The following is a 56834-nucleotide window of genomic DNA, read 5'->3' as shown; positions in this document are numbered from 1 at the left end:
CGTTCCACGGCCGCCGGCCAGCCCGCCGTCGAACATCCCGACCCCGGCGTCTGCGTGCACAACGTCATGGCCGGGCCGCCCCGCAGACTCCCCAAAGAAGAACTTCCCGAACTGCTGCACAGCATGGTCGCCGAAATCGAGCGCGTCCGCGCCCAGCAGCCCCACGGCCGTTACGACCTCATCCACTCCCACTACTGGGTCTCCGGCGTCGCCGGCCTTGAACTGTCCGCATTGTGGAACGTCCCGCTCGTGCACACCATGCACACCATGGCCAAAGTCAAGAACCTCCTCCTGCACTCCGGCGAACAGCCCGAACCCCGCCGCCGCGAAGACGGCGAACACCACATCGTCGACGGCGCCACCCGCCTCATTGCCAACACCACCGCCGAAGCCGCCGAACTTGTCTCCCACTACGGCGCCGACTTCGACCACATCGACGTCGCACCCCCCGGCGTGAACCTCTCGGTCTTCACCCCCGCGTTCCGCGCCCTGTCCCGCGCCGGCCACGGCATCGCCCCCGGCACCTTTCACCTGCTCTTTGCCGGCCGGATCCAGCGCCTCAAAGGCCCGCAGATCCTACTCAAGGCCGCCGCCCTGCTTCGTCGCCGCCGCCCCGACATCGACCTCAAACTCACCATCCTCGGAGCGCTGAGCGGCGCCAAGGACTTCAACCTCAATACCCTCGTCAGCGCCGCCGGACTCGACGACGTCGTCACCCACCACCCGCCAGTCAGCGCACCCGAACTTGCCGGCTGGTTCCGGGCCGCCGACGTCGTCGTCATGCCCTCCTTCAGCGAATCTTTCGGCCTGGTCGCCCTTGAGGCCCAGGCCTGCGGCACCCCCGTCCTCGCCACCCGAGTCGGCGGACTCACCCGTGCCGTCAGCCATGGCCGCACGGGCCTCCTCGTGGACGGACACCACGCCGCCGACTGGGCCGACGCCCTCGAAGCACTCCACGACGACCCCGACACCCGACAGAACATGGGCACCGCCGCCGCCATCCACGCAGCAAACTCCGGCTGGCAACGGACGGCCGCCATCACCCTCGACAGCTACCACGCCGCCGTCGACGAATACGCCTCCAGCCACCCCATGGCCGCCGTCTACGGGGCACAGCTCACCGGCTAGACCCATCCGGAAAGGACACCGATGTCTGACAGCACTCCCCCGAGCGGTACCGGCCAGAGCAGCACTCCCCTGAGCGACCTGGACATTGCCCGCAGGGCGGTGCTGCGGCCAATCGAGGAAATCGCCGCGGCTGCCGGCATCGATGCCGGGGCAGTGGAGCTCTACGGCCGCTACAAGGCCAAGATCGACCCCGCCAAGCTGTCAGCGCCCGCACCCGCCGGAAAAGTGGTCCTGGTTTCGGCGATGTCGCCAACGCCGGCCGGGGAAGGAAAATCAACCACGACGGTGGGACTGGCGGACTCGCTGGCCCGGGCAGGCCATAAGGTGATGGTCGCGCTGCGCGAGCCCTCGCTCGGCCCCATCCTCGGCATGAAGGGCGGAGCCACGGGCGGCGGGCTGTCCCAGGTGCTGCCCATGGACGAAATCAACCTGCATTTCACCGGCGACTTCCATGCAGTGACATCCGCCAATAATGCCCTGATGGCCCTAGTGGACAACCACATCTACCAGGGCAACGAACTGAACATCGACCCGCGCCGCATGACGTTCAAGCGGGTGCTGGACATGAATGACCGCTCCCTCCGCGAGGTGGTCATTGGTCTGGGCGGGCCTACGCAGGGCGTCCCCCGCCAGGACGGCTTCGACATCACCGTCGCATCCGAAATCATGGCTGTCTTTTGCCTCGCGACTGACATCGCCGACCTGCGGGACCGGCTGGGCCGGATCACTTTCGGCTACACCTATGACCGGGCGCCGGTTACCGTTGCGGACCTGGGCGTGCAGGGCGCGCTGACGATGCTGCTGAAGGACGCGATCAAGCCGAACCTCGTCCAGACCATCGCCGGTACCCCCGCATTGGTCCATGGCGGGCCGTTCGCGAACATTGCCCACGGCTGCAACTCGCTAATCGCCACGCAGACCGCCCGGAGGCTCGCTGACATCGTGGTGACGGAGGCGGGATTCGGGGCCGACCTCGGCGCGGAAAAGTTCATGGATATTAAGGCGCGGATCGCTGATGTGGCGCCGGCCGCCGTCGTGGTGGTGGCAACCGTTCGCGCACTCAAGATGCAGGGCGGGATTCCCAAAGACCGGCTGAACGCGCCCAACGTGGAGGCTGTGGCGGCGGGCGTTGTGAACCTGCGCCGGCATGTCCGGAATGTGGAGCGGTTCGGCGTGACGCCAGTGGTGGCGATCAACAAGTTTCCCTCCGACACCCAGGAGGAGCTCGACTGGCTGATCGGCTGGTGCGCAGGCGAGGGCATCCAGGCCTCGGTGGCGGACATCTGGGGACGGGGCGGGGGCGGCGACGGCGGGGATGAGCTGGCTGCCAAGGTCGCCGCCGTGGTGAACGGGCCGTCGTCGTTCCGGCATCTCTACCCGCTGGACATGTCGGTGGAGGACAAGATCCGCACCATCGTCCAGGAAATTTACGGCGCCGACGGCGTGGACTTTTCTGTGCCTGCATTGCGCCGGCTGGCGGACATCGAAAAGAACGGCTGGTCCGGGCTGCCGGTCTGTATGGCGAAAACGCAGTACTCATTCACGGACGACGCCTCGCGGCTGGGGGCGCCCAAGGGGTTCACCATCCATGTGCGCGACCTCATTCCCAAGACCGGGGCCGGCTTCATCGTGGCCCTGACCGGAGCGGTAATGACCATGCCCGGCCTCCCGGCCGTTCCGGCGGCAATGCGGATGGACGTGGACGACGACGGCAATCCTGTCGGTCTCTTCTAGCCCCTTCCTCACCTCCCGCCGGGTTTGCACCGACCCTTCCTCACCTCCCGCCGGGTTTGCACCGACCCTTCCTCACCTCCCGCCGCCCCACCCCAAACCCTGCCTCACCTCCCGCCGGGTTTGCCCAAACCCTTCCTCACCTCTCGCCGCCCCACCCCAAACCCTTCCTCACCTCTCGCCGCGTCAACCCAAACCCTTCCTCACACCGCATCGGCAAATCCGGACGCTTGAGGATGGTCCAGCGGGTTCGTGCGCATCGCCCGCTTGATCTGCCGGATGGCCCGATCGAAGCCGTCAGCCAAGTCCTTCTTGCCGAACACCACCACGGCCCATCCAGCAGCCTCGAATGCTTTGTTCCGCCGCCTGTCGCTGAGGATCTGGGCCTCGAGAAGGTGGTGTTCGCCGTCGTACTGTATGGCAATCCGACGCTGCCTGTAGCCGAGATCTGCAGACGGCCCGACGGCGTCGTGCTCTCTCAGGGGCACCTGCAGCTGAGGCTCCGGTAGGCCTGCGTCCTCCATCGCGAGGCGCAGCAGCGACTCCGGCGCCGAGTCAGCTCCCACCCGCATCCTCTCGATCGCGGCCCGCGCCCAGACCACACCCTGAAGATTCGGATGGCGGCCCACGAGGGCACGCAGGCCGTCAAGCGTGTCGAACGGCAGGGTGCGGTCTTCGAAAACTGCCCTGGGAACGCGGATGAGCTGGTCGCCCATGCAGACCAGTTCGCGCTCCGACAGCCGCCTCGCCATGTCGAGCCAGGTGCGGGACCTCGTGCTGACACGGATGCCGTCGACGGTTTCGATCTCATCCTCGAATGCCAACACCGAATGCCCGGTCACCCCTCTTCGCCGCACCTCCGGCAGCGAATGGGGTTTGCTCAAATGCAACTCGGTCGAATCCGCCAACCACGGCGGCAGGATTTGGCTCCGAATCCGTGCGGCTGTGACGTGCGATATCCATGCTCCGGGGGATGCCGCAGACAGTGCCCGGGACGCCGCCTCAAGCTCGAAGCTCCAGCCGGCCGGGCGGTACAGTTCACGACTTACATGCGCGACGTCGGCCCGTCGCAGCCTGTCGGGTGGAATTCCAGAAGCCTTAGCAGACCCCAGCGTGAAGGGGGCAGAGACCAAGCTGGCAGGAAGATCTGTTCGTATATGCATACGGCATTCTTGCTCGAAATCGGCCTACCCCGCAGAAGTTATCCACAGGCAGGGAGATGCGCCGACGGACCGTGAGGAAGCGTCAGCGGTGAAGCGACGAGACGTGAGGAAGCGTCTGGGGCAAGGCGACGAGACGTGAGGAAGCGTTGGTCAGCCTCTACTTTGGGCTGGCGGCGGGTCCTGCGGAAGTTGCAGCCACGGACTGGTCCTGCTTTCGCCTCGGGTCCTCGGATCGCCGGCCCTCGCCGCGTCGAAGCGAAAAGAAGACGACGGCGACGCTGAGCGCCACCAGTGCGGTCACGTACACGGCCGTCGAAGCGTCCGCGGCCAGGAGGCGCGGAATCGCACGGCCCGGCGCCGAGACTGCGAAAGCGAACGCCACGGCTATACCAATGTAGCTGCCGATCATATTCCCCCGGTGCGCCGGGATGTTCCGCCGAACCGCGCTGATGAGCCCGAGCGTGACGGTCACGATCGTGAACGCCGAGAGCCCGTGAAGCCAGCTGAAATGCCCGTCGCTGACGATCCAGAAGCTGCTGAAGCACACGAAGTACATGGCCGCGACCCACAGGTATCCCATGGTGCGGTGGGTGCGGTCCCGCCGGCGGCGAAGGATCTGGACCGGGCCGATGGCGAGGACAAAGAGTGCAGCAATGACGTGGCTGGCAAGCAGTACATTCCAAGGCTCCATGCATCTAGGATAGGAGCACTATCCAGTCGTGTACATCAAGATAGCCAGCGCGGCGGCAGCTATCCAAAGGCTGCCGCCGCGAGGAACGGAGCGGGCATGCAGCTGAAGGAGCTCAGCGAGCGGACGGGAGTCTCCCCCGCCAGCATCAAGTTCTACCTCCGCGAAGGGTTGCTGCCCGCGGGCCAGTCGGTTCATGCCACGCGGGCCGAGTATTCCGAGCACCATGTGAGCCGGCTGGCACTGATCCAGGCGCTGCGGCGCGTGGTCGGCCTGCAAATCGCCCAGATCGGTTCCCTGCTCAGAATGGCCGACGGCGGCGCACCCCGCCTTGAGCTTTTGGCCGCGGTCCAGCGCACAGTCCTGGGCCTCGACGACGTGAGTGCGGCGCACGGCGACCTGCGGACGCCGGCGGGTGACGCCGTCGTCCGTTTCCGGAACTGGCCGGACGTGCCGAGCGACGCCAGGAACGCCCTCAATGCCCAGCTGGTCCTGATGGAAAGCCTCGGCGTACCCGTCACAGCCGAGCTGCTCGACGCCTACAGCCAGGCGGTGGACGCGATTGCCGCAGTGAATATCTCGGCCACGACAGCACCGGAGGACGTCAACCAGCTGATCATGACGGCGGCCGTGGGCATGCACCTGCACAGCCAGCTGGTCCTGAAGCTGCTGGCACTCGCACAGGCGAGCCACGCGATCCGGCGCTACGAACAGGACGCTTAAACAGCGGTGCTCCCCCACTCGAAGGTGAGGGAGCATCGCGTCAATCCGGACGAGACGTGAGGAAGCGTCCGGTTAAACCCGACGGGATCTGAGGAAGGATCGCGTTAAAACCCGCAAGAGGTGAGGAAGCGTACGGTCAAAACCCGCAGGAAGTGAGAGCGCGTCCGGAAGGGTTAGCGGTCGAGGTCGCCGCGGATGAAGGCCTCAACCTTTTCGCGGGCAAGGTCGTCGTTGAACTGCTCCGGCGGGGACTTCATGAAGTAGCTCGACGCCGAGACCAGCGGGCCACCGATGCCGCGGTCCAGGCCGATCTTCGCCGCACGGATCGCGTCGATGATCACACCCGCGGAGTTCGGCGAGTCCCAGACTTCGAGCTTGTATTCGAGGGACACCGGCGCGTCGCCGAAGTTGCGGCCTTCCAGGCGGACGAAGGCCCACTTGCGGTCGTCAAGCCACTGCACGTAGTCGGACGGGCCGATGTGGACGTCCTTCGCGGCGAGCTCGGCCTCCACGTTGGAGGTCACGGCCTGGGTTTTGGAGATCTTCTTCGACTCAAGCCGGTCGCGCTCCAGCATGTTCTTGAAGTCCATGTTGCCGCCCACGTTCAGCTGGTACGTGCGGTCCAGCGTGACGCCGCGGTCTTCGAACAGCTTCGCCATCACGCGGTGGGTGATGGTGGCGCCGATCTGGCTCTTGATGTCATCGCCCACAATCGGCACACCGGCGGCGGTGAACTTGTCGGCCCATTCCTTGGTGCCGGCGATGAATACCGGCAGCGCGTTCACGAAGGCCACGCCCGCGTCGATCGCGGCCTGGGCGTAGAACTCTGCGGCTTCCTGGGACCCCACCGGCAGGTAGCAGACCATAACGTCCACCTGGGCGTCCTTCAGGGCCTGGACCACGTCGACAGGTTCCTCGGTGGACTGTTCGATGGTCTCCAGGTAGTACCGGCCCAGGCCGTCCAGGGTGTGGCCGCGCTGGACAGCAACACCGGTCGGCGGGACCTCGGCGAGCTTGATCGTGTTGTTCTCGCTGGCCAGGATCGCATCGGCGAGGTCGACGCCGACCTTCTTGCCGTCGACATCGAAAGCGGCCACGAACTGGACGTCGTTGACGTGGTACTTGCCGAACTCGACGTGCATCAGACCCGGAATCGTGGCCTTGGGGTCGGCATCCCGGTAGTAATGAACACCCTGAACCAGCGAAGCGGCACAGTTACCCACGCCGACGATTGCTACACGAATCGGATTTGAAGACACGGAACTCCTTTGAGAACAAACTTCATGTGCCCTGCGCGTCTGTACCTTGCTGTACGACGGCGTCTGACGGGCACCGCGCCACGCGGCGCGCTTATCAGTCTAACCAAACGCTGCCGGGGCCGGCTTTGTTCCCGCCGTCCCCGGCCGCTTGATTACGTGTCGGTTTTGCAGCGGGGGTCAGACCCGCTGCGCCCAGAGGTTGATGTCGGATTCGACGGCGAACTCATCGATCGCCGTCAGCTCCTCGGCGCTAAACTCCAGGTTGTTGATGGCGGCCAGGGTGTCCTCGAGCTGCCTGACGCTGGACGCGCCGACGAGCGCAGAGGTCACCGGGGAGCCCTTGGGCTGGTCGCGGAGGATCCAGGCGATGGCCATCTGTGCCAGCGACTGTCCGCGGCCGGCGGCGATGGCGTTCAGCCCGCGGACCCTGTCCAGCTTGTCCTCGGTCAGGGCCGATTCGGAGAGGAACCTCGCCTTGGCGGCGCGGGAATCCGCCGGGACGCCGTCGAGGTAGCGGTCAGTCAGCATGCCCTGGGCCAGCGGGGAGAACGCGATGGAGCCGGCGCCCACCTGCTCCAGGGCCTCGTACAGGTTGGGCGAGCCGTTCTCGGTCCAGCGGTTCAGCATGGAGTAACTGGGCTGGTGGATGAGCAGCGGCGTGCCGAGTTCCTTCAGGATGCGGGCTGCCTCGAGCGTCTGCTCCGGGGTATAGGAGGAGATGCCCGCGTACAGGGCCTTGCCGGAGCGGACCGCGTAATCGAGCGCGCCCATGGTCTCCTCCAGCGGCGTCTCCGGATCCGGGCGGTGGCTGTAGAAGATGTCCACGTAGTCCAGGCCCATCCGCTGCAGCGACTGGTCCAGGCTGGAGATCAGGTACTTCCGCGAGCCCCACTCGCCGTACGGGCCGGGCCACATGTAGTAGCCGGCCTTGGTGGAGATGACCAGCTCGTCGCGGTACGGCTTGAAGTCGCCCTGCAGGTGCCGGCCGAAGTTGGTCTCCGCGGAGCCGTCCGGCGGGCCGTAGTTGTTGGCCAGGTCGAAGTGATTGACGCCAAGGTCAAAGGCGCGGCGCAGGATGGCGCGCTGTTCGTCGAAGCGCTTGTCGTCGCCGAAGTTGTGCCACAGGCCCAGCGAGATGGCGGGCAGTTTCAGGCCGCTGCGTCCGACGCGGCGGTACGGCATGGTGTCATAGCGGGTGTCCGAGGCCACATAAGTCATACGTTCCATCCTGCCAGCCGCGCCCCTGCAGCGGGGCGGGCGTCCACCATCCGGTCACCGATGGTGGACGCCGCCCCGGAACGCGTCGGGAAAGGCAGTCAGTCGCTGACGACGGCGGCACTCAGCGGCCCGAGCTCCACACGTTCCCCTTCCAGCCGCACCGCGTCGTCGGTGGCCAGCAGCAGGGCCGGCCCCGCACCCGCCAGGCTCACCGGCTGCCCGGAGAAGTTGAGCAGTACCTGCACGCCGCCGCGCCGGAACCGCAGCCAGCGGGCGTCCTCGTCGAACTCCACGTGCGTGTCCTCGAAGCCGAGCTTGGTGAGGTCCGGCGTGGAGCGGCGCAGCGCGGTGAGCGAACGGTACAGCTCCAGCAGCCGCGCGTGGTGGCCGGCGGAGGCTTCCGCCCAGTTCAGCTTGGACCTGCGGAACGTCTCCGGATCCTGCGGATCAGGCACGACGGCGGGATCCCACCCCATGCGTTCGAACTCCCTGATCCTGCCTTCCGCGGTGGCCTTGCCGAGCTCGGGTTCCGGGTGCGAGGTGAAGAACTGCCACGGCGTGGTGGCGCCGTACTCCTCGCCCATGAACAGCATGGGCGTGAAAGGTCCCGTCAGGGTGAGCACGGCGGCCAGCGCCAGGCTTCCGTACGGCAGCGTCTGGGAGAGCCTGTCCCCGGTGGCGCGGTTGCCGATCTGGTCGTGGTTCTGCGAGCAGACCACCAGGGCGGCCGGGTGGACCGCGCTGAAACTGATCGGCCGGCCGTGGTGGCGTTCCCGGAAGCTGGAGTAGCTGCCGTCGTGGAAGAAGCCGTCCCGGAGCACCTTGGCGAGGGCCGCGAGCGAGTCGAAGTCGCCGTAGTAGCCGGTGGTCTCGCCGGTGACGTTGACGTGGACGGCGTGGTGGAAGTCATCGCTCCACTGCCCTGCCAGCCCGTACCCGTTGACGTCCCGCGGATACAGCAGCCGCGGGTTGTTGAGGTCGGACTCGGCGATGAGCGTCAGCGGCCGTCCCACCTCCGCGGAGATCTGATCGGCCAGCGCCCCGAAGTCCTCGAGGATGTGGACCGCCCGCTCGTCCTTCAGGGCGTGGACGGCGTCCAGCCGCAGGCCGTCAACGCGGTAGTCACGCAGCCACATGGCCAGGTTGTCCAGGATGAACCGGCGCACATGGTCGGAGCCGGGCCCGTCCAGGTTCACCGAGTCGCCCCACGTGTTTCCCTCGCCCTGCTTGAGGTACGGCCCGAACCGCGGCAGGTAGTTGCCGCTGGGGCCGAGGTGGTTGTAGACCACGTCCTGGATCACGCCGAGGCCTGCCGCGTGGGCGGCGTCGACGAACCGCTGGTACGCTTCCGGGCCGCCGTATGCCTCGTGGACGGCGAACCACTGCACGCCGTCGTAGCCCCAGTTGTGCGTGCCGTTGAACGCGTTCACGGGCAGCAGCTCGATGAAGTCCACGCCCAGGCCGGAGAGGTAGTCCAGCCTGCCGGCGGCCGCGTCCAGCGTCCCTTCGGGCGTGAACGTTCCGAGGTGGAGCTCGTAGATGACTGCGCCCTGCAGTTCCCTGCCCTGCCAGCCGTCCTCACGCCAGCTGTGGGCGGAAGGGTCGAAGGTACGCGAGAGGGAGTGGACTCCGTTCGGCTGGCGCCGGGTCCGCGGATCCGGAAGCGGTGTTTCGTCGCCGTCCAGGAGATACCCGTAGTCCAGGTCGCCGTCCGCGGGTGCGTCGGCGGCGGTCCACCAGCCCTTGTCCTCGGGTCCGGCGCCGGGCCGGCGCTGCATGGCGTAGCGTTCCCCGCCGGCGAGCAGCGTCACGGATTCGGCTTTGGGTGCCCAGACGTCGAAGCGCGCCGGGCCCTGCACGGGTTTCGCGGCTTCGAGGGGGTAGGTCGCCTCGCCTGTGTGCGTCATGACTCTCCTCCTGTCTGCGTCAGTTCTGTCTCCGGCACCAGCAGCGCCACGGGGTAGGTCCGGAAGATGTCGGCGATCTTCACGGTCCCCGGCCCGAAGCCGGCACCGGTCAGCTCGTCCTTCGTGGCGGAATTAAGTTCGAAGGCGGTGGCCCGCCACCCGCCCGACTGTTCCAGCCCGTAGGGGAGCCGGGTGGCGAACGTCAATGCACCCGGCACTGCGGGGGTGCCGCGGTCGAAAGCGATCAGGTGTCCGGCGGCAGGGCCGCTGGCCTTGACGGGTCGGTAACCCGTGAACAGCTCCGGCCGGTCACGACGCAGCCGCAGCGCGCGCGAGGTGACCAGCAGCTTGGTCCGCTCATCCGTAAATGACGGCGGCAGCTCGCCGGCGTCCAGCTGCTCCAGCGCGGCGCGGCGGTTATCGAAGCTGAACGGGCGCCGGTTGTCCGGGTCGGTCAGCGACCGGTCCCAGAACTCGGTGCCCTGGTACACGTCCGGGACGCCGGGCATGGTCAGCTGCACGAGCTTGGCCGCGAGGGAGTTTGAGGCGCCATGCGGCTCCAGGAGTGCCACGAGGGCCTCCACCTCGGCCTGGACCGCAGGGTTGCTGAACACCGCGTCGACGGCGGCGGCCAGCTTCTCCTCGAACGCCGGATCCGGATCGGTCCAGTTGGTGGAGTTCCCGGCTTCGCGTGCAGCCTTCAGCGCGTAGTACTGCAGGCGTTCCCGGCTGGCGGGCCAGGCGCCGGCAACGGCCTGCCACAGCAGCGCGGACAGCGGGCCGTCCGGCAGCGGCGCCAGTGAGCGCAGCCGGCCCAGGGCCTTCTCCCATTCGCCGGCCGCCTCGGAGATGACCGAGATCCGTGCCCGGGTGTCCTCGCTGCGTTTGGTGTCGTGGGTGCTGAGCGTCGTCATGGACAGCGGTAGCTCTGCCTGCCGGCGGGCCATCCGGGCATGGAATTCGTCCGGCTCCACGGCGAACTCGGTGGGGTCGGCGCCCACCTCGGTGAGCGTGCCCAGCCGGTTATAGCGGAAGAACGCGGTGTCCTCCACGCCCTTGGCCATCACCATTCCGGAGGTCTGCTGGAAGCGCCGGGCCAGCTCCAGGTCCGTATCCAGCAGCAGCGGCTGCAAGGCCAGGATGGCCTGGTCGAGTTCCGGCCGCCGGCGGGCGGCAAGCTCGCACGCCTCCTTCAGGACCTCCGCGCCCTCCGGCAGGTATGTCCGGTAGACCGGGAAGGCGGCGATGATTTCGGCGATCGCGTCGGCCGCGGCATCCCCGGGGAGGCCGGCGTCGCCCGGCACCAGCCGGGCCAGCCGCAGGATCTCCGAATGGAGGATGCCGTCGGTGATCCGGCGCTTGGTTCCCCGGATCATGTCCTGATAGTCGGCGGCCCCGGCTCCGCTCAGCGAGGCGTCCAGCCGGTCCAGGGCCTCCTGGCCGGTGGGGTCCACGAGAACCCGGTCCACATCGGCGAGGGCGTCGTAGCCCGTGGTGCCCTCGCAGTCGAAACCGGCGGGCAGCTGCTCCCCCGGCTCGAGGATCTTTTCGATCAGCAGGTAGGCGCCGCCCGTCACCTGACGGAGCCGCTTCAGGTACCCCTCGGGGTCGGCCAGGCCGTCCGGGTGGTCAATCCGCAGGCCGTCCGCGAGCCCCTCGCGGAACCAGCGCACCACCTCCTGGTGTGCCTCATCGAAAACGGCGGGGATCTCCACGCGGACGCCGGCCAGCGTGTTTACCGCGAAGAAGCGGCGGTAGTTCAGCTCGTTGTCCGCGCGCCGCCAGCCCATGAGTTCGTAGTGCTGCCGGGCGTGGACGTCGCGCGGGGACTCGCCCTCGGTGTAGCTGCCGTCGGCCAGCGGGAAGCGGTGGTCGTAGTACCGCAGATCCCCGTCCTTGATTTCGAGCTGGTCCAGGTCATCGTCGCTGCCGAGGACCGGGAGCCGGATGCGTCCCCCGGCAACGTCCCAGTCGACGTCGAACGCTTCGGCGTAACGGGACTGGCGCCCCTCCTTGAGCAGCGACCACCACCACGGGTTCTGCACCGGCGTGGCGACGCCGACGTGGTTGGGCACAATGTCGATCAGCACGCCCATGCCCGCGGCGCGGGCCGCCTTGGAAACGGCCGCCAGGCCCTCCGGTCCGCCGCGCTCGGGGTCGACGGCGGAGGGATCGGTGACGTCGTACCCGTGGTCGGACCCCTGCTCGGCAGTCAGGACCGGCGAAAGGTAGACCCAGTCGACACCGAGCGAGTGCAGGTACGGCACGGTTTCGGCTGCGTCGAACAGCGTGAAGCCCTTCCTGATCTGCAGCCGGTACGTGGAGACGGGAGTTTTCATGCGCCCTCCCCTGCCGGCTTGCCTGCCTTCGAGTTCCCGTTCCGCTTTCCCGCCGAGTTTCGTGTCGTCTTGGCAGCCGGCTGCTCCGCGGCGGCCTTGGCAGGGTCAGTGTCCGGCTCCGGCTCCGGCTCAGCAGCCGGCTCCGGGACCGGGTCAGTGTCCGGCTCAGCAGCCGGCTCCGGGACCGGCTCAGCAGCCGGCGCAACGGCAGGCTCGGCTGCTGGCTGCTCCCAGGCGGCCTTCGCTCGCTCAATTGCCGGCTTCTTTGTCTTGGCCGGATCGGGAATGGCGGGCGCGGTGAGGGCAGCGGTCTCAGCAGTGGCGGTCTGCGTGAGTGCGGCCAGCGAAGCAGCAACGGAATGGTCCGGCTCCTCCTCCGGTGCGCTGTGCGCGCGCAGCACCACGAGCGACTTGGCCGCCACGGACAGCATGCTGCCCGCGTTCGCCGGATCGGAGTCGGCCCCTCCGCCGGCGGTGTCGATGATGACGTCCCAGGCGGGTGCGTACTCGTCCGGCGGCAGCGTGAACTCAACATCGCCGTCGTGCGCGTTGAAGTACAGCAGGAAGTTCACGTCGGTGATCCGCCGTCCACGGTCGTCGTGGCCCTGGATGCCGTCGCCGTTGAGGAACATGCCCACCGACCGGCCGAAGCCGCTGTCCCAGTCCTCCGGCGACATGAGGTTGCCGTCGGGATCCAGCCATACGATGTCCGGCAGCCGCTCGCCTTCGCCACGCCGGACGGGCCTGCCGTCGAAGAAGCGGCTGCGCCGGAAGGTGGGGTGCTTGGCCCGCAGCGAGTTGACGGCGGCGGTGAATTCGATGAGCGGCTGGTCCACGCTGTCCCAGTTCACCCAGGTCAGCTCGGAGTCCTGGCAGTACCCGTTGTTATTGCCCTGCTGGGTGCGGCCGAGCTCGTCGCCATGAAGGATCATCGGCACACCCTGCGAGAGCAGCATGGTGGCTATGAAGTTGCGCTGCTGCCGGGCCCGGAGCCCCAGTACCTTGGGGTCGTCCGAGGGGCCCTCTGCCCCGCAGTTCCAGGACCGGTTGTGCGACTCGCCGTCCTTGTTGTCCTCGCCGTTGGCGTCGTTGTGCTTCTCGTTGTAGGACACCAGGTCCCGCAGGGTGAAGCCGTCATGTGCGGTGACAAAGTTGATCGAGGCGACCGGGCGGCGGCCGGAGTGCTCGTAGAGATCAGCGGATCCGGTAATGCGCGAGGCGAACTCGCCCAGCGTGGCCGGCTCGCCGCGCCAGAAGTCGCGCACAGTGTCGCGGTACTTGCCGTTCCACTCGGTCCACTGCGGCGGGAAGTTGCCCACCTGGTACCCGCCGGGCCCGACGTCCCACGGCTCCGCGATCAGCTTCACCTGGGACACCACGGGATCCTGCTGGATGAGTTCGAAGAACGTGGAGAGCCGGTCGACGTCGTAAAACTCGCGGGCCAGCGCGGCGGCGAGGTCAAACCGGAAGCCGTCCACGTGCATCTCGGTGACCCAGTAGCGCAGCGAGTCCATGAGCAGCTGCAGGGAGTGCGGCTGGCGGACGTTCAGGGTGTTGCCGGTGCCCGTGTAGTCCATGTAGTACTGCTTGTCGTCGTCCACCAGGCGGTAGTAGGCCTCGTTGTCGATGCCCTTGAAGCTCAGGGTGGGTCCGAGGTGGTTGCCTTCTGCGGTGTGGTTGTAGACGACGTCGAGGATGACCTCGATGCCGGCCCGGTGCAGCGAGCGGACCATCGCTTTGAAGTCCTGGACCTGCTGGCCGGTGTCGCCGGTGGAGCTGTAGGTGTTCTGCGGCGCGAAGAAACCGATGGTGTTGTAGCCCCAGTAGTTGCTGAGGCCCTTCTCCTGCAGGGTGCCGTCGTTCACGAACTGGTGCACGGGCATGAGCTCAATTGCGGTGACGCCCAGCTTCTGCAGGTGCGAGATCACGGCAGGGTGCGCCACGCCGGCGTACGTGCCGCGCTGCTCGTCGGGAATTTCCGGGTGCAGCTCGGTGAGCCCGCGGACGTGCGCCTCGTAGATGACCGACTTGTGGTACGGGATGCGCAGGTTCTGGTCGTTGTCCCAGTCGAAGAACGGGTTGATGACCACGCCCATCATCATGTGCGGCGCGGAGTCGGCGTTGTTCATCGATGACGGGTCCCCCATGTTGTAGGAGAACAGCGCGGGGTCCCAGTCGATCTGGCCGGAGACTGCCTTGGCGTACGGGTCAAGCAGCAGCTTGTTGGCGTTGAAGCGCTGGCCGCTGGCGGGGTCGTAGGTGCCGTGCACGCGGTAGCCGTACTTCTGTCCGGGCTGGATCTGCGGCAGGTAGCAGTGCCACACGTAGCCGTCGACCTCGCGGAGCGTGACCCGGGTTTCGGTCCCCTCGTCGTCGAAAAGGCACAGCTCGACTTTGTCTGCGTGCTCGCTGAACAATGCGAAGTTGGTTCCGGTGCCGTCAAACGTGGCTCCCAGCGGGTAAGCCGATCCGGGCCAGATTTCCATTCGTGCTCCTATACCTCGTCCAACACTGCGTCCGGCAGGTCTTCACGCACTACCTGCACGGAACTTGGTCTTACCGTAGCGGGTGGGTGTGACTATTACGTGTCCCACAGCTACTTACTAAGCGTGCTGACTTTACCCCATATACCGGGTAAGGCGTCGGATATCCGCCCCGCCGTCAGCGGGCCGCCCGCCGCCGCTGCGGCTCCGGCGAGGCCGTGCAGGCTCGCCCCCATGGCGCCAATGGCCGCCCAGCGTTCGTCCGGATCGATGCCTGCCGCCCGGAACCGTCCGACGTCGGCCCCCACCTGGGCGAGCAGGGCACCAATGATTCCGGCCAGCACATCGCCGCTGCCGGCCGTGGCCAGCCAGGGCGTTCCCTCGGCCTGGCTGTAGAAATCCTGGTAGGGCGACGCCACCAGCGTGCTGGCGCCTTTCAGCAGCACGGTGGCCTCGGTCAGGCCGGCGGCGCGGCGCACCGCGGCGAGGGTGGAGGCCTCGACGGCCTCGCGGTCCAGGTCGGCGCCGAGGCGCTGCAGCAGGGTGGCAAGCTCCCCGGCGTGCGGCGTCAGCACCACCTGCGGGGCCAGCACGTCCGGCAGCACAGGCAGGGCGCCGGCGTCGGCCACGGTGGGCAGGCCCGAGTCGACGGCGTCGCGGACACGCTGCATCTCTTCCTCGTCCGATCCGTCCATCCCGGAGCCCACCAGCCAGGCCTGGACGTGGGTCTCTGCCACGGTGCCGGTACTGCAGACCACCTCGGGGCAGCTGTGGCGGATGAGGTCGGCCACCTCCGGCGGCCCGACGTAGCGGACCATCCCGACGCCCGCAGAGAGCGCCCCGCGGCAGGCGAGCACGGCGGCGCCGGGGTAGGCCGGCGATCCGGCCACCACCCCGAGGACGCCCCGCGAATACTTGTGGGCGCGCCGCGCGGGGCGCGGGAGCAGTGCGGCCAGGTCGGCGGCCTCCAGGCGGCGCAGGGCGGGCCACGGGAGCGAGTCCTCAATGCCGATCGGGACCACCAACACCCGGCCGGCGAAGTCCGCTCCGGGGTCCGTCAGCAGGCCGGCTTTGGCCCCGCCGAAGGTGACGGTGATGTCGGCGGGCAGCACGGGTCCGGCGGCCTCGCCGGTGTCGGCGTCCACGCCGCTGGGCACGTCGCATGCCACCACGAGGCCACGGGACCCCGCAACGGCCTGCGGTCCGGCGAGCCGCGATCCGGCAAGCTGCGAAACGAGTTCCGCCGAGGCTCCACGGAGTCCGCCCTGGGCGCCGGTCCCGAGCAGCGCGTCAATGACGACGTCGGCCCTGCCGGCCAGCGCTGCCAGCTCACCGGCGTTCGCGTCAGTCAGCGTCAGCACCCCGCCGCCGGCGCGCCGGAAGGCGGCCAGTCCGTCCGGGTGGGCAGTGGCGGAGGCGAGCACCGCCGTCGTCCGCATTCCCCGTCCGGCAAGGTGTGCCGCGGCGAAGAGGCCGTCCCCGCCGTTGTTGCCCTTGCCGGCCAGGACGAGGACGCTGGATCCGTACAGCCGGCGCCCGCGGCGGCGCAGCTCCGCGATGGCGGCGGCTGCCATGCCGCGGGCTGCCCGCTGCATGAGAACAGCGCCCATACCCGAATCCAGCAGGGGCTTTTCAGCTTCCCTGATCTGGGTTCCGGTATAGGCGCTGATCATGTGGTCAGTCCGTCCGGGGTCAGCCCTCGGCCAGGACGGTGGCAGTGGCGATGCCGCCGTCGTGGCTCATGGAGAGGTGCCACCGTTTGACGCCCTTGGCGTCGGCCACGGCGAGCACTGTTCCCTTGACCTGGATGGTGGGGCCGTTCTGGTCGAGGCCGATCCAGCAGTCCTGCCAGTTCATGCCGGCCGGCGCGCCCAGGACCTTGGCCACGGCCTCCTTGGCGGCGAACCGCGCGGCCAGGGAGCGGGTGTTCAGTTCCCGTTCGGCCGGCACAAACAGCCGGTCCCGGAGTCCGGGGGTGCGCTCCAGCTGCCGTCCGAAGCGCTCGATGTCCACTACGTCTACGCCGATGCCAACAATCATGGGCTTACTCTACTGTGACGCTCTTGGCGAGGTTGCGCGGCTGGTCCACGTCGTAGCCCTTTGCGCCGGCCAGTTCAGCAGCAAAAATCTGCAGCGGAACCGTGGTCAGCAGCGGCATCAGCAGGGTCGGGGTTTCCGGGACGTAGAACACGTGCTCGGCGTAGTCCTTGACCGATTCGTCGCCTTCCTCGGCGATCACCAGGGTGCGGGCACCGCGGGCACGGACTTCCTGGATGTTGGACACCACCTTGGAGTGCAGCGAGTCCCGCCCGCGCGGGGACGGCACCACAACGAAGACCGGCTGGCCGTCGTCGATCAGCGCGATCGGGCCGTGCTTGAGCTCGCCGGCAGCGAAGCCCTCGGCGTGGATGTACGCGATTTCCTTGAGCTTCAACGCGCCCTCAAGGGCAACCGGGAAGCCCACGTGACGGCCCAGGAACAGCACGGACTTCTCGTCCTTCATGCTCCGGGCCAGCTCGCGCAGTTCCTCGGCCGAGTCCAGGATCTTCTGGATCTTCGCCGGGATCTTGCCCAGGTCCGCGAGGACGTCCTTGATCTGGCCGGTGAAGATGTTCCCGCGCAGCTGCGCCAGGTACAGGCCCAGCAGGTAGGCGGCGGTGATCTGCGCCAGGAATGCCTTCGTGGAGGCGACGGCGATTTCCGGGCCGGCGTGCGTGTACAGCACGGCGTCGGACTCCCGCGGAATCGTGGAGCCGTTCGTGTTGCAGATGGAAATGGTCTTCGCGCCCTGCTCGCGGGCGTAGCGGACCGCCATCAGCGTGTCCATCGTCTCGCCGGACTGGCTGATGGAGACCACCAGGGTGTTGGCGTCAACGATCGGGTCCCGGTAGCGGAACTCGTGCGCGAGCTCCACCTCGGTGGGGATCCGGCACCAGTTCTCGATGGCGTACTTGGCCACCAGGCCCGCGTAGGCTGCCGTGCCGCACGCCAGGACGATGATCTTGTCCACCTGCTTGAGCAGCTGCGGGTCGATGCGCAGCTCATCCAGGGTCAGCTTGCCGTTCAGGTCCGAGCGTCCCAGCAGGGTCTGCGCCACGGCGTCGGGCTGGTCATGGATTTCCTTCTCCATGAAAGAGTTGAAGCCACCCTTTTCCGCGGAGGCCGGGTCCCAGTCAACGTGGTACTCCTTGCCCTCCGCCGGGGCGCCGAAGAAGTCGGTGATCTCCACGGTGTCCGCGGTGATCGTCACGATCTGGTCCTGGCCCAGCTCCACCGCACGCCGGGTGTAGTCGATGAACCCGGACACGTCCGAACCCAGGAAGTTCTCGCCCTCGCCCAAACCCACCACCAGCGGGGAGTTCCGGCGCGCGGCCACGACGACGTCAGGCTGGTCGGCGTGCACCGCGAGGAGCGTGAACGCGCCCTCGAGCCGCTGGCAGGCCAGTTCCATGGCCCGGGTCAGGCCGCCGTCGGAGACGTCCCCGCCCAGTTTGTTCCGGAAAATGTCGCCCAGCAGCGCCGCGGCCACCTCGGTGTCGGTCTCCGACTTGAAGACAACACCCTTGGCCAGCAGCTCCTGCTTCAGCTCAGCAAAGTTTTCAATGATGCCGTTGTGGATCACCGCGAGCTTCCCGCCATCAGACAGATGCGGGTGCGCGTTCTGATCCGTCGGGCCACCATGCGTGGCCCAGCGCGTGTGACCGATACCGGTCAGCGACTCCGGCAGCGGCCGCTCCTCCAGTTCGGCCAGCAGGTTGCTCAGCTTCCCGGACTTCTTCCGCGAGGAAATCTCCCCGTCAGCCACTACCGCAACACCGGCGGAGTCATATCCGCGGTACTCCAGACGGCGCAACCCCTCAAGAACAACATCCAACGCACCGTGCCCGGCATCAGCCCGGCCCGACGAACGGCCAACATAACCCACGATTCCACACATGGGTATAAGCCTATCTGGCTTTGCGAAGAACTCCCGCCCGCTACGTCATCCTCCCCGTCGCCGGCGGCGGACGCCCAGCACGATGAGCAGCAGGCACTGGCCGATAAGTCCAGCCACCGCCAGCTTCATCCAAAGCTCGCGGTCAGCGTCGCCGACGGCGCTGGTGAGATAGCCAACCAGCGGGATCGCGTAAAGGGGCTTCCCTTTTATCTGCCGGGCGCGGACGGGCTCCGGATCGTTGGCGTTGGCGCTGTCACCCTTTGTGACCAGGGTTCTCTCGCCGTCCTGCAGGGCCCCAAAGCCCACGACCCGGTGAGTCAGCACTTCAGGGCTGTCAGGGGCGGGCTGGTAGGTGACCACGTCCCCGTACTTCAACTGGCTCAAGGCGGCGGGTTTCACCACGAGGAACGTGCCCGCGGAATATGTGGGCGCCATGGAGTTTGTGGGCACTGTGTAGGTCTGTGACCCGGTGGCCTGCGGAATGACGACGAGTCCCAGGACGGCAAAGAGGAGGACCATGAGGACGGCAAAGTTGGCCATGCGCGCCGCCTCGGCGAACCGCTTCCGGCGGCGGATTTCGAAGATCCGGGTGGCCGCTCCACCGCCGCGCCTGCCGCCAAAGTCGCGGCCTGTCCGCTGCGGCGGTTCCTTCGGCGTGACTGCCTTTCCCATGTTGAGACCCTTCAAATTCTGCGTCGGTTCTCCCTATTCACTGAACAGTCCCGCGGCAGGCTCAGGAATGGGTAACGCATAGGGTCAAGATTCACTCAAGAATGGCTGCATTTCGCTCTCGGCGCCGGGAGGGGCAGAATCTCTAGGGTGACTTTGCAACGCAACGAAGCGAACGGGGAGGGTGTTTCCCCGTTCGTGGAGCTGGACCGGCAGACGTGGTCCCGGCTCTCGGCCCAGATGGAGCAGCCCCTTAATGAAGAGGACGTGCTGCGCCTTCGCGGTCTCGGTGACCCCCTGGACATCAGCGAGGTGCGCGAGGTCTATCTGCCGCTGTCACGGCTGCTGCACCTGTATGTCGAAGCGGCCGGCCAGCTGCACGCGGCCACCACCACCTTCCTCGGTGAACAGACCCAGCGCACCCCGTTCGTGATCGGCGTCGCCGGCTCCGTGGCTGTGGGCAAGTCCACCATCGCCCGCGTTCTCCGCGAGATGCTGCGGCGCTGGCCGGGCACACCAAACGTCGAGCTCATCACCACCGACGGCTTCCTGTATCCGCTGGCTGAACTCAAGCGCCGGCAGCTGCTGGACCGCAAGGGATTCCCGGAGTCCTACGACCGCCGCGCGCTGCTGCGGTTTGTGAGCGAGATCAAGGGCGGCGCCGAGGAGGTGCGGGCCCCCTGGTACTCGCACGTCACCTATGACATCGTCCCCGGCAAGGAAGTGGTGGTCCGCCGCCCGGACGTCCTTATTGTCGAGGGCCTGAACGTGCTGGCCCCCGCCCGGCCGCGGCACGACGGCCGCCAGGGGCTGGCGCTGAGCGACTTCTTCGACTTTTCCATCTACGTGGATGCCAAGACGTCGCACATCGAGGAGTGGTACGTGGACCGGTTCCGCAAACTCCGTTCCACCGCCTTCGCGCAGCCGGAGTCGTACTTCCACCGCTATGCCACGCTGTCCGATACCGAGGCCGAAGCGACGGCCCGCGACATCTGGAAGCGCATCAACGAACCGAACCTGGAAGAGAACGTGCTGCCCACCCGGGGGCGGGCGCAGCTGGTGCTCACCAAGGAAGCAGACCACTCCGTCCGCAGGATGCTGCTGAGGAAGGTCTAGCACGCATGTGCGGCAGCTCTCCAGAACCTTCCACGGGCAAAGAAACCGGACCCTGCACCGAGACCTCTCCGGGGTCCCAGCCCGGATCACGCCCTACCCGCCGCGCGGTGGCCCGGCTACTGATGACTGGTGCCGGCCTGTCGGCCCTCGCCGCCTGCACCCCCGGCCCTGCACCGGAGGCTGCGGGTACCACTTCGGCGGCCTCGGGAACGGCATCACAAACCCCATCCGGCAAGGCGTCGCCGGCTCCTTCGGGATCCGCAACCGCGTCGGCGTCCACCGGCAGCTCTGCCACGGCGTCCGTCACGGCCTCCCCCTCAGGGTCCTCCTCATCCCCCGCAGCAAAGTCGCCGTCCGCCACAACGACGGCGGCGGCGGCCCCGCCGTCGGCCGCTTCACGGCTGCCCAGGCAGTACTCGCTGACCGCCCCCGCCAGCCCCTGGGTGATCGTCAATAAGCACCGCCCGCTCAAGCCGGCCAACTACATTCCGGCCGATCTGGTCCAGCCGAGCGTGGCCCTCGCCGTCGCCGGCGAGGCGGCGCAGCTGAACAGCACGACGGCGGCTGCCGCAGAACGGATGTTCGCCGCGGCTGCGGCGGACGGCGTGACCATGACGCTGGCGAGCGGCTACCGCTCCTACGCGACGCAGACCGTCACCTATAACGGCTGGGTAAGCTCCCAAGGGCGGGCCGCGGCGGACACCGCTTCGGCGCGGCCGGGTTATTCCGAGCACCAGACAGGCTGGTCGTTCGACATTGGCGACGGCGGCGGCGCCTGCAGCTTCCAGCCCTGCTTCGCCGAGCAGCCGGCCGCCGTTTGGGCCAAGGCCAACGCGCACCGCTTCGGCTTCGTGGTGCGGTACCCGTGGATGCAGCACGAAATCACCGGGTATTTCTACGAATCGTGGCACCTGCGGTACATCGGCGTGGAGGCGGCCACGGACATGCGGAGGCGCGGCATCGCCACCCTGGAACAGTATTTCGGCCTGGGCGCGGCACCCGGCTACCTCTGACGCCCTGCTTCTCCCCGCAAGGTCCCGGTAACGACCCAGTAAACGGGGTGCGGTAGTTTGGTTGGCATGCTTAGTGGATTCAAGAAGTTCATTCTCAAGGGAAACGTCATCGACCTGGCCGTGGCGGTGGTCATCGGATCAGCCTTCAGCGCCGTGGTCGATGCACTGGTCAAGAGCGTCCTGATGCCACTGATCTCGCTGCTGGTCGGCGAGCCAAACTTTGATAATTTCCTGGCGTTCGGGGACGTGCGGTTCGGCGTGCTGCTGACCGCTGTGGTCAACTTCCTGCTGGTCGCCTCAGCGCTCTACTTCGTCCTCGTCGCCCCGATGAACAAGCTGATCGAACACCGCAACCGCAAGCTCGGAATCGGGCAGGACGCCAAGCAGGAAGCAGCCGAGGATCCGCAGATCGCGCTGTTGAAGGAGATCCGCGACGCCCTGCAGACCCAGAACCAGAACCAGGCCGCCAAGTAACTGAATACAAAAAAGCAGCCCGCCTCCGCCTGAACCAGTCAGTCAGGAGGCGGGCTGCTTTATGCCTTTAAGGCGAAACTCAGTCGACGAGTTCCAGCGCCAGCTGGGTCTTCACAACCTGGGCGAGGCGTTCGGCAATCGCCTGGGCGGTCTGCTGGTCTGCGGCCTCCACCATGACGCGCACCACGGGCTCCGTGCCGGAGGGGCGCAGGAGTACCCGGCCGGTGTCGCCCAGCTCGGCTTCGGCTGCCGTGACGGCTGCGGCCAGGGTCTCGTCACCGCCGACGCGGCTCCGGTCCACGTCCTTCACGTTGATGAGGACCTGGGGCAGCTTGGTCATGATCGTGGCGAGCTCCTTGAGCGGCCGGCCGGTCAGGGCCACCTGGGCCGCCAGCTGCAGGCCGGTCAGCACGCCGTCGCCGGTGGTGGCGTAGTCGGCGAGGATCACGTGGCCGGACTGTTCGCCGCCCAGGTTGTAGCCGCCGTCGCGCATTTCCTCGAGGACGTACCGGTCCCCCACGCCCGTCTCGCGGATGGCGATGCCGGCGTCGCGAAGGGCGATCTTGAGGCCGAGGTTGCTCATCACGGTGGCGACGAGGACGTTGTCGGTGAGCTTGCCGGCCTTCTTGAGGGCGACGGCAATGATGGCCATGATCTGGTCGCCGTCCACCTCGTTGCCCTCGTGGTCCACGGCAAGGCAGCGGTCGGCGTCGCCGTCGTGGGCAATGCCGAGGTCGGCGCCGTGCTGCACCACGGCCGCCTTGAGCGGGCCGAGGTGGGTGGAACCCACGCCTTCGTTGATGTTCAGGCCGTCCGGTTCGGCGCCGATGACAACGACGTCAGCGCCGGCGTCCTTGAAGACCTGGGGGGAACAGCCGCTGGCGGCGCCGTGCGCGCAGTCGAGGACCACCTTGAGGCCGTCGAGGTTGTGCGGCAGGGTGCCCAGGAGGTGGACGATGTAGCGGTCCTCGGCGTCGGAGAAGCGCTGGATGCGGCCAACCTCGCCACCCACCGGGCGGAAGGGCTCCTTGCCCATCTGGGCCTCGATGGCGTCCTCCACCTCGTCGGGGAGTTTCTGCCCGCCGCGGGCGAAGAACTTGATCCCGTTGTCCGGGGCCGGATTGTGCGAGGCGGAGATCATGACGCCGAAGTCAGCGTTCAGGTCTGCCACGAGGTAGGCGGCGGCGGGGGTGGGCAGGACGCCGGCGTCGTACACGTCGATCCCGGAGCTGGAAAGCCCGGCTTCCACAGCCGCTGCGATGAACTCGCCGCTTGCGCGGGGATCCCTCGCCACCACGGCGCGCGGCCGCGCACCTTCGCTGGTGCGTTCATGGCCAAGCACGACGGCGGCGGCCTGGGCCAGCTGCAATGCGAGCTCGGCAGTCAGCAGGCCATTCGCCAGGCCCCGGACACCGTCTGTTCCAAATAATGTAGACATCGGGTCAAGTTTAGACGATTCAGGTGCCCGTCCCCGCCCTGAACCCGCTCTGCACGGCGTCCATGAAGGGCGTTACGGACGTTTCCCCTGCTCACCGGCGTTGCCAGCCGGGTAACCGGGGTTAACGGCAGAAGCCCGCCCCGCCAAATGGCGGAACGGGCTTCTGGAGCGGGGCAAAATCGCCCCAGCAAGCGGATTTAGCGCTTGGAGTACTGCTGGGCCTTGCGTGCCTTCTTGAGACCGGCCTTCTTACGCTCGATGACGCGGGCGTCACGGGTGAGGTAGCCGGCCTTCTTCAGGGTGGCGCGGTTGTTCTCGACGTCGATCTCGTTCAGCGAACGGGCGATGCCGAGGCGCAGTGCACCGGCCTGGCCGGAGGGGCCACCGCCGTGGATGCGGGCGATGACGTCGTAGGCACCTTCGAGATCCAGGATCTTGAAGGGCTCGTTGACGTCCTGCTGGTGCAGCTTGTTCGGGAAGTAGTTATCCAGCTCGCGGCCGTTGATGGTCCACTTGCCGGAGCCCGGCACAACGCGAACGCGTGCAACGGCTTCCTTGCGGCGGCCAACAGCTGCGCCGGCAACGGTCAGTGCCGGGCGCTCCTTCTTCGGGGCAGCTTCAGCAGCGCCGCTTTCCGAGGTGTAGCTGGTCAGGTTTTCCTCAGCCTCAACGGCTTCGGTGGTCAGTTCATCGTTCTGAGCCACGGTTCTCCTTGTAGATAAAAGTGTTGGTGGCCAGGACTACTGGGCGACCTGGGTGATTTCGAAAGTCTTGGGCTGCTGGGCTGCGTGGGGGTGCTCGGCGCCACGGTAGACCTTCAGCTTGCTCAGCTGCTGGGCAGCGAGGGAGTTCTTGGGGAGCATGCCCTTGATGGCCTTCTCAACGGCGCGGACCGGGTTGGACTCCAGGAGTTCCGCGTAGTTGACGGAGGTCAGGCCGCCCGGGTAACCGGAGTGGCGGTATGCGCGCTTCTGCTCCAGCTTGGCGCCGGTGAGGGCAACCTTTTCAGCGTTGATGATGATGACGAAGTCGCCCATGTCCATGTGGGACGCAAAGGTCGGCTTGTGCTTTCCGCGCAGCAGTGTTGCGGTCTGGCTGGCAAGACGACCCAGGACAACGTCGGTGGCGTCAATGACGTGCCACTGGCGGTTGATATCGCCGGGCTTCGGGGTGTACGTACGCACGGTGTTTGCCTCGTTCTTGTTCTGGCGTTCTTGTTTTAGGCGTCACACGGGGTGCGCCTACTATCTATGCGCGACCGGAACAGAGGTGAGGGCTCTATGGACCAGTTATTCCCCTAGTCCCGAAAATGCCCGTCGGGTAGCGACCCTGCAACTGGATCCCCTAGCGGGCACGCATCATCGAGAAAGGACACGCACAACGACTACCAAGAATAGCGCCAACCGGAGGCCCGGGTCAAAATGGGGTATCCGGTGGCGGGGGCTTGGAGTCCTGCGCCAGCGCCGGGCCCTACCATCCAGGAGTCCACGTGTCGTCAGCAGGTATCGCCGCCAGCGCCGGGCCGCTCTTTGCAGCGGCCCCTTTTGCAGTGGCCATGGGACTCCTTGGTATTTTACTGAGCCCGCTTGCTGAACTCCTCATCGCACGCACCCTCCCCCGCCTGGGCGGACTGCCGGGCGCACGGACAAGAATTACGACGGCGGCACTCACCGGCCTGCTGTGCGCAGCCCTTGCGCTGCGGTTCGGTACGGAGTGGTCCCTGCCGGCCTTTCTGCTGCTGGCCGCCCTCGGCGTGCAGCTGGGACGCGTTGACCTGGCCCATCATTTGCTGCCGAATCCACTCGTGCTGACGCTGCTGGTGGCCGGCCTGGCACTCCTCGTCCTGGGCAGCTCCGCCGCGGCAGAGTGGGCCGAACTGCTCCGCGCGGCGGCCGGGGCTGCCATCCTGTTCGTTGTTTTCCTGATTTTGGCCCTGATCTCGCCAAACGGCATCGGCATGGGGGACGTCAAACTTGCCGCCCCGGTGGGCCTTTACCTGGGTTACTTGGGGTGGAGCCAGCTGTTCTACGGCGGAGCACTCGGCTTCGTGCTGGGCGGGATTTTGTCCGCCGTTTTGATTAGGCTAAAACGCGCCAATTTGAGCTCCGAAATAGCTTTTGGCCCCTCAATGCTGGCCGCAGCCTTGGGCACGGCATTACTGGCATCCTAAAGACGGATTTCTGGTGAAACGTTAGATGCAGGCTTTCTGCACACATGCTTTCTTGATCCATTCTTGAGCAAACCAAGTAGTCCAAAACCTATGATTTCCTGATGTGAGTACTCCTTTGCGGGAGTACTTATGGGGCCCCTCAAAAAGTCGAGTAGAACTACGCATTGTTGCCGGCGGCGCCCCGGGTGGATTCTTTTGCTATCGAAGCACCAGCCCTTTCGCGGTATGGGGGAGGCTGGAATTCGACGGCATTTATTCCATCGAACTTAAGGAAATTACAATGACTGCTCTCATGGTCTCGGTTCTTGCTTTCGTCTCCGGAATCAAGGATCGGCTGGAATCGGAAAAGGGCGCCACCGCAACCGAGTACTCGCTGCTCGTGGCGTTCATCGCCTTCGGCATCATCGTCGGCGTCACAGCCTTTGGCACCGGCCTCAACGGCTGGTTTAAGGACCTCGGCACCACAGTGGCCGGCTGGTCGAACTAAGGCGCTAACACCTCCCACAGCGGTGCGCCGCGTTCGCTGAGCCGGCCGCGGCGCACCGTCCCACTTCAGCTGTACCTACTCGCGGAGGGTCCAGTGAATCGCATGAATTCACGCTCCATCAGGGGGAAGCGCGCCCGGAGAGACCGGGGCGCAGTCGCCGTCGAGTTCGCCTTGGTCGCGCCCGTCCTTCTGGCACTGGTGGCAGGCATCGTCGAGTTCTCGCACGCCTACAACCTGCAGATTTCGGTCACCCAGGCCGCCCGGGAGGCAGCCAGGGAAATGGCCATCGAGGACGATCAGGGCGCAGCGGCCCAGGCCGCCACCGCCGGTGCACCCGGACTCAATGGTGCAGCTTTTCAGTATGCCTTCTCCCCCGGGGCCTGCACCGCAGGCCAGAACATGACTGTCACCATCACCTACCCTGCCGCCACCCTGACGGGCATCTTCGGCAGCACTGTCACAGTCACCGGAGTGGGAGCCATGCGATGCGGCGGTTAAAGAATGCCCGGAAGGAACAGGAACGTGGCGCGGCGGCTGTCCTGGTGGCCATCCTGATGCTGGTGCTCATGGGCGCTGGCGCACTGGCAGTGGACGTCGGCCAGATCTACGCCGAACGGGCGCAACTGCAAAACGCTGCGGATGCCGGCGCGATCGCCATCGCCCAGGCTTGCCATGCAACGGGGTGTACCCAGTCCCAGGCGGAAGCCATCGCCCAGGACTTGGCCAACAGCAATTCAAACGACGCTTCGTCCAAAGTGCTCCAGGTAGATATGTCGGTAGCCAACCAGGTCACCGTCAGAACAACTACCCGTGACGGTACAAGCGGGGCGGGCTTCCTGCGGCAGATGTTCAGTTCAGCCGTCAATGCGCCGCCGGCAGCCGTGGGAGCCCACGCAACCGCTGCCCTGGAGTTCCCCACCCGCGGTTCGGGATTTCCCCTGGCGATTTCAAACCACTGTTACAACCTCTCCGCAGCGCTTGCCACCGGAGAGGTCCAGAAAATCTCCTACAAACCGGGTGGAACATGCACCAACCCCTCAGGCCACGCAATTCCAGGCGGTTGGGGCTGGCTGGACCGCAGCTCTCCGTGCGTGGCCACCACCCAAAACGGCAACAACCAGATCGGCTCGGACCCGGGAAACAATCCTCCTACTGACTGCCAAAACATCCTTGCCGGATGGAAGGCAACCATCCTTGCCGGCGGGGACGTCAATGTAGCCTTTCCCATCTTCGACAATGCCACCAACCAGGGACAAAACGGCCAGTTCCACATTATTGGTTATGCGACATTCAAGATCTGGGGTTGGAAGTTCGGCAACAACGGTGTTTACGAATTTCGCAATACTTCCACCTCTCCGGGAATGACCAGCGCCCTCGCCTGCTCCGGAGGCAATAATCGCTGTGTCATTGGCCAATTCATCAAATTCGAGTCGATTGACTCCTTTACCGGAGGGTCGGGCGGAGGGGCGAATTTGGGAACGGTAATTATCAAGCTCATCGACTAAGGGCTCGCACATAAATAAACAACAACAAAAATTCTTAAGGGGAAAACAGTGAAAACTCGCCTACTGGGAGGCATTGCCGCGCTGCTTGTGGCAATCATCGGAACCGTGTTGCTGGTCTCGTACGTGCAAAACGCTGACAAGCGTGCCATGGCTGACACGGAAACCGAGTCCGTGTACGTCGTAGAAAAGACCGTCACAGCCGGTACCGGAATAGACAAGGTGGCAGGCGCCGTCGTACTTAAAGAAGTACCAAAACTGGCAGTTGCTGCCGGTGCCGTGACGGACCTGAACCAGGTTGGACAGAAGGTGGCCGCCGTAGACCTGATGCCGGGTGAGCAGCTCCTCACCACCCGCATGGTGGACGCCGACGCCATCCTCGGACCCTCCCGCGTCCAGGTTCCCACCGGAATGCAGGAGATCACCCTCAAACTTCCCATCGAACGCGTGGTGGGCGGCACCCTCGCGGCGGGCGACACCGTTGGCGTCTTCCTCTCCGTGGAGGACTCCACGGCGAAGACGGGCAACACGCAGCTGACCTTCCACAAGGTCCTGGTCACGGCGGCACAGTTCAGTGACGGCAGTACCGCGAAGTCGCCGGAGGCGGTGGCGGCGGAGGACACCTCGAAGGGGGCCCTGAACTCGAAGAAGGCGGCTGCTTCGAATGACACCTACCTCATCACCATGGCCCGCAACTCCGCCGATGCTGAAAGGATCATCTTCGCCACCGAGTTCGGAACCGTCTATCTCTCCAAGGAGCCGGCCAACGCAGTGGAAGGTACGTCCGGCGTCGTGAACACCGGAAGGCTGTTCCGATGAGCCGCTTCGTCCTCATCACCCCCAACGCCGACTTCGAACGGCGCATCCAGCTGGCCGCCTCGGGCATGCACGGTTCGCTACGGGTGTTCCAGGCGGACTATTTGCCGGAAAGCCCGCAGGACTTCCTCCGGCAGCTCGTAGGCGAGCCGCCCGAGGTGCTGATCCTCGGACCGGGTCTCCCGGTTGACGGCTCATTGAAACTGGCCTCGGTCATGGACCTGCAATACCCGGAAATAAGCGTTGTCCTGGTGGTGCCTGAAACCAAGGAAGTAGTCCTCCAGGCAATGCGTTCGGGCGTCCGTGACCTGCTCGACCCGGCCGCGGATCCGGACTCCATCCGCGTCCTGCTGGAGCGGGCCAGCCTCGCGGCCGCGGGCCGCCGTCGTGGTTTGGCCCCCGGCGCCTCCGAGCACGCCGACCACGGCGAAGGCGGCCGGGTCATCGCCGTCATGTCCCCCAAAGGCGGGGTGGGCAAGACCACGGTGGCAACCAATCTCGCCGTCGGGCTTGGGAAAGCTGCCCCCATGAGTGTGGTGGTGGTGGACCTGGACCTGCAGTTCGGCGATGTTGCCAGCGGCCTGATGCTGGACCCGGAACACACCATCACCGACGCCGTGGTGGGCGCCGCGAGCCAGGACTCCATGGTCCTCAAGGCGTACCTCACTGTCCACCCCGCCGGGATCTATGCCCTCTGTGCGCCGCGAAACCCGGTGGAGATGGACAGGATTTCCGGCGAGCAGGTGAGCCGGCTCCTCAGCCAGCTGCGCGAGGAGTTCCACTACATCGTGGTGGACACGGCACCGGGTCTGGGCGAGCACGTCCTGGCCACGCTGGAGCAGGCCACTGATGCCGTCTGGATTTGCGGCATGGACATTCCCAGCATCCGGGGCCTTCGGACAGGCTTCCAGATCCTCGCCGAACTCGGACTCGTCCCGGAAAAAAGGCACGTGGTGCTGAATATGACGGACCGCCGGGCAGGCCTCACGCTGCAGGACATCGAAGCCACCATCGGCTCCCCCGTTGACGTTGCGCTCCCCCGCTCCAAAACGCTGCCGTATTCCACGAACAAGGGAGTGCCCATTCTGCAGGACGGCAGCCGGGACTCCGCCGCAAAGGGGCTCCGCCAGCTGGTGGAGCGGTTCAAACCGAACTGGGAAGAAAGACCCCACAAGAAGCTGCACAGAAGGGCGGTAGTCCAGTGAACCTCACAGACCGGTTCCAGAACCTCCGGGGCGAGCCCAAGCCTAACCCCGAAAAGCCACAGCCGGCTGACGTCTTCAAACCCAAACCGGCTGCCGCCACCCTTGGCAAGAAGCATGAGGAGCAGGCCGCTGGCTCGGCGGCGAGCGCCACGGCAGCACTGGAGACGCCCGCCGTCGCTTCAGTGGCCAGCGAGGCACTGAATGCCCTGAAGGAACGGGCCACCCAGACCCTCTATGAACGGCTGGGCTCGCGGCTCACAGACTCCACGCTCGACGACGAGGAACTGCACCAGTTTGTCCGGGACGAACTGAAGATCGTCGTCGATGAGGAGCAGGTCCCGCTGTCCGCCCCCGAGCGGCAGCGGCTGATCCGGGACATCATTGACGACGTCCTGGGCCACGGACCCATCCAGCGCTTCCTCGATGACCCGTCCATCACCGAGGTCATGGTGAACCGCTTCGACCAGGTCTACGTGGAACGGCAGGGCCGCATCTTCCCCACCGACACAAAGTTCAGTTCTGATGACGCGCTGCGCCGGGTTATCGACCGGATCGTGTCCAAGGTGGGCCGCCGGATCGATGAGTCCTCCCCGTTGGTGGACGCCCGGCTCGCAGACGGCTCGCGCGTCAACGCCATCATTCCCCCGCTGGCCGTCAACGGGCCTGCGCTGACCATCAGGAAGTTCGGCCGGGAAGCCTTGACGGTTCATGACCTCGTCACCCTGGGCAGCCTCTCCCCCGAGATGGCGGAACTCCTGCACGCCTGCGTCGTGGCCCGGATGAACATCATCGTTTCCGGCGGCACGGGTACCGGCAAGACCACCCTTCTGAATGTGCTGTCAGGGTTTATCCCGCAGGAAGACAGGATCGTAACCATCGAGGACGCCGTCGAACTCCAGCTCCAGCAGGAGCACGTCATCCGGCTCGAAAGCCGTCCGCAGAACATCGAGGGCAGAGGTGAGGTCTCCATCCGGGACCTGGTCCGGAACTCGCTGCGCATGCGGCCGGACCGGATTGTGGTGGGTGAGGTCCGCGGCGGCGAATGCCTCGACATGCTGCAGGCCATGAACACCGGCCACGACGGATCCATCTCCACGGTGCACGCCAATTCGCCGCGGGACGCCATTGCCAGGCTCGAGACGCTGGTGCTGATGGCAGGAATGGACATTCCGCTCCGGGCAGTCCGCGAACAGCTGGCCTCGGCCGTGAACCTGATCGTGCACATCACAAGGATGCGCGACGGCTCGCGGCGGGTCACGCACATCACCGAGGTGCAGGGCATGGAAGGCGACATTGTCACCCTCCAGGACGCGTTCGTGTTCGACTATTCGGCGGGCATGGACGCCAACGGCCGGTTCCTCGGCAAGCCGGTGCCGACGGGCGTCCGGCCGCGGTTCACCGAGCGCTTCGCCGAACTCGGCATCGAAGTCTCGCCGGCAGTGTTCGGGGCATCCCTGATCGGTATGGCGCCGGCCGGTATGTCATCCTCCAATACATCCGTGCCAAGGGGGCGGTGACATTGACCGGCGACTCCGGCGTTTTTGTGCTGGCACTGGTGCTGCTGTACCTCGCAATCTTCCTGGTCTTCGGCGTGGCCCTCAGGCCAAACTCGGGGCTTCCGATGTCCCGCCGCCGGCCCGATGTCCCCACCCAGTCCTCGCCGCTGACCCGGCTGACCGACCAGGCCGTGGGCGCGCTCAACAAGGGCCTCAGGAAGCGCGGAACGGGCCTGCTTACCCAGGACCGGCTGGATGAGTGCGGGCTCAAGAAGGAACCGGGCGACTACCTGATCATGGCGGGGGTGATCACCCTGACGGCGGCCGTCGTCGGGTATTTCCTGGCTGGTCTCTTTGCCGCCGTCCTTCTGACCCTCCTGGCCCCGCTGGGACTGCATGTGCTGCTGAACTTCCTGGCCGCGCGCCGCCGTCGGCAGTTTGACCAGCAGGTGCCGGATACGCTGCAGATGTTCTCCGGCGGCCTGCGGGCCGGCCACAGCCTGCTCCGCGCCGTGGACGCGGCGGGACAGGAAAGCCAGCCGCCGATGTCCGAAGAGCTGGGGCGGATTGTCAACGAGACCAGGATCGGCCGGGACCTCGGCGAAGCCCTGGCGGACGTGGCCAGGCGGACCCAGAGCGAGGATTTCCTCTCCATCTCGCAGGCCATCGAGATCCACCGCGAGGTGGGCGGTGACCTGGCGGAGGTGCTGGACCACCTGGGCGACACCGTCCGGGACCGCAACCAGGTGCGCGGGCAGATCCGGGCCCTGAGCGCAGAGGGCCGGATGTCGGCGATCGTCCTCATGGCCCTGCCGGTGCTGATGTTCATCGGACTGACGTTCTTCAACGAGATGTACGCCCGCACTTTCACCAGCACCCTGCCCGGCTACCTCATGATCGCCGCGGCTGTCGTCCTGCTCACCGCCGGCGGCTTCTGGCTCAGCCGGATCGTCAAACCCAAGTTCTAGGAAGAAGGTGGTCATCATGCAACCTGTGGCTTATGCGGCGATCCTGGCAGTGATCGCACCTGTAACGGTCATGACGTGGTTCGTCTTCACCGGCGACCGGGCGGGGCTCCGCAACATCCAGGCAAATCTGGGCCGGGTCGCCAAGACCAAGGGCCCGGCGCTCAGCGTCAACGAGAAGCTCATGCTGGCCAGCCAGCGCATCATGCCGAAGGGCTACGCCGGCTGGCTGGACCGGCAGCTGGCGGGCGCCGGCCGGCCCAAGGACTGGCCGCTGGCCCGGCTCATCATGGTCAAGCCGCTGCTTGCCTTTGCGGGGGCCGCTCTTGGCTGTCTGTACTTCGCCGGTGGACCGTCGTCCCAGCGGTTCCTCATCCTGCTGGGGCTTACGGCGCTCTGCTACTTCACGCCCGACCTGCTGGTGCGCAACCGTGCGCAAAAGCGGCGGGGAGCCATTCGGCTGGAACTGCCGGTTGCTCTGGACCACATGCTGATCTCGGTCCAGGCAGGCCTCGGGTTCGAGGCAGCCATGGGCCGCGCCGGCACCAACGGCCACGGTCCCATGGCCGAGGAGCTGATCCGCACGCTCCAGGACATCCAGGTGGGCCGGTCGCGGAAGGAGGCCTACCTCGCCATGGCGGAGCGGGTGGACGTGCCCGATGTGCGCAGCTTCATCCGTGCAGTAGTCCAGGCCGACGCCTACGGTGTGGCCATCGCCGGCGTACTGAAAACGCAGGCGGAAGACATGCGGATCAAGCGGAAGCAGCGCGCCGAGGAGCACGCCATGAAGATTCCGGTGAAAATGCTGTTCCCGCTGATTTTCTTCATCCTGCCCACGCTGTTCATCGTGGTCCTGGGGCCGACGGTGATGAGCATCATTTCGCTGTTCACGGGGTAGGTTCTTTGGCTGGGTTTGCTGACCCGCTTTATTGAATGCGACATCTGAATGAACGACGGCGGTTGCCGGCTTATGCGCCGACTCCGCCCCTTAGGACCGGACCCCTCGGATTACCCCCCCTTTCCGAGGGGTCCTTCCATGTGCCGAGATCCGGCAGCGCCCTCCCGGTTTCCGGCGTCGAGAAGCTTCAAGATTCAAGGTTTGCGCAAGGCAAGCGCAGGAAATGCGCAGGCCGCTAAAGGTTGGCTCAGGAGTTCGCAAAGAACCTAGTTGAGGCGAATTTCCGTTGCTAGCTTTTTTATAGAGCTGGTGATGGACCAGCTTTCCAACACTCGCTCAGGAGTTCAAAATGCTTGCTTACTTCTCTAACGCTGCTGCCAAGATCCGTCGCGACGAAAAGGGCGCTACCGCCGTTGAATACGGCATCATGGTCGCCCTCATCGCCGTCGTCATCATCGTTGCCGTGACTCTGCTCGGCGGCACCTTGACTGGCATGTTCGGCAAGGCTGCCTGTGACATGCAGACAAATAAGAAGTGGGACGCCACCACGTCTGCCTGCATCAACAAGGTCTGACAACTTCCACTCACCCGGACAGGAGTAAAAATGCTTGCTCTCTTCAAGAACGCCGCCAATCTCCGCCGTGATGAAAAGGGCGCTACCGCCGTCGAATACGGCATCATGGTCGCCCTCATCGCGGTCGTCATTATCGTCGCCGTGACTCTCCTTGGTGGCAACCTGAATTCGATGTTCAACGATGTTGCCTGCAAGGTACAGGGCAAGACGTATGCAGCAGCAGTTGTAGATAACCCCGACACCCCCGATGTCAATGAGGCAGCAGCAGCCGGCTGCAGGTAGTCCGCAGCAGCAAGTCCTCGGGCGGTAGCGCACTCGCGCTACCGCCCGGTGGTTTCATACGAGACCGACCGTTACTCCACGCGCACAGAAGGGTGATCCATATTGTCTAGGAATACCGAACGCGGGGCCGTGGCCGTCGAGTTCGCGCTCCTAGTCCCGGTTTTGATCCTGATGCTGCTAGGAATAATGGAGTTCGGGCGCGCTTACAACGCGCAAGTCACGCTAACGAATGCGGCCCGCGAAAGCGCCCGGTGGATGGCAATTTATAACAGCCAAACAGACGCCAGAACGGCAGCCAAGAATGCGGCAACGCAACTTACTCCCAGCCTGGCCGACGGCAACATCTCATTCAGTGCCACTGATTGCACGGTGGGATCGCAAATGACGGTAACTGTCAGTTACACACTAAGCACGATGACAGGGATCGCTGGCCCATTTCCCATGACCGGAAAGGGGACCATGCTGTGCGGCGGCTAAGGGATTCTTCTGACGGAGAGCGCGGCGGAATCGCTGTCTTGGTCGCCCTTCTCATGGTCGTGGTGCTGGGGTTTGCGGCCCTGGCCATCGACGTCGCACGGCTGTACGCAGAGCGTGCCCAGTTGCAGAACGGTTCGGACGCCGCCGCCCTCATGATGGCGCAGAAGTGCGCCAAGAATGACACCGATTCCAACTGCTCAACAACGTCACCGCTGGCTGCTGACTTGGCAAACAACAACGCTGTCGATGGGCAAAGCAACGTGAAATCCATTGCGCTGGACAAGACTAACCGCACGGTGACGGTAACCACCGGCGCCAAGGAACCGGGAAGCTCTGCTAATCAGATCTCGCTTTTCTTCGCCGGAGCCCTTGGCATTCCGAGCGCCGAAGTGAACGCCACTTCCAGTGTGAGGTGGGGCAGCCCGGTGGAAGGCACCATCGTGTTCCCGCTCGCCTTCTCCATCTGCCAGGTATCGGGCATGGTGGATGGTGCGGCGCAGCTGCTCCAGAACCATTCTGCTGATGCCAACGCCGACTGTCCTCTGGGGCCGGCAGGCAAGACGGTGCCGGGCGGCTTCGGCTGGACCCTTCAGAACTCTGGCCAATGCGGTGGCCTGGTCAACCTGGCTATCAACCAGAGTGGCAGCGCCACCGGCAACGATGGCCCGTCGAACTGCGACGCCATCCTAAACAAGTGGGCCAGTGAAATTACCGCCGGACGCCAGGTCATCGTCCTGTTGCCGGTCTACGACGACGTGACCGGAACGGGCTCGGGGGCGAGCTACCACCTGAACAGCTTTGCCGCCTTCAACGTCCAAGGCTGGGCCTTCAGCGGTTCTGACAAGCTGCCGATGGTCTACAACAACACTCCGGCGACCAAGAGCCTGGAGTGCAAGGGCAACTGCCGCGGAATCATCGGCAAGTTCGTTAAGTACGTCTCCCTCGCGGACGGCTACAAGCTGGGCCCGGTCAGCCCCAACGGTGCCACCATCGTCGAACTGACCAGTTAGTTCCCTGCAGCACAGCAGTTCTGCAGTCTCATTGATACAAGTTCTCAGGAGCAGTTCGTGAAGTCTCGGTTGTTGGCAGGAGCGGCAGCGGTAGTCCTGGCCCTCGTAGGCGCCATGCTCGTCATCTCCTATGCGCAGGGGGCAGACCAGCGTGCCGTCAAGGACCTAAAGCCTGTCGACGTGCTCGTCGTCAAGACTGCGATTCCTGCCGGCACACCCGTTGAATCGATGGCTGCATCCCTCGCCACCGAGCAGGTGCCGGGATCGGCCGTTACCGGTTCCTCGCTGAAATCGTTGGACTCCTCCAAGGGCAAGGTTGCTGCAGTGGACCTGGTTCCCGGGGAGCAGTTGGTTTCCGAACGCCTGGTCGCACCCGAAGACGTCAAAGTCGCAGGCTCCGTCCAGATCCCGGCTGGTCTTCAAGAAGTTTCCTTCCAGCTCGAGCCAGATCGGGTTGTAGGTGGACGCTTGGCTCCAGGCGACCACGTGGGCGTCTTCGTCAACCTCGACAAGGGTGGCTCAGACGACAAGCCTGATGCGGAAACCACCAAGCTGACGGTGCGCAAGGCGTTGGTGACAGCCGTGCAGCGCGCACCCGAGCCAGCGTCCACTGCCCAGCCCAGCCCGTCCGCGAGCGCGGATCCCAATGCGGCCGATCCTCAAGACACCATGCTCCCCACGGGCTCCCTCATGTTGACCGTCGCTGTCAGCGACGTCGACGCCGCCAAGATCGTGTTCGCCGCCGAGTACGCCAAGATGTGGCTGAGCAAGGAACCCACCAACGCCAAGGACAGCGGTCCCCGGATCATTCAGCGGAGTGAGGTCTACAAGTGAGCCGCTTCGTTCTGATCACTCCCAACGCGGACTTTGACGGCCGCCTGCGTCAGGCAGTGGCTGGCGGACTCCAGGGCGGGGTTCAGACCTTCCTCACGAACATCCTGCCCGCAGGTCCTTACGACCTGTTCGCACAGCTGAACCAGGAGCAGCCCGAGGTCCTTATCCTGGGTCCGGACCTGCCGGTCGAAGAGGCACTTCGCCTCGCCATGGTGCTGGACGTACAGGTTCCAAACCTGATGGTTCTTCTGGTCAGCGAACCGGACCCGCCCTTGATCTTGCAGGCGATGCGGGCCGGCGTCCGGGACGTGCTTAGCCCCACCGCCGATCCAGCCCAGCTGAGAGTTCTGTTGGAGCGTGCCTGCCAGTCATTTGCCAACCGACACCGGACCGAGCAGCACGGCCCCACTGAAAACCAGAAGGGTGCCGTCATCGGAGTTTTCTCCCCCAAGGGCGGCGTGGGCAAGACGACTATTGCCACCAATCTCGCCGTCGGGCTGGGCAACCTGGCGCCCATGAGTGTGGTGCTCGTGGACCTTGACCTGCAGTTCGGAGACGTCGCTTCCGGTCTCTACCTGAATCCGGAGCACACGGTCACGGATGCCGTCTCGCCTGCCGCGGCACAGGACACCCTGGTACTCAAGGCCTTCCTCACCGTTCACCCCGCCAGCATCTATGCATTGTGTGCGCCCCTCAGCCCCGTCGAGGCCGACTACATCACGCCGGAGCAAATCACGCGTCTCCTCGAACAGTTGGCCGAAGAGTTCCAGTACGTCGTGGTGGACACCGCGCCCGGCCTGCCCGAAATCGGACTGGCCGCCATGGAAGCCTGCACGGACGTGGTTTGGGTCAGCGCCATGGACATCCCCAGCGTCCGCGGTCTCCGTTCGGGCATGGACATCGTGCGTCAGCTGGAGATCCTGCCGGAAGGCCGACACGTGGTCCTGAACATGGCCGACTCCAAGTGCGGCCTCACCGTGCAGGACATCGAATCGACCATTGGAGCTCCTGTGGATGTCAGTGTCCCCCGTTCCCGGGCCGTGGCTTTGTCGACCAACCGCGGCATGCCTGTCCTACTGGATGCCAGAAAGGATCCAGCCGCCAAAGGCCTGGCTCAGCTGGTGGCTCGCTTGGGTCCAGCCTCCGGCGCTAAGGAGCAGCGGAGCGCCCACCGACGGGTGGTGGTCTAGATGAAGCTCTCTGAACGCATCCAGGCAGCGCAGCACAAGTCCGAGGTTCCGGGTGCCCCACTGCACGTCTCGCCTGCACCGCAGCATTCCCCGGCCACCGTAATGCATACTTCGCCGCTGCCTGCTTCCCCAGTGCAGGTCCAGCCGACAATCGCATCGTCCGTGAACACTGCACCAAGGCCGATTTCTGGTGTGTCCACCTACCAGACGCGTGCGGCGCGGCGCGCAGCAGAGGCTGCAGTTGCAGAGGCGCAAGCCGCCCAGTCTCCCGCAGCTTCGCCAGAGGCTCGTACCGCACCGGCTCCTAGCCCAGTGGCGGATCATGTTCAGCCGGCGCCCACGACTGCCCCGCCCTCGACACTGGGGCGCCGGCAAGCGGCTGCGTCGGCACCGGTACAGCCGCCCGTGCCATCGCAGACAGAGCCCTTCAAGGCCAAGACCCAGCAGCCGGTCGACGTTTTCGCTGCCCTCAAGCAGCGTGCCGCAACAGCACTGTTTGAGCGGATGGGGGCGCGGTTCAACGATTCAACCCTCACGGAACAGGAACTTCGCAGAACCGCGCGCGAAGAGCTTATCCGGATCATCGACGCAGAGCAGGTCCCACTGACTCCGGACGAGCGGACACGCCTCGTTGCGGACGTCGCGGACGACGTGCTGGGCTACGGCCCGCTGCAACGGCTCTTGGATGATGATGCGGTCACCGAAATCATGGTGAACCGGATGGACCAGATCTATGTGGAGCGCAAGGGAACATTGACTCTAACGGATTCGCGATTTAGCTCGGAAGAGCACCTGCGGAAGGTCATTGAACGAATCGTGTCCAAGGTCGGCCGGCGCATCGATGAGTCCTCGCCTCTGGTTGATGCACGCCTGGAAGACGGCTCCCGTGTCAACGCGGTCATCCCTCCGCTTGCCGTAGGCGGTTCCTCACTGACTATCCGTAAGTTCAGCAAGGTGCCCCTTACGGTGCAGAACCTCATCGATTTCGGGACCCTCACGCCGGAAATGGCCGAGCTGCTCAACGCCTGCGTCAAGGCCAAACTCAACATCATCGTTTCCGGCGGTACGGGTACAGGCAAAACGACCCTGCTCAACGTCCTGTCCTCGTTCCTTCCGACCGACGAGCGCATCGTGACCATCGAAGACGCAGTGGAACTCCAGATTCAGCAGGAACACGTGGTCCGGCTGGAAAGCCGCCCGCCGAACACCGAAGGCAAGGGGGAGGTGACCATCCGCGAGCTGCTCCGCAACTCCCTGCGTATGCGACCGGACCGGATTGTGGTGGGCGAGGTCCGTGGCGGGGAATCCCTGGACATGCTGCAGGCCATGAACACCGGCCACGACGGCTCGCTCTCCACCGTGCACTCCAACTCACCCCGTGATGCCGTCGCTCGTCTGGAGACCCTGGTCCTCATGGCGGGCATGGACCTGCCGCTGCGGGCCATCCGCGAGCAGATCGCCTCCGCGGTCAACCTCATCGTCCAGATCTCACGTCTCCGGGACGGCTCCCGGCGCATCACCCACGTGACGGAGGTGCAGGGTATGGAGGGCGACATCGTCACGCTCCAGGACGCCTTCGTCTTCGACTACTCTGCGGGGGTTGACCAGCACGGAAAGTTTCTCGGCAAGCCTGTCCCCACCGGCATCCGCCCCCGGTTCATCGACCGCTTCGAAGACCTCGGAATCCATGTCTCGGCGGGCGTCTTCGGGGCGCCCGTAGTCTCTCCGGAAAGGCACTGACTCTCATGATCGTGACAATCGGTGTCGTCCTCGTGATCGCCTCGGCGCTGTTGGGCGGAGTTGCGGTGCTCATTCCGCGGACACCCACTGTGCCTCTTGACCGACGTCGGCCGTTCCGTGCCGAGGCGGACTCCCAGCTCACCCGCTTTGCCGGCAGTGCCGTTCAGTCCATTGATCGCGTCCTCGCCAAGAGAAACATCCGCTACTTCAACCGGGAAAGCCTGGAGAACGCCGGCCTGCGGCTCAGCCAGGCCGAGTTCATCCTGCTGGTCATGGTGGGCGCATTCGTTGGCGCACTCATCGGGCTTGTGGTTGCCGGGCCGCTGCTAGCGGTCCTGCTGGTGATCGCGGCCCCTTTCGTGGGGCACCTAGTGCTCGGATTCTTAGCCGGCAAGAGGCGTGGCAAGTTCGATGAGCAGCTCGGCGATACCCTACAGCTGCTGTCCGGCAGCCTGCGTGCGGGTCACAGCATCCTGCGTGCCATCGATGCCGCTGCCAACGAATCCCAGGCTCCGACGTCGGAAGAGATGCGCCGCATCGTCTCCGAGACCAGCCTGGGACGTGACCTGCTCGTGTCCCTCAACGACACTGCCGACCGCATGAAGAACGAGGACTTTGTCTGGATTTCCCAAGCCATCCAAATTAACCGGGAAGTGGGCGGAAACCTGGCGGAGGTGCTGGACCAGGTGAACGAAACAATCCGGGAACGAAGCGAGATCAAGGGGCACATCAAGGCCCTGGCTGCCGAGGGCAAGTTCTCCGCTTACATCCTCATGGCCCTCCCTGTCGGCATCGTTATCATGCTCTCGCTGGTCAATCCGGGGTACATGAATAAGATGTTCACCAACCCGCTGGGCTGGGTGATGATCGTGGTTTCGACAATCCTCATGATCATCGGGGGTCTGTGGATGCGCAAGATCGTCAACCTAAAGTTCTGAGGCCGCCATGGATCCCTTGATCATCGCTTCACTAATCCTGATATGCGCTCCGTTGGCCTACCTTGCGTGGACCATGCTCTCCGTAGACCGGAATGGCCTGGCGAAGGCTCGCGCCCTCCTGTCGAGGGGCATCCACCGGGCCGAGGTGGAGAAGAAGCCGAACAACGGTCTGGTCGAAAAGATCGGCTTTCGCCTCACCCCCGCGGGCTATGTGCACAAGCTCGACAGGCTGCTTGCCTTAGCTGGCCGTCCGGCGTCCATGCCGCTCGGGCGTCTTCTGGCCGCCAAACCGGCGCTGGGCTTGATCGGCGGCCTCTTTGGGCTGTATATCAGTTCCATCGGATCTACGCCCATCATGAAGCTCGTGGGCATTTTTGTTCTGTTCTTGGGATACTTCATCCCGGACCTGATGCTCTACAGCAAGGGCCAGGAACGGCAGAAGGCCATGCAGTTGGAACTGGCCAACACCCTGGACCAAATGCTGATTTCGGTCGAGGCGGGTCTCGGCTTCGAAGGCGCAATGGCCCGTGCCGGCGAAAACGGCAAGGGGCCGCTCGCGGAGGAACTCGTCCGCACGCTGCAGGACATGCAGGTGGGTCGAAGTCGCCGCGAGTCCTATCTCGCCTTGGCGGAACGCACCAGCATTCCTGAGCTGCGCAGCTTTGTGCAGGCGGTGGTGCAGGCGGATACCTATGGCATCGCCATCAGCCGCGTCCTGCGCGTGCAGGCCAAGGTGATGCGCGTGAAACGCCGCCAGCGGGCAGAGGAGAAGGCGATGAAGCTGCCGGTGATGATCCTGTTTCCATTGCTGTTCTTCATCTTCCCTGTCCTCTTCATTGCCATCCTGGGCCCGGCCGTCATCAACACCATTGAGACCTTCGCCAACCAGTAAGGTGGGGACTTCCGCAGGATTTTCCCCACCACAAGGTACCCGCAGGGTTTCCACAGGATCCAAGCTCAATCAGGGTTTTCCCAACCTCAGAAAGTAGCCTTAACTCATGTCCATTTCAGGCTCCGGAGCACCCGACAGCAGCGCCAACGGCGCCTGCGTCCCGGTGTCCGGCGTCCCTAATGGCAGGGCTCACAACGAATCGGAGAGTGCCACATTGCCCGTCCTCGACCTCGATGTACTTCACGAACTTGAAGAAGACATGGGCAGTACCGGTATAGCGCATAACTTCGCCAGGGACTACATCAGCATCTGGAATAAGCGCCGGAGCTACCTCGAACGGTCCGTGGAAGACAACGACAGCGAGGCAGCCATGGACGCTGTGCTCAGCGTGAAGAACTCCGCCACCATGGTGGGGGCGGCGCGGCTGGCACAGCTGGCCGTGGACCTGGAGCGGCTCGTCAAGCGCGGTGACCTGTCAGCGGCTCGGGACCTGCTGCCCTGCGTAGCGCTCACCGGCGAAGAGACCGTCAGCGGACTGAAGCTGGGCTACCTCCCGCCGGAGTCCTAAGTCCAAAGGGGCGGAGCGGCGAACCTACTCCGCCCGCTTCGGTGCCAGCCGGTAGCCCACGCCCCGCACGGTGACCAGCCATCGGGGATCCTGCGCGTCCTCGCGGAGCTTGCGGCGCAGGTTTCCGATGTGCACCTCCACAGCCCGTTCGTCCGCCTCGCTGATGTAGGTGTCCTCGCCGTAGTACTCGCCCCGCACCACCCGCACCAGATCAGCACGGGTGCGCACCGCGCCCGTCCCCTTCAGCAGCTCGTGCAGCAGGTCGAATTCGCTCCGGGTCAGTCCCAGCGGCGTGCCGCGCAGGGCTACGGTCCTCGTTTCGGTATCGAGCGCCAGCCCGTTGTGCTGCAGGACAGTGCCGCGGCGTGAACCGGACGCACCCGCCCCAGCAGTGGAAGGTGCCTCGGCCTTGTCGGAAGAACCCGAAGAAACCCTGGGCCGGCGCAGCATGGCCGTGATGCGGGCCCGCAGCTCGCGCGGCCTGAAGGGCTTGACGATGTAGTCGTCCGCGCCGCCCTGAAGTGCCGTGATGGTGTCCAGCTCTTCCCCGCGGCCGGTGAGCATCACGATATAGGCGTCGCTGAACTGCCGGATGCGGCGAAGGACCTCGAAACCATCAATGTCCGGCAGACCGACGTCCAGCGTTATGACATTTGCCTGGCGCTGCCTCGCCACGTCAACCCCGTCACGGCCGTTCCCCGCGGAGTGCACCTCAAAACCAGCCTGCTGCAAAACCGCGTCAAGGAGGTTCCTGACATCAACGTCATCCTCGATAACAACGGCAACACCAAGATCGCCCACCACTACCTCAATCCAGGTAAAACCACCGCACAGCCCAGCGCAATGCGGTAAGCGCTACCAGATTACCTACGCTACAACGTAGACAGGCCGAAAGACCCTAAATTGCCCATATGTTTTAGCCGCACCACCCGGTTGTAGCGCTTCCCCCTCCAATTACCGAAGAATAGGTGTGCATAATGGGCTTCATGTCTTCGTTTAACCACCAGTGGCCCGGAAATTCGGCAGAGCAGGCGAGTACCGGGCGCAGCCGCATTGGGTGAGCAGGTGCTGGTCCTCGACACGGACCGATTCTTCCGCCGGCTGCGGCCCCGCGTCCAGGTGGCGCTCTGCCAGCTCCCAGTAACGGTTCTCCTCGCCGCGCTGGCGATCGCCGCCCCCGCGGTGTGGCCCACGCTGATCGAGAGCGGCGTATTTATCGCCGCCATCATCATGATGGTGACCACGTTTATTGGGTGCTTTCTGGTTCCCTGGGAACGGCTGCCGCCCAACGCCTACCTGCTAATTCCGATACTCGACATGGTGGTCATCGGGCTGGCCCGCAACGGTGCCGTCCCCGCCGTGGCCGGGCTTGGAGTTTTGGCGATATTTCCGGTGATCTGGCTTTCCAGCTCCGAAGACTTCCCGCGCACCACTGTATTCCTGAGCTTTTTCGGCCCGCTCCTCATCGGCATTCCGTCTCTCGTGAAAAAGTTTCCCAACATTTCACCTTCGGACATTGCCACGGCAATTCTGCTGCCGCTCATGATGGTGGCCGTCTCGGTGGCCATCAGGTTCGCCGGCGCCAATGTGCGTCTGCAGCGCCAGAGGCTGCAGAAGAAGGACGCCGAGCTCCGCGAACTGCTCGTGGAGAGCAGGAACCGCGAACGGCTGCTCAAAACGATTCTGGACACCACGGATGTGGGCATTGTGGCCGTGGATGCCGGCGGCGAGAAGGTGCTGGTCAACGACCAGCAGAAAACCTTCAGGCAGGCGGCAGCCCCTGCCGGCATGGAGCAGCCGCTGGAAGCCGAGCAGCTTATGTTCGGTCAGGATCGGGTGACCCCGCTTCCGCTGGACAAGCGCCCCATCCGCCGCGCCGTTGCCGGCGAGACGTTCGCCGACTACTTGGTCTGGCTGGGCGAGGGGCCCGCGCAGCGGGCGGTCGCCACTGGTGCGCGGATCATCAAGAACGACGACGGCGGGTTCAGCGGCGCGGTCATCGTCTACAGTGACGTCACGGGGCTGGTTGAGGCGCTCTCTGCCAAGGAGGAGCTGATCTCCAACGTCTCCCATGAATTCCGCAGCCCGCTCATGTCTGTCGTGGGCAACGTGGACCTGGTGCTGGATGAAGCGGACGGCCTGTCGCCCGGCTCAGTGCACCGCCTGGAGGTTGTGCAGCGCAATGCCGAACGCCTGCTCTCCCTGGTCTCGGAGCTGCTGGTGTCGGCGTCCGCCGTCCTCGCTGTGCATCCCCGCCGGACGGACCTCGCGGGCCTGATCGAGAACAGCATCGGCTCCGTCCAGGCCCAGGCGGACGCCAGCAACGTCTCCCTCACCACCGACGTCCCGGCGCCGCTGTGGGCGCACGCCGACCCGCTGCGCATCGGCCAGGCCCTGGACAATCTTGTCTCCAACGCCATCAAATACTCTCCCGACGGCGGCACAGTCACCGTGAGTGCGCGGCGCAGCGACTCCTGGGTACAGCTGAAGGTCCAGGACACGGGCATGGGCATCAGCGAAGAGGAAACTTCGCGCGTCTTCACCCGGTTCTTCCGCAGCCAGGCCGCACGCCAGGCGGCCATTCCCGGCGTGGGACTTGGACTGTCCATCACCAAGACCATCGTGGAGCGGCATGGCGGTGCCATCTCCTGCGACAGCAAGCCCGGCGCCGGCACCACCTTCACCCTCACGCTGCCGGCCGAGGGCGCTTCGACCGTCTAGGCCAGACGGCGGCCTCGACGTGCCGAGCCAAAGCGGGGTGCCTGCCTGAGAATGAGCTGAGAAGCGCCCCGCCCCTGTGCGTTGACCACCTGGGCGGGAAGGTGCTTGTTTTAGTCCACGGACGCTACAACAAGGGCAGGATGTCTTCCGAGAGCACGCGGCGTTGCGGCAGGCTCGGGGCAGCGGCCACTGCCACCCACGCGGAAGGCGTTGGCCATGGACACCTACGTACGGGCACGCACTGGCGGGACCACCCTGCGGACTCTTGTGCCCCGAGTGGCCTTGACCCTTTTCGTTGCCGCCGCCTCCGGCCTCGCCGGCTGCCAGGCTGCTCCGTCCATCCCTGGCGCACAACAAAGCGGTCTTAGCCCTTCCGCTACTGTCGAGCCCCCGCGGCCAAGTACTGTGCCCTCATCGACGCCCTCCACACCGGGAACCCCTCAGGATTCAGCCGCCGCACCCGGAACTGGGAGCCACGGCCACCCGTCGTCCACCAAGCCGCAGCATGTGTTCGTCATCAACCTGGAAAACAAAGATTACGACGCTGTATGGGGACCCGGTTCGGAAGCACCGTACTTGTCCGGAACGCTTCGGGGTCAGGGGCTCTTGCTGACCCAGTACTACGGAACGGCGCACCATTCCGCCCCTGATTACATCGCCCAAATTTCCGGGCAGGCCTCCAACCCGGCAAACAGGGACGATTGCCCGACGTACGAGCCACTGAAACTCGAGGGAACAGCGGATCCGGGCCAGATCCTGGGTTCCGGCTGCGTTTATCCGGCATCCGTTCCGACCCTGCCCGGCCAACTCCAGGCGGCCGGAAAGACATGGAAGGGCTACATGGAAGACATGGGAAAACCCTGCCGCCACCCAGCACTCGGGGAAGAGGACAGGGACCAAAAAGCCAAGGACGGCGACCAGTACGCGACGCGCCACAACCCATTCGTGTACTTCCAGTCCATCACTTCCTCGCCGGACTGCGCCGCCCGGGTGGTGGACTTCAGCCGCCTCCACGAAGATCTCAGATCCGTCGGAACAACACCGAACCTGTCCTACATCACCCCCAATCTCTGCAACGACGGCCATGACAGCCCCTGCGTGGACGGCCAGCCCGGCGGCCTGGCAAGCGCAGACTCCTGGCTCCAAAAACAGATACCGCCCATCCTTGACTCCCCAGCCTTCAGGAAAGACGGCCTGCTGGTCATCACTTTCGACGAGGCCGACGGCGATTCGACAGGCCCCGGACAGATCCCCGGGGGAACCGACGGCGGCAGAGTAGGCGCGCTGGTCCTCTCGCCCTTCACCAAGGCCGGCACCGCCTCGGACACCGTCTTCAACCACTTCAGCCTTCTGGCCAGCATCGAGGACCTGTTCGCCCTGCCACGGCTGGGTTACGCCGCCGCGCCCGGACTGGACAGCTTCCTCGCCGCCGTTCTGAACGCCCGCCCCTAGGAGGTGTCCCGCTACCCGCCCCAACCCCACGTCCGCACATCCAACGCTGAGAAGGTTCCCCGCGTGCGTCATTGGCGACGGCGCGGGAGCCCAGGCCCAAAATCCACTAGGTGTCACATGAAAGCCAATCCCCTGTACGCAGCCGTACTCATGACCTCCCTCCTGGCCAGCGGAATGATCGCCGCAGCCTCACCGGCCTCCGCCGCCGGCACCACCTACTTCGTCAGCGCCGCCGGAAGCGACACCAACACAGGAACATCCGCGGCAACCCCGTGGAAGTCCCTCACGAAGCTCAACCAAGCCATCCTTAAGCCCGGAGACACAGTCAGCTTGCGCCGCGGAGACACGTTTACCGGAGGCGTCGTAACCGCCCAAAGCGGCACGTCGGCGTCGCCGATCACACTGAACAACTACGGCACCGGGAACCCGGCGGCGGTGACCGGCGGCAAATCCGGCAACTGTTTCCGCATCAACGGCGACTTCACCATTGTGGACGGCCTGCGTGCGGTCTCCTGCGGCTATGCAGGCTTCAGCGTCGTCGGTGACCACGACAGTGTCCGGAATTCCAGCGCGTCCAGCAACGCGGCGGGACTGAAAATCAGCACCGGCTCCGATTTCGGCACCTACACAGGCAACTCCCTGACGAACAACAACATTGAGAATGTGAACACCCCCGGCACCAACTGTGGAACTCCGCAAGCGGTTAACTGCAGCGACGATTCCGGCGCCTTTGGCATCCTGATCAACGGCAACGACAATGAAATCTCCGGCAATACTATTTCCGGTTCCGCGGCGGCATCGTTCGACTTCAAGCTCGACGGCGGGGCCATCGAAATCTTCAACGGCAACCGTAATAGCATTCACCACAACATTGCCGTGGATAACAACACGTTTTCCGAACTGGGCCGCTCCTCGGCGGGAACCGCGGACAACAACACCTACCGCTACAACCTCGTCCGATCCACGTGCGGCACCAACTGCGCACAGGCCAAAGGCTTCATCGCCCGCGGGGCCACCACATCGTTTGGACCCACCAACGGCACAGTCTTTGAGTACAACACCGTCTACCTGAACGGCCCGGACTCCCAAGCCATGGTCTGCCACGCCTCGTGCCCGGCCTCCACTGTGATCCGCGGCAATATCCTGGTCGGCGTCAAGAACTCACTGTGGATCAACGGCTCTGGCTGGACCGAACGCCAGAACGTCCTCAACGGACCCAGGAACTTCACACCGAACAGCACATCCACAACCGCCTCCGCAGGCTTCGTCAACGCCCCCACGGACTTGCATCTGACCGCCACCAGCCCCGCAATTGACCGCGCCGGCGTCAGCAGCTCACTGACAGACCTCGACGGAAGCGCGGTCCCCCAGAACGGGGACTGCCGAGGAACGGCAGACGCCGATTCAGGCGCCTACGAATTCGACTCACCCAACTGCTGACCCGACTCCATTCGGCGCTCTTTACGGGTCTGCCAGTCCGGCAGGACGCTTAGGCCCTCGTCGAGGATGCGGATGAGGGATCCCGCGGCAGCATCCCGGCGGCGGCGCCGCAGCCAGGCGGCAAGGTTGCGCTCAGACGGATCGGAAGCGTTCGCTGCGGGGTAACGTCCTGTCTGCTGCACCATCGTAACGAGGTCGTTCATGCGTCGGACGCTTCGTCGGGTCGCCTTGGCGGGGTTGCCGTTGCCGGCGGCGAAGTGCTGCCCGCGAAGCGTGGGATCTGTGGCCCGCGCGGCAGCCAGATGGTAGCCCACCGTTGAAATGGGCGCCCCGGTCCGGGCCGAAATTTGCCCGCGGGTGAGGCCCCGTCTATACAGCCGCACCCACTCCTGGTTCGGAACACGGTGCCATCGTACGTTTGCCACTGATGTTCTCTTCCTCGGGTTATGCCGCTTCGGTTCCTGATGTATGGTCTCCGGTGCCGGGTCGCCTCGGTGCCGTCCGGAAACTCTTTCGTGTCATGCTGCTGTGGGCTCCTCTTCAGGATCGTGCAGCCGAACTGAGAGGAAGCTGAGAAGCACTGCGGCGCTCCGGGCGGTGTGCTGTGGGGCCAGGGATACTTCGACTATGGGTGTGGTGCCGGCATGAGAATTTTGATAGTGGAGGATGAGAGGCTGCTGGCCGACACCGTCCGCCGCGGGCTTTCCGGTGAAGGATTTGTGGTGGACGTCGTCCACGACGGGGTGGCTGCGGTGTGGGCAGCCACTGAAAATCCTTACGATGTGATTCTTCTGGATCTGATGCTGCCGTTGAAGAACGGCTATGACGTTCTCAAGGACATCCGTGGCCGCAGGATCTGGACGCCCATTCTGATGCTGACGGCGAAGGACGGCGAGTACGACCAGGCCGACGCGTTCGATCTGGGCGCCGATGACTACCTGACGAAACCATTCAGTTTCGTTGTCCTGGTTGCCCGGATCCGGGCGCTGGTGCGCCGCGGTGCGCCGGAGCGGCCGCCAGTCATGGAGTTGGGGTCGTTGAGCCTTGACCCGGCGAGCCGTCAGGTGCGGCGCGGGGAGGAGTCAGTCGTGCTAACCGCCAAGGAGTACGCCCTGCTGCAGTATCTGATGCGCCGGCCCGGTCAGGTAGTTTCCAAGGCTGAGATTCTGGATAACGTGTGGGATTCGGCCTTTGCTGGTGGCGAGAACGTTGTGGAGGTTTACGTTGGTTATCTCCGCCGGAAAATCGATGCCCCCTTCGGGGTGCAGACCTTGGTGACAGTCCGGGGCATGGGCTACCAGCTGACTGCCGACAGGAAGATCACGAAGTAGCTCCGGCGGGGAACGCACGGGATGGAGTTAGCGTGCGATGTCCTTGCCAGTCGGCGTCCGGACCGCATTCGCGGCACGACGAAAAACCAGTTCGAAACGGCAGCCACCGTCCGGCGCTACTGATGCCCCGATCGATCCATGGTGGGCTGCCATGAGCGCCGCAGCGATGGCCAGGCCCAGGCCGGTTCCGCCGCGTTCACGGGAACGGCTCTCATCGAGCCGGACAAACCGTTCGAAAATCCGCTTCCGGTCAAGAACCGGAACCGGCGGCCCGTCGTTATCGATGCTTATCGTGGCCTGAACCTCGGAACTTTGAACCTGGACGGTGATACGCGACTCCGCGTGCCGGTCCGCGTTGTCAAGGACATTCCGGATGACCTGGGCAAGCCGGTGCGCATCACCGGTCACCCGGGCCGGTTCCAGCCGGGCCTCAATCCGGTGCCGGCTCGTGGAGCGAAGGCGGGTGATTTCGTCATGGAGGACGTCGTCCAGGTCCACGTCAGTCATCTTGAGGTGAAGCGCTCCGTCGTTGGTCTTGGCCAGGGTGAGGAGATCCTCAACGAGATACCGCATCCTGGCCGTTTCGCCGGCTAGAACCGGTTTCATTTCCTCCCACGTACGGCCGGTCGGATCGGCTGCCGCGATTTCCAGTCCTGCACTCAGTGTGGTGAGCGGGCTGCGGAGCTCATGGCTGGCGTCGGATATGAAGCGCCGCTGTTCAACATCTGCGGCCTCAAGCCGGTCCAGCATTTGGTTCATGGTCTGCGCCAGCGCTTGAATCTCATCGGCTGTGGGAGGGACTTCGACCCGCCCGTCCAGCCGGCGGGCACTGATCATGGCCACCTGGCCCCGGATTGTGTCCACCTGACACAGTGACCTGCCCACCAGCGTCCAGACGGCGGCACCGACCAGCACCAAGAGCAGCGGCATTGCCCCGAGCGCAAACCATGCCACGGTGGCGAGGGTGTCGGCCTCAACCTGGATCGTGGCTGCCACGGCCACGGTATGAAGGACCCCCTTGTCCCGGACTCCGAGCGCCACAATCAGGAACTCGTCATCATCGCCGATGCTGGGCAGCCCGGGCACGTCCTGGGTCAGGGTTTGACCGGCCTCCGGCCGTAGTCCCGTCAGCGAAGTTGCAGCAACGGCCGGCACAGAGGATGCCAGGACGGATCCCTGCGGATCCAGGATCTGGACGTACTGGCCCGAGTGCGCAGCGGACTCAATGAAGCGGCGCCCCTCATCGACCCCGTGAGCGGACACCTGACCGGCGACCTCCTCGGCCTCGCCCCGCGCGGCGGCCTCCGCAGCGGCGACGAGCGAGGTCTGCAGCAGCACCAGCAGGATCAGCCCCCCAACGAGCAGCCCCGCAGCCACCACCACGACTGCCGTGGCCGTTGCGCGCTTCCGCACACCCCAGCGGGTCCGGGGCAGGGCCCGCGCACCAGGCATCCGGACGGTATCCATGCCTCTTAGGATGCCGCCACCAGCGGATAGAAACAAAGCCCGGCTCCGCCTTCTCAGCTACTCCTCAGCAGATGCTGCCCCATAAAGGACCAAACTGGCACCGCCGAAAGGACACCGTGAACCGGCCGCTCAGACTTTGACCATAAGCACCAAAGGCTCCAAGGACAGGTTTGCCTGCACCTGAGTACGGCCAACTGCTGCGCAACGGGACCTAATCCAGCGGGAGGGTCACCGTGACGGACGTTCCCGTCGAGGCTGACGACGTGGCCGCCATCTGGCCGCCCGCGGAAGTCACAGCCAGGCGCATGAGCCGCAGGCCCATTCCTGAGTGCCTGCCGTGGGTGGCGGCGTCAACATCGAAGCCGCCGCCGTCGTCGGTTACGCGGAGCTGAATGGCATGGTTGTCCCCGGAGCGGCAGACGCAGCACAGCCGGACGGTCACGGACGACGCGTCGGCATATTTATGGATGTTGCTCAGGAGCTCCTGCGCCGCCCGGTAGAGCAGCGTGGCGGACTTCCTGTCCACTTCCATTCCATGGTGGGGCGCCTCAAGGTGCACGGTGATCCCACGCTCGCGCAGCGGGAGGGCCAAACGGTCAATCGCCCCCGCGACGCCAAGCGCATAGAAATCAACCGGATGCGTATCGGTGAGAACGCCACGGACTGCGACAACGTCGTCGCTTGTTAGTGATTTCATGTTCCAACTGTGCGCCTGGCGCCTTGTTATTTTCTTGTAACTTTTCGGCGTGTCCCCCGTTTGCAGGGGCGCATCAGGGGTGTGCGCTCCTGCCGCTACGCGAGGGTGTAGCCGGATCCGCGGACCGTCTTCAGCCAGCGTGGTTTCCTCGCGTCGTCCCCCAGCTTCCGGCGCAGGTTGCCGATGTGGGTTTCGATGATCCGGCCGGGGTCTCGCGTGCCGGCTGTGCGGCCTCCCGGGCCTGCCTCCCACTTCACGAGGCCCAGCAGCCCGACGAGTTCCGTCTTGGTGACCACACCGCTGCCACGCTGCAGCAGGATGTGCAGGAGGTCGAACTCGGTGCGGGTCAGCTGCAGGGCGCGCCCTCCGAGGGTGGCCGCCCGCGTTGCGCTGTCGAGCTCCAGCCCCTTGTGCTCGTAGCCGCGGGCTGCGGCGAGTGGCGGGGCGGCTGGCGTGCCCTGCGCCACCGCGCGTGTTTCGGCCGGCCGCAGGCTGCGCACCGGCGCGACAGAGGCCCGCAGCCGCGGTGACACCAGCGGCGCTTCCCGGGGCGTCACGATTCGCGGGACAGTCAGTTGACGGGGCCGGCGCAGCATGCCGTCAACGCGCGCCCGGAGCTCCCGTGGCCGAATGGGCTTGACCATGTAGTCGTCGGCCCCGGCGTCGAAGGCCTTCAAAGTGGCGCGAAGGGCGCTTCGAGCTGTGACGATCAGGATGTAGGTGTCGCTGAATTCGCGGATGCGCTGAAGCACCTCGTAGCCGTCCATGTCAGGAAGCACCAGGTCCAGTGTGACGGTGTCCGGGTGCCTGGCCTGCACCAACGCAAGCCCGGACTCACCGGTGGCAGCGCAATGCACGTCAAAACCGGCTTCCGCGAGGGTCGCACGCAAGAGGGACCGGACTTCCTCATCCCTCTCGATGACCACAACGACGCGACGATCATCCATCCCTTACCCCCTGTAAGGACCGAATTACTAAGACTGCTTCTCAGCCTACTAGCCACGGGGCGAAAACCCCGGCAGGGTATTACTCCCGCAGTGCCCGCGTGAGCTCTGCCCGGGCGAGCAGTTCGCCGTCGGAGGGGTAGGCCACTTCCTCGAACACCAGGGGGTGCGGCGCAGCCAGGACGGACCGTGCGTCCCGCTTCCGTGCGAGCAGCCGCTCGTGCAGCCATTCCGGGGGCTCTTGGCCCTCCCCCACGTACAGCGCCGAGCCCACCAGGGCGCGCACCATATTGTGGCAGAAGGCGTCGGCCTGGACGGTAGCCACGATAAGGCCGTCCTGCCCACGGGAAAACTCGAACCGCTGCAGCTCCCGGACGGTGGTGGAACCCTCGCGTGGCTTACAGAAAGCGAGGAAGTTGTGCAGGCCCAGCAGCTTCGCCGAGCCTTCGTTCAGCAGGTCCACGTCCAGGGGCGTCTTGTGCCAGAGCGTGTCGTACCGGCTGAGCGGATCCCATTTCTCCGGGCCGTCCGCGATCCGGTAGCTGTAGCGGCGCCACAGTGCCGAGAACCGGGCGTCAAAGCCCTCAGGGGCAACAGCGGCGTGGTGCACCATAATAGCGCCGGTCTGGTCCCCCAGCCCCCGGCTGAGCGCCCCGCGGAGGCGCCGGAGGAGGGCGACGGCGGGATCAACATCCGCGCCGCGGTTCAGTCCCAGCCACTCGGCTTCCGCCAGGTCGAGGTGTACCACCTGGCCGCGGGCATGCACGCCGGCATCCGTACGCCCGGCGACGGTGACGCGCACAGGGCGGCGGAGCAGCAGCTCCAGCGCCCCCTCCAGAACTCCCTGAACGGTACGCCGGCCGGGCTGCACTGCCCACCCGCTGAACGGGCCGCCGTCGTACGCCAAATCGATCCGGATACGCAAAAACCCGCCGCCCCCCAAAACGGGGGCCGCGGGTTTTTGGTGGTTCATAGACTTAAGTCTATGCGAAGGATTTAGCGAACTACTTCGCGTCCTTCTCGTCGGCAGCAGCCTCGTCAGCAGCAGCTTCCTCGGCCGGAGCCTCTTCAGCAGCAGCTTCCTCGGCCGGAGCCTCTTCAGCAGCAGCTTCCTCAGCGGCCGGAGCAGCAGCGGCGGCAGCCTGGGTAGCCTCGGCTACAACAGCCTGCTTGGCGGAAACCGGATCAAGAACCAGCTCGATGACAGCCATGGGAGCGTTGTCGCCCTTGCGGTTGCCGATCTTGGTGATGCGGGTGTAGCCACCGTTGCGGTTCTCCACAGCCTGGGCGATGTCGGTGAACAGCTCGTGGACGACGCCCTTGTTACTGATCAGGCCGAGAACGCGGCGGCGGGAAGCGAGGTCGCCACGCTTGGCGAACGTGACCAGGCGCTCTGCGTACGGCTTCAGGCGCTTGGCCTTGGTGACCGTGGTGGTGATCCGCTTGTGCTCGAACAGTGCGGCAGCCAGGTTCGCGAGCATGAGACGCTCGTGAGCCGGGCCGCCTCCGAGGCGCGGACCCTTAGTGGGGGTAGGCATAATTGTTTCTCCTCATATGGAAGCCGGGGGCTGCGCACAACGCGGTGCGGGCCAGCCCCTCGGCCAAGATCTGCTTGTTAGAGCTCGTCGTCGCTGAACGCGGCGTCGTCCTCTTCGATGGCTGCGGCGCGGGCTGCCAGGTCGAAACCGGGAGGCGAGTCCTTCAGGGACAGACCCAGTTCAACCAGCTTTGCCTTGACCTCATCAATGGACTTCGCACCGAAGTTACGGATGTCCATCAGGTCAGCCTCGGAGCGGGCAACGAGTTCACCCACGGTGTGGATGCCCTCACGCTTGAGGCAGTTGTAGGAACGGACCGTGAGGTCCAGATCCTCGATCGGCAGAGCCATGTCTGCTGCCAGGGCAGCATCCGTCGGCGACGGGCCAATCTCGATACCCTCAGCTGCGGTGTTCAGCTCGCGGGCCAGACCGAACAGTTCCACCAGGGTGGTGCCTGCGGAAGCAACGGCATCGCGCGGGGCGATGGCCTGCTTGGTCTCGACGTCGACAATGAGCTTGTCGAAGTCGGTGCGCTGCTCAACACGGGTGGCTTCCACGCGGAAAGTAACCTTCAGCACCGGCGAGTAGATGGAGTCAACCGGAATACGGCCGATCTCTGCGTCGCCGGACTTGTTCTGAGCTGCCGAAACGTAGCCGCGGCCGCGCTCGATGGTCAGTTCGAGTTCGAACTTGCCCTTCGAGTTCAGCGTGGCAATGTGCAGATCCGGGTTGTGGAACTCGACGCCGGCCGGCGGAGCGATGTCCGCGGCGGTGACGACTCCAGGGCCCTGCTTGCGCAGGTAAGCAACAACCGGCTCGTCGTGCTCGGAGGACACGGACAGGTTCTTGATGTTGAGGATGATCTCGGTGACATCTTCCTTGACACCCGGAACCGTCGTGAACTCGTGCAGCACGCCATCGATCCGGATGCTGGTTACAGCGGCACCGGGGATGGAGGAGAGCAGGGTACGGCGGAGGGAGTTTCCGAGGGTGTAACCGAAGCCCGGCTCCAGCGGTTCAATGATGAAACGGGAGCGGTTTTCGGAGACGACCTCTTCGGAGAGGGTGGGGCGCTGTGCAATGAGCACTTAGGTTTCCTTTCGGCGAGCATCCGCTATATGACGCAACACAGGTGGTGGAAAATCGGTCTGAGACTTAACGCGCTGGGCTTGCCCGGACCCGAAACGGGTCCGGGCAAGCTCCGGCTGCGGAAAGTACTTAGACGCGGCGGCGCTTCGGCGGACGGCAGCCGTTGTGCGCGGCGGGGGTGACGTCCTGGATGGAGCCAACCTCGAGGCCGGCAGCCTGCAGCGAACGGATGGCGGTTTCGCGTCCGGAACCCGGTCCCTTGACGAACACGTCAACCTTCTTCAGGCCGTGCTCCTGTGCACGCTTGGCGGCGGCTTCGGCAGCCATCTGCGCAGCGAACGGGGTGGACTTACGCGAGCCCTTGAATCCAACCTCACCGGCGGAAGCCCAGCTGATCACAGCACCGGTCGGGTCCGTGATGGACACGATGGTGTTGTTGAACGTGCTCTTGATGTGCGCCTGGCCAAGCGCGATATTCTTCTTGTCCTTCTTACGCGGCTTGCGAACCGCGCCACGAGTCTTCGGGGGCATTTCTTCTCCTACAGAAAGTTATTTGGGGGAAGGCCGTGCTGATCCCACATTTGCCGTCAGGCAAATGCGGTTTAGCGGGCCTTCTTCTTGCCGGCGACGGTACGCTTCGGGCCCTTGCGGGTACGAGCGTTGGTCTTCGTACGCTGACCGCGTACGGGCAGGCCCTTGCGGTGACGCAGGCCTTCGTAGCTGCCGATTTCAACCTTGCGGCGGATATCTGCTGCTACTTCGCGGCGAAGGTCACCCTCAACCTTGTAGTTGCCTTCAATGTAGTCACGCAGCTCTACCAGCTGCGCGTCCGTCAGGTCCTTGACCCGAACGTCAGCGCTGATGCCGGTGGCAGCCAGGGTTTCGTGTGCACGGGTCTTGCCCACGCCGTAGATGTAAGTAAGCGCAATTTCCAGCCGCTTTTCGCGGGGAATGTCTACGCCAGCGAGACGAGCCATAGTGGCGGTACTCCTTGAATAAACCGGAGGTCGTAGGCAGTACACCCGCACTTTCAGTGCGGCCCCAGCCTCCGACCGGGGGTCAGCTGTCCGGACTCTTTCTAGCTCAATGTCCCAGTTCAGCTTGTGCTGCCTTTATTTACTTGCGTGGGTTAGCAACCCAGGGATTCCCTGACGGGAATTAGCCCTGGCGCTGCTTGTGGCGCGGGTTCTCGCAGATCACCATGACCCGGCCGTTACGGCGGATCACTTTGCACTTTTCGCAGATCTGCTTGACGCTCGGCTTGACCTTCATGGCGTTCCTTTGCGTGATAGCAGTTGGGCCGTTGGAGCGGCCGTAGGCAATTGCCTGACCGCCCAACGTTTACTTGTAGCGGTAGACGATACGACCACGTGTCAGGTCATAAGGGCTCAGCTCCACCACTACGCGGTCCTCAGGAAGAATCCTGATGTAGTGCTGGCGCATCTTCCCAGAGATGTGTGCGAGGACCACGTGCTTGTTGGTGAGCTCAACGCGAAACATCGCGTTGGGCAGCGCCTCAGTCACTACGCCCTCGATCTCAATGACCCCGTCCTTCTTGGCCATATCCTCCGCTAACTGTTGTTTGCCACAGACCTCCGGCTGGCGCCGGGCATGACTGCGGACGTTTTTGATTTGATTGACCGTCGCCCTCCGGCCGCAAATGGGCGTGGCAGGGCAGACAACCAACATGCAACTCTACGGCATTAGGACCGGAAAGTTAAATCCAGCCATGTTAGCGCACATTGCCCGGGTATGCACCAAATTCGCCGGCAGGAGTTGTCACCGGCCGGGCGCTGCCGACCCCGTCCAGGATGGCCAAACGTACGACGTCGGCTGCCGCGCTCTGCAGCGTTATGAGACTAATCTGCCGGGCAGCTTCCGTACTCCTGTCGAGCTCCTGGCCACCCGTGGCGAGGCAGAACACGGTGTCCCCGTCGGCCAGCGTGTGGCTCGGATTCAGCGCCCGTGCCAGCCCCGCATGGGCGGCCGACGCCGTCCGCTTGCACTCGGCCACATCCAGCGCTGCATTAGTGGCGACGACAACGAGCGTGGTGTTGAGTTGGGTGCCGGGGCCGGGTTCCGTCCGCTGCTCCGATGTGCCAGGGTCACCAACAGCTTCGCCGAACGGCAGGCCCAGGGCGTTCACCACTGCCAGGGCACCGACTACCACGCCGCTCTCAAGCGTGACCGACGCTGTGCCCACTCCCCCCTTGTATTTCCCGCGCCCGATGACGGCTCCGGTGCCGGCACCCACGTTGCCGCGTTCGACGTCGTGCCCTTCCGTCTGCGCGCCGGCGGCCACTGCCGCCGCGTAGCCCATGGCCTCGTCCGGGCGCGCAGTGAAGTCACCGCCGCGGCCGAGGTCGAAGATGGCTGCGGCCGGCACGATCGGCACCACTCCACCCGCCACGGCGAAGCCGCGGCGCTGTTCCTCGCACCAGCGCTGGGCACCGTGCGCGGTGACCAGGCCGTAGGCGCTGCCGCCGGTAAGAACGACTGCGTCCACGGTGCGCACCAGCGTGGTGGGGTCCAGCGCATCGGTCTCGTGGGTTCCTGGTCCTCCCCCGCGGACATCCACCGAACCGACTGTCCCCGCAGGGGGCAGGACCACCGTCACCCCGCTCAGCCACCCGCCGTCGGACTTCTGCTGGTGCCCCACACGCACGCCCGGCACATCGGTGATCTTTCCGCGAGGTTCCATGCGCCCATTCTGCCCCGGGAGCTGACATGGCGACGCAGATATCAACCCATGACGCGCAAAATCCCTGGCGATACCGGAATTCCGGTGTGGCCAGGGGGTTTTAGCGGCGCACCACAAAAATCGT

General features: G+C 65.1%; 56 protein-coding genes (1 of these 56 running past the window's edge). 29 read left to right on the top strand and 27 right to left on the bottom strand.

Going from position 1 to position 56834, the window contains the following annotated elements; genetic code table 11:
* Nucleotides 1-1128: the 3' portion of a D-inositol-3-phosphate glycosyltransferase gene (gene mshA, locus ACFQ50_RS04845; protein WP_377994374.1), read on the top strand. 150 nt of this gene lie to the left of the window's left edge; the window shows 1128 of its 1278 coding nt (coding positions 151-1278); the start codon falls outside the window, past its left edge; the stop codon is at nt 1126-1128.
* A 21-nt stretch (nt 1129-1149) separates the two neighbouring features.
* Nucleotides 1150-2862, top strand: a complete 1713-nt coding sequence (locus tag ACFQ50_RS04840; RefSeq protein ID WP_377994373.1) for a formate--tetrahydrofolate ligase — start codon at nt 1150-1152, stop codon at nt 2860-2862.
* 200 nt (nt 2863-3062) lie between these two features.
* Here the strand turns inward: ACFQ50_RS04840 and ACFQ50_RS04835 are convergent, their stop codons facing one another.
* On the bottom strand, nt 3063-3743 hold the full coding sequence (locus ACFQ50_RS04835) for a hypothetical protein (RefSeq protein ID WP_377994372.1): 681 nt from the start codon (nt 3741-3743) through the stop codon (nt 3063-3065).
* A 436-nt stretch (nt 3744-4179) separates the two neighbouring features.
* The gene (locus ACFQ50_RS04830; protein WP_377994371.1) at nt 4180-4713 is read right to left on the bottom strand and encodes a DUF2306 domain-containing protein; all 534 of its coding nucleotides are present in this window, start codon (nt 4711-4713) and stop codon (nt 4180-4182) included.
* 96 nt (nt 4714-4809) lie between these two features.
* Between ACFQ50_RS04830 and ACFQ50_RS04825 the strand changes: the two genes are divergently transcribed.
* Entirely contained in the window at nt 4810-5433 is a 624-nt protein-coding gene (locus ACFQ50_RS04825; RefSeq protein ID WP_377994370.1) for a MerR family transcriptional regulator, read from the top strand.
* A gap of 173 nt (nt 5434-5606) precedes the next feature.
* Here the strand turns inward: ACFQ50_RS04825 and ACFQ50_RS04820 are convergent, their stop codons facing one another.
* The 9 genes from ACFQ50_RS04820 to ACFQ50_RS04780 all read right to left on the bottom strand — a co-directional run bounded on the left by ACFQ50_RS04820 (nt 5607) and on the right by ACFQ50_RS04780 (nt 19248).
* A complete protein-coding gene (locus ACFQ50_RS04820; protein WP_377994369.1) occupies nt 5607-6692 on the bottom strand; it encodes an inositol-3-phosphate synthase in 1086 nt (361 codons plus the stop codon).
* Between the two features lie 177 nt (nt 6693-6869).
* On the bottom strand, nt 6870-7910 hold the full coding sequence (gene mgrA, locus ACFQ50_RS04815; protein WP_377994368.1) for an L-glyceraldehyde 3-phosphate reductase: 1041 nt from the start codon (nt 7908-7910) through the stop codon (nt 6870-6872).
* Between the two features lie 98 nt (nt 7911-8008).
* A complete protein-coding gene (gene treZ, locus ACFQ50_RS04810; RefSeq protein WP_377994367.1) occupies nt 8009-9817 on the bottom strand; it encodes a malto-oligosyltrehalose trehalohydrolase in 1809 nt (602 codons plus the stop codon).
* A complete protein-coding gene (gene treY, locus ACFQ50_RS04805) occupies nt 9814-12156 on the bottom strand; it encodes a malto-oligosyltrehalose synthase (RefSeq protein WP_377994366.1) in 2343 nt (780 codons plus the stop codon). The genes treZ and treY overlap by 4 nt, the downstream gene beginning before the upstream one ends.
* The gene (gene glgX / locus ACFQ50_RS04800) at nt 12153-14642 is read right to left on the bottom strand and encodes a glycogen debranching protein GlgX (protein ID WP_377994365.1); all 2490 of its coding nucleotides are present in this window, start codon (nt 14640-14642) and stop codon (nt 12153-12155) included. The genes treY and glgX overlap by 4 nt, the downstream gene beginning before the upstream one ends.
* A 110-nt stretch (nt 14643-14752) precedes the next feature.
* On the bottom strand, nt 14753-16312 hold the full coding sequence (locus tag ACFQ50_RS04795; protein WP_377994364.1) for an NAD(P)H-hydrate epimerase: 1560 nt from the start codon (nt 16310-16312) through the stop codon (nt 14753-14755).
* 19 nt (nt 16313-16331) lie between these two features.
* Nucleotides 16332-16679, bottom strand: coding sequence for a holo-ACP synthase (locus ACFQ50_RS04790; RefSeq protein WP_104136634.1), 348 nt, complete (start codon nt 16677-16679; stop codon nt 16332-16334).
* A 4-nt stretch (nt 16680-16683) separates the two neighbouring features.
* Nucleotides 16684-18576: a glutamine--fructose-6-phosphate transaminase (isomerizing) gene (gene glmS, locus ACFQ50_RS04785; protein ID WP_377994363.1), complete on the bottom strand. Its 1893-nt coding sequence runs from the start codon at nt 18574-18576 to the stop codon at nt 16684-16686.
* Between the two features lie 45 nt (nt 18577-18621).
* Nucleotides 18622-19248, bottom strand: coding sequence for a signal peptidase I (locus ACFQ50_RS04780; RefSeq protein ID WP_377994362.1), 627 nt, complete (start codon nt 19246-19248; stop codon nt 18622-18624).
* Nucleotides 19249-19395: 147 nt separating this feature from the next.
* Between ACFQ50_RS04780 and coaA the strand changes: the two genes are divergently transcribed.
* From coaA to mscL, 3 genes are all read left to right on the top strand, one after another.
* Nucleotides 19396-20361 (top strand): type I pantothenate kinase, encoded by a 966-nt coding sequence (gene coaA, locus ACFQ50_RS04775; RefSeq protein ID WP_377994361.1) that lies wholly within the window; start codon nt 19396-19398, stop codon nt 20359-20361.
* A 122-nt stretch (nt 20362-20483) separates the two neighbouring features.
* Nucleotides 20484-21374: a D-alanyl-D-alanine carboxypeptidase family protein gene (locus ACFQ50_RS04770; protein WP_377994360.1), complete on the top strand. Its 891-nt coding sequence runs from the start codon at nt 20484-20486 to the stop codon at nt 21372-21374.
* A gap of 66 nt (nt 21375-21440) precedes the next feature.
* Nucleotides 21441-21848 carry a large conductance mechanosensitive channel protein MscL gene (gene mscL, locus ACFQ50_RS04765; RefSeq protein ID WP_377994359.1) on the top strand — a complete coding sequence of 136 codons (408 nt, stop codon included), beginning with the start codon at nt 21441-21443 and terminating at the stop codon, nt 21846-21848.
* 79 nt (nt 21849-21927) lie between these two features.
* On the opposite strand, the gene glmM is transcribed toward mscL, so the two are convergent.
* From glmM to rplM, 3 genes are all read right to left on the bottom strand, one after another.
* Nucleotides 21928-23286, bottom strand: a complete 1359-nt coding sequence (glmM, locus tag ACFQ50_RS04760) for a phosphoglucosamine mutase (protein WP_377994358.1) — start codon at nt 23284-23286, stop codon at nt 21928-21930.
* Between the two features lie 197 nt (nt 23287-23483).
* Nucleotides 23484-23990, bottom strand: a complete 507-nt coding sequence (gene rpsI, locus ACFQ50_RS04755) for a 30S ribosomal protein S9 (protein WP_003805350.1) — start codon at nt 23988-23990, stop codon at nt 23484-23486.
* Nucleotides 23991-24026: 36 nt separating this feature from the next.
* Entirely contained in the window at nt 24027-24470 is a 444-nt protein-coding gene (rplM, locus tag ACFQ50_RS04750) for a 50S ribosomal protein L13 (protein WP_003805351.1), read from the bottom strand.
* A gap of 305 nt (nt 24471-24775) precedes the next feature.
* On the opposite strand from rplM, the gene ACFQ50_RS04745 reads away from it, so the two are divergent.
* The 19 genes from ACFQ50_RS04745 to ACFQ50_RS04655 all read left to right on the top strand — a co-directional run bounded on the left by ACFQ50_RS04745 (nt 24776) and on the right by ACFQ50_RS04655 (nt 41330).
* Nucleotides 24776-25456 carry a prepilin peptidase gene (locus ACFQ50_RS04745; protein ID WP_377994357.1) on the top strand — a complete coding sequence of 227 codons (681 nt, stop codon included), beginning with the start codon at nt 24776-24778 and terminating at the stop codon, nt 25454-25456.
* 280 nt (nt 25457-25736) lie between these two features.
* The gene (locus ACFQ50_RS04740) at nt 25737-25943 is read left to right on the top strand and encodes a Flp family type IVb pilin (protein ID WP_377994356.1); all 207 of its coding nucleotides are present in this window, start codon (nt 25737-25739) and stop codon (nt 25941-25943) included.
* A gap of 102 nt (nt 25944-26045) precedes the next feature.
* Nucleotides 26046-26441 (top strand): TadE/TadG family type IV pilus assembly protein, encoded by a 396-nt coding sequence (locus ACFQ50_RS04735; RefSeq protein WP_377994355.1) that lies wholly within the window; start codon nt 26046-26048, stop codon nt 26439-26441.
* A complete protein-coding gene (locus tag ACFQ50_RS04730; protein WP_377994354.1) occupies nt 26429-27448 on the top strand; it encodes a pilus assembly protein TadG-related protein in 1020 nt (339 codons plus the stop codon). Before ACFQ50_RS04735 ends, ACFQ50_RS04730 begins: the two co-directional genes overlap by 13 nt.
* Before the next feature lie 48 nt (nt 27449-27496).
* The gene (locus tag ACFQ50_RS04725; protein ID WP_377994353.1) at nt 27497-28264 is read left to right on the top strand and encodes a Flp pilus assembly protein CpaB; all 768 of its coding nucleotides are present in this window, start codon (nt 27497-27499) and stop codon (nt 28262-28264) included.
* Complete coding sequence (locus tag ACFQ50_RS04720) at nt 28261-29466, top strand: CpaE family protein (protein WP_377994352.1); 1206 nt, start codon at nt 28261-28263, stop codon at nt 29464-29466. The genes ACFQ50_RS04725 and ACFQ50_RS04720 overlap by 4 nt, the downstream gene beginning before the upstream one ends.
* The gene (locus tag ACFQ50_RS04715) at nt 29463-30983 is read left to right on the top strand and encodes a CpaF family protein (RefSeq protein ID WP_377994351.1); all 1521 of its coding nucleotides are present in this window, start codon (nt 29463-29465) and stop codon (nt 30981-30983) included. Before ACFQ50_RS04720 ends, ACFQ50_RS04715 begins: the two co-directional genes overlap by 4 nt.
* A complete protein-coding gene (locus ACFQ50_RS04710) occupies nt 30980-31930 on the top strand; it encodes a type II secretion system F family protein (protein WP_377994350.1) in 951 nt (316 codons plus the stop codon). Before ACFQ50_RS04715 ends, ACFQ50_RS04710 begins: the two co-directional genes overlap by 4 nt.
* A 16-nt stretch (nt 31931-31946) precedes the next feature.
* Nucleotides 31947-32825 (top strand): type II secretion system F family protein, encoded by an 879-nt coding sequence (locus ACFQ50_RS04705; RefSeq protein ID WP_377994349.1) that lies wholly within the window; start codon nt 31947-31949, stop codon nt 32823-32825.
* Between the two features lie 349 nt (nt 32826-33174).
* Nucleotides 33175-33399: a Flp family type IVb pilin gene (locus ACFQ50_RS04700; RefSeq protein ID WP_377994348.1), complete on the top strand. Its 225-nt coding sequence runs from the start codon at nt 33175-33177 to the stop codon at nt 33397-33399.
* 30 nt (nt 33400-33429) lie between these two features.
* Nucleotides 33430-33681, top strand: a complete 252-nt coding sequence (locus ACFQ50_RS04695; RefSeq protein WP_377994347.1) for a Flp family type IVb pilin — start codon at nt 33430-33432, stop codon at nt 33679-33681.
* A 129-nt stretch (nt 33682-33810) separates the two neighbouring features.
* Nucleotides 33811-34158, top strand: coding sequence for a TadE/TadG family type IV pilus assembly protein (locus tag ACFQ50_RS04690; RefSeq protein WP_377994346.1), 348 nt, complete (start codon nt 33811-33813; stop codon nt 34156-34158).
* Nucleotides 34146-35168: a pilus assembly protein TadG-related protein gene (locus tag ACFQ50_RS04685; protein WP_377994345.1), complete on the top strand. Its 1023-nt coding sequence runs from the start codon at nt 34146-34148 to the stop codon at nt 35166-35168. Before ACFQ50_RS04690 ends, ACFQ50_RS04685 begins: the two co-directional genes overlap by 13 nt.
* A 57-nt stretch (nt 35169-35225) precedes the next feature.
* Complete coding sequence (gene cpaB / locus ACFQ50_RS04680; protein WP_377994344.1) at nt 35226-36002, top strand: Flp pilus assembly protein CpaB; 777 nt, start codon at nt 35226-35228, stop codon at nt 36000-36002.
* Nucleotides 35999-37192, top strand: a complete 1194-nt coding sequence (locus ACFQ50_RS04675) for a CpaE family protein (RefSeq protein WP_377994343.1) — start codon at nt 35999-36001, stop codon at nt 37190-37192. Before cpaB ends, ACFQ50_RS04675 begins: the two co-directional genes overlap by 4 nt.
* Before the next feature lie 405 nt (nt 37193-37597).
* A complete protein-coding gene (locus tag ACFQ50_RS04670; RefSeq protein WP_377994342.1) occupies nt 37598-38932 on the top strand; it encodes a CpaF family protein in 1335 nt (444 codons plus the stop codon).
* A gap of 5 nt (nt 38933-38937) precedes the next feature.
* Nucleotides 38938-39870: a type II secretion system F family protein gene (locus ACFQ50_RS04665; protein ID WP_377994341.1), complete on the top strand. Its 933-nt coding sequence runs from the start codon at nt 38938-38940 to the stop codon at nt 39868-39870.
* Nucleotides 39871-39877: 7 nt separating this feature from the next.
* The gene (locus tag ACFQ50_RS04660; RefSeq protein WP_377994340.1) at nt 39878-40762 is read left to right on the top strand and encodes a type II secretion system F family protein; all 885 of its coding nucleotides are present in this window, start codon (nt 39878-39880) and stop codon (nt 40760-40762) included.
* 106 nt (nt 40763-40868) lie between these two features.
* Nucleotides 40869-41330, top strand: coding sequence for an Hpt domain-containing protein (locus ACFQ50_RS04655; RefSeq protein ID WP_377994339.1), 462 nt, complete (start codon nt 40869-40871; stop codon nt 41328-41330).
* 24 nt (nt 41331-41354) lie between these two features.
* Here ACFQ50_RS04655 and ACFQ50_RS04650 read toward each other — a convergent pair whose 3' ends face one another.
* Nucleotides 41355-42131 carry a response regulator transcription factor gene (locus ACFQ50_RS04650; protein ID WP_377994443.1) on the bottom strand — a complete coding sequence of 259 codons (777 nt, stop codon included), beginning with the start codon at nt 42129-42131 and terminating at the stop codon, nt 41355-41357.
* A gap of 252 nt (nt 42132-42383) precedes the next feature.
* On the opposite strand from ACFQ50_RS04650, the gene ACFQ50_RS04645 reads away from it, so the two are divergent.
* The 3 genes from ACFQ50_RS04645 to ACFQ50_RS04635 all read left to right on the top strand — a co-directional run bounded on the left by ACFQ50_RS04645 (nt 42384) and on the right by ACFQ50_RS04635 (nt 46943).
* Nucleotides 42384-44051 (top strand): sensor histidine kinase, encoded by a 1668-nt coding sequence (locus tag ACFQ50_RS04645; protein ID WP_377994338.1) that lies wholly within the window; start codon nt 42384-42386, stop codon nt 44049-44051.
* A 216-nt stretch (nt 44052-44267) separates the two neighbouring features.
* Nucleotides 44268-45503 (top strand): alkaline phosphatase family protein, encoded by a 1236-nt coding sequence (locus ACFQ50_RS04640; RefSeq protein ID WP_377994337.1) that lies wholly within the window; start codon nt 44268-44270, stop codon nt 45501-45503.
* A 117-nt stretch (nt 45504-45620) separates the two neighbouring features.
* On the top strand, nt 45621-46943 hold the full coding sequence (locus ACFQ50_RS04635; RefSeq protein WP_377994336.1) for a hypothetical protein: 1323 nt from the start codon (nt 45621-45623) through the stop codon (nt 46941-46943).
* Here the strand turns inward: ACFQ50_RS04635 and ACFQ50_RS04630 are convergent.
* Nucleotides 46916-47368, bottom strand: a complete 453-nt coding sequence (locus ACFQ50_RS04630; RefSeq protein ID WP_377994335.1) for a hypothetical protein — start codon at nt 47366-47368, stop codon at nt 46916-46918. The genes ACFQ50_RS04635 and ACFQ50_RS04630 overlap by 28 nt on opposite strands.
* Before the next feature lie 219 nt (nt 47369-47587).
* Between ACFQ50_RS04630 and ACFQ50_RS04625 the strand changes: the two genes are divergently transcribed.
* Nucleotides 47588-48274 (top strand): response regulator transcription factor, encoded by a 687-nt coding sequence (locus ACFQ50_RS04625; protein WP_377994334.1) that lies wholly within the window; start codon nt 47588-47590, stop codon nt 48272-48274.
* A 27-nt stretch (nt 48275-48301) separates the two neighbouring features.
* Here ACFQ50_RS04625 and ACFQ50_RS04620 read toward each other — a convergent pair whose 3' ends face one another.
* From ACFQ50_RS04620 to ACFQ50_RS04570, 11 genes are all read right to left on the bottom strand, one after another.
* On the bottom strand, nt 48302-49741 hold the full coding sequence (locus ACFQ50_RS04620; RefSeq protein WP_377994333.1) for an ATP-binding protein: 1440 nt from the start codon (nt 49739-49741) through the stop codon (nt 48302-48304).
* Nucleotides 49742-49952: 211 nt separating this feature from the next.
* A complete protein-coding gene (locus ACFQ50_RS04615; RefSeq protein ID WP_377994332.1) occupies nt 49953-50438 on the bottom strand; it encodes a sensor histidine kinase in 486 nt (161 codons plus the stop codon).
* A 95-nt stretch (nt 50439-50533) separates the two neighbouring features.
* Nucleotides 50534-51385 (bottom strand): response regulator transcription factor, encoded by an 852-nt coding sequence (locus tag ACFQ50_RS04610; protein ID WP_377994331.1) that lies wholly within the window; start codon nt 51383-51385, stop codon nt 50534-50536.
* Nucleotides 51386-51464: 79 nt separating this feature from the next.
* Complete coding sequence (gene truA / locus ACFQ50_RS04605; protein ID WP_377994330.1) at nt 51465-52355, bottom strand: tRNA pseudouridine(38-40) synthase TruA; 891 nt, start codon at nt 52353-52355, stop codon at nt 51465-51467.
* 31 nt (nt 52356-52386) lie between these two features.
* Nucleotides 52387-52920 carry a 50S ribosomal protein L17 gene (gene rplQ / locus ACFQ50_RS04600; protein WP_377994329.1) on the bottom strand — a complete coding sequence of 178 codons (534 nt, stop codon included), beginning with the start codon at nt 52918-52920 and terminating at the stop codon, nt 52387-52389.
* Between the two features lie 77 nt (nt 52921-52997).
* A complete protein-coding gene (locus ACFQ50_RS04595; protein ID WP_003803733.1) occupies nt 52998-54008 on the bottom strand; it encodes a DNA-directed RNA polymerase subunit alpha in 1011 nt (336 codons plus the stop codon).
* Between the two features lie 130 nt (nt 54009-54138).
* On the bottom strand, nt 54139-54540 hold the full coding sequence (gene rpsK, locus ACFQ50_RS04590; RefSeq protein WP_003803734.1) for a 30S ribosomal protein S11: 402 nt from the start codon (nt 54538-54540) through the stop codon (nt 54139-54141).
* Nucleotides 54541-54611: 71 nt separating this feature from the next.
* A complete protein-coding gene (gene rpsM, locus ACFQ50_RS04585; RefSeq protein ID WP_003803743.1) occupies nt 54612-54986 on the bottom strand; it encodes a 30S ribosomal protein S13 in 375 nt (124 codons plus the stop codon).
* Nucleotides 54987-55167: 181 nt separating this feature from the next.
* Entirely contained in the window at nt 55168-55281 is a 114-nt protein-coding gene (gene rpmJ, locus ACFQ50_RS04580) for a 50S ribosomal protein L36 (RefSeq protein ID WP_009358722.1), read from the bottom strand.
* 69 nt (nt 55282-55350) lie between these two features.
* Nucleotides 55351-55572 carry a translation initiation factor IF-1 gene (gene infA, locus ACFQ50_RS04575; protein WP_011775571.1) on the bottom strand — a complete coding sequence of 74 codons (222 nt, stop codon included), beginning with the start codon at nt 55570-55572 and terminating at the stop codon, nt 55351-55353.
* 169 nt (nt 55573-55741) lie between these two features.
* Complete coding sequence (locus ACFQ50_RS04570) at nt 55742-56710, bottom strand: P1 family peptidase (RefSeq protein ID WP_377994328.1); 969 nt, start codon at nt 56708-56710, stop codon at nt 55742-55744.
* Nucleotides 56711-56834: the final 124 nt, after the last annotated feature.

This window comes from Arthrobacter sp. NPDC056493, assembly GCF_042795115.1.
Classification (GTDB): domain Bacteria; phylum Actinomycetota; class Actinomycetes; order Actinomycetales; family Micrococcaceae; genus Arthrobacter.
This window is presented reverse-complemented; position numbering and strand designations above follow the sequence as displayed.

Excerpts from the sequence above, each read along its gene's own strand:
- ACFQ50_RS04840 (WP_377994373.1), top strand. The coding sequence starts at position 1,150 with ATGTCTGACAGCACTCCCCCGAGCGGTACCGGCCAGAGCAGCACTCCC.
- ACFQ50_RS04830 (WP_377994371.1), bottom strand. The coding sequence starts at position 4,713 with ATGGAGCCTTGGAATGTACTGCTTGCCAGCCACGTCATTGCTGCACTC.
- ACFQ50_RS04825 (WP_377994370.1), top strand. The coding sequence starts at position 4,810 with ATGCAGCTGAAGGAGCTCAGCGAGCGGACGGGAGTCTCCCCCGCCAGC.
- mgrA (WP_377994368.1), bottom strand. The coding sequence starts at position 7,910 with ATGACTTATGTGGCCTCGGACACCCGCTATGACACCATGCCGTACCGC.
- treZ (WP_377994367.1), bottom strand. The coding sequence starts at position 9,817 with ATGACGCACACAGGCGAGGCGACCTACCCCCTCGAAGCCGCGAAACCC.
- treY (WP_377994366.1), bottom strand. The coding sequence starts at position 12,156 with ATGAAAACTCCCGTCTCCACGTACCGGCTGCAGATCAGGAAGGGCTTC.
- glgX (WP_377994365.1), bottom strand. The coding sequence starts at position 14,642 with ATGGAAATCTGGCCCGGATCGGCTTACCCGCTGGGAGCCACGTTTGAC.
- ACFQ50_RS04795 (WP_377994364.1), bottom strand. The coding sequence starts at position 16,312 with ATGATCAGCGCCTATACCGGAACCCAGATCAGGGAAGCTGAAAAGCCC.
- ACFQ50_RS04790 (WP_104136634.1), bottom strand. The coding sequence starts at position 16,679 with ATGATTGTTGGCATCGGCGTAGACGTAGTGGACATCGAGCGCTTCGGA.
- glmS (WP_377994363.1), bottom strand. The coding sequence starts at position 18,576 with ATGTGTGGAATCGTGGGTTATGTTGGCCGTTCGTCGGGCCGGGCTGAT.
- ACFQ50_RS04780 (WP_377994362.1), bottom strand. The coding sequence starts at position 19,248 with ATGGGAAAGGCAGTCACGCCGAAGGAACCGCCGCAGCGGACAGGCCGC.
- ACFQ50_RS04770 (WP_377994360.1), top strand. The coding sequence starts at position 20,484 with ATGACTGGTGCCGGCCTGTCGGCCCTCGCCGCCTGCACCCCCGGCCCT.
- mscL (WP_377994359.1), top strand. The coding sequence starts at position 21,441 with ATGCTTAGTGGATTCAAGAAGTTCATTCTCAAGGGAAACGTCATCGAC.
- glmM (WP_377994358.1), bottom strand. The coding sequence starts at position 23,286 with ATGTCTACATTATTTGGAACAGACGGTGTCCGGGGCCTGGCGAATGGC.
- ACFQ50_RS04740 (WP_377994356.1), top strand. The coding sequence starts at position 25,737 with ATGACTGCTCTCATGGTCTCGGTTCTTGCTTTCGTCTCCGGAATCAAG.
- ACFQ50_RS04735 (WP_377994355.1), top strand. The coding sequence starts at position 26,046 with ATGAATTCACGCTCCATCAGGGGGAAGCGCGCCCGGAGAGACCGGGGC.
- ACFQ50_RS04730 (WP_377994354.1), top strand. The coding sequence starts at position 26,429 with ATGCGGCGGTTAAAGAATGCCCGGAAGGAACAGGAACGTGGCGCGGCG.
- ACFQ50_RS04720 (WP_377994352.1), top strand. The coding sequence starts at position 28,261 with ATGAGCCGCTTCGTCCTCATCACCCCCAACGCCGACTTCGAACGGCGC.
- ACFQ50_RS04705 (WP_377994349.1), top strand. The coding sequence starts at position 31,947 with ATGCAACCTGTGGCTTATGCGGCGATCCTGGCAGTGATCGCACCTGTA.
- ACFQ50_RS04700 (WP_377994348.1), top strand. The coding sequence starts at position 33,175 with ATGCTTGCTTACTTCTCTAACGCTGCTGCCAAGATCCGTCGCGACGAA.
- ACFQ50_RS04695 (WP_377994347.1), top strand. The coding sequence starts at position 33,430 with ATGCTTGCTCTCTTCAAGAACGCCGCCAATCTCCGCCGTGATGAAAAG.
- ACFQ50_RS04665 (WP_377994341.1), top strand. The coding sequence starts at position 38,938 with ATGATCGTGACAATCGGTGTCGTCCTCGTGATCGCCTCGGCGCTGTTG.
- ACFQ50_RS04660 (WP_377994340.1), top strand. The coding sequence starts at position 39,878 with ATGGATCCCTTGATCATCGCTTCACTAATCCTGATATGCGCTCCGTTG.
- ACFQ50_RS04655 (WP_377994339.1), top strand. The coding sequence starts at position 40,869 with ATGTCCATTTCAGGCTCCGGAGCACCCGACAGCAGCGCCAACGGCGCC.
- ACFQ50_RS04640 (WP_377994337.1), top strand. The coding sequence starts at position 44,268 with ATGGACACCTACGTACGGGCACGCACTGGCGGGACCACCCTGCGGACT.
- ACFQ50_RS04635 (WP_377994336.1), top strand. The coding sequence starts at position 45,621 with ATGAAAGCCAATCCCCTGTACGCAGCCGTACTCATGACCTCCCTCCTG.
- ACFQ50_RS04625 (WP_377994334.1), top strand. The coding sequence starts at position 47,588 with ATGAGAATTTTGATAGTGGAGGATGAGAGGCTGCTGGCCGACACCGTC.
- ACFQ50_RS04620 (WP_377994333.1), bottom strand. The coding sequence starts at position 49,741 with ATGGATACCGTCCGGATGCCTGGTGCGCGGGCCCTGCCCCGGACCCGC.
- ACFQ50_RS04615 (WP_377994332.1), bottom strand. The coding sequence starts at position 50,438 with ATGAAATCACTAACAAGCGACGACGTTGTCGCAGTCCGTGGCGTTCTC.
- ACFQ50_RS04610 (WP_377994331.1), bottom strand. The coding sequence starts at position 51,385 with ATGGATGATCGTCGCGTCGTTGTGGTCATCGAGAGGGATGAGGAAGTC.
- truA (WP_377994330.1), bottom strand. The coding sequence starts at position 52,355 with ATGAACCACCAAAAACCCGCGGCCCCCGTTTTGGGGGGCGGCGGGTTT.
- rplQ (WP_377994329.1), bottom strand. The coding sequence starts at position 52,920 with ATGCCTACCCCCACTAAGGGTCCGCGCCTCGGAGGCGGCCCGGCTCAC.
- rpsK (WP_003803734.1), bottom strand. The coding sequence starts at position 54,540 with ATGCCCCCGAAGACTCGTGGCGCGGTTCGCAAGCCGCGTAAGAAGGAC.
- rpsM (WP_003803743.1), bottom strand. The coding sequence starts at position 54,986 with ATGGCTCGTCTCGCTGGCGTAGACATTCCCCGCGAAAAGCGGCTGGAA.
- rpmJ (WP_009358722.1), bottom strand. The coding sequence starts at position 55,281 with ATGAAGGTCAAGCCGAGCGTCAAGCAGATCTGCGAAAAGTGCAAAGTG.
- infA (WP_011775571.1), bottom strand. The coding sequence starts at position 55,572 with ATGGCCAAGAAGGACGGGGTCATTGAGATCGAGGGCGTAGTGACTGAG.
- ACFQ50_RS04570 (WP_377994328.1), bottom strand. The coding sequence starts at position 56,710 with ATGGAACCTCGCGGAAAGATCACCGATGTGCCGGGCGTGCGTGTGGGG.